53 protein-coding genes and 1 tRNA gene (1 of these 54 only partly in view) are annotated in these 55,431 nt (G+C 74.6%); 23 read left to right on the forward strand and 31 right to left on the reverse strand.

Annotated elements, in window-relative coordinates; all coding sequences use genetic code 11:
* Positions 1 to 585, forward strand: a 585-nt coding sequence (locus OSB71_RS20135) for a methyltransferase domain-containing protein (protein ID WP_502362183.1), incomplete at its 5' end; no start/stop codon positions are given.
* Positions 586 to 974: 389 nt separating this feature from the next.
* Here OSB71_RS20135 and OSB71_RS20140 read toward each other — a convergent pair.
* Entirely contained in the window at positions 975 to 2,156 is a 1,182-nt protein-coding gene (locus tag OSB71_RS20140) for an acyl-CoA dehydrogenase family protein (protein ID WP_265949992.1), read from the reverse strand.
* A gap of 194 nt (positions 2,157 to 2,350) precedes the next feature.
* On the opposite strand from OSB71_RS20140, the gene OSB71_RS20145 reads away from it, so the two are divergent.
* The 3 genes from OSB71_RS20145 (at position 2,351) to OSB71_RS20155 (ending at position 5,015) form a co-directional block, all read left to right on the forward strand.
* Positions 2,351 to 3,700 (forward strand): UDP-glucose dehydrogenase family protein, encoded by a 1,350-nt coding sequence (locus OSB71_RS20145; protein WP_265949994.1) that lies wholly within the window; start codon positions 2,351 to 2,353, stop codon positions 3,698 to 3,700.
* Positions 3,701 to 3,724: 24 nt separating this feature from the next.
* Positions 3,725 to 4,105 (forward strand): VOC family protein, encoded by a 381-nt coding sequence (locus tag OSB71_RS20150; RefSeq protein ID WP_265949996.1) that lies wholly within the window; start codon positions 3,725 to 3,727, stop codon positions 4,103 to 4,105.
* Between the two features lie 424 nt (positions 4,106 to 4,529).
* Entirely contained in the window at positions 4,530 to 5,015 is a 486-nt protein-coding gene (locus OSB71_RS20155) for a DUF3592 domain-containing protein (protein WP_265949997.1), read from the forward strand.
* A 13-nt stretch (positions 5,016 to 5,028) separates the two neighbouring features.
* Here OSB71_RS20155 and OSB71_RS20160 read toward each other — a convergent pair whose 3' ends face one another.
* Genes OSB71_RS20160 through OSB71_RS20170 form a run of 3 tightly spaced genes read right to left on the reverse strand, consistent with a single transcriptional unit; the run spans position 5,029 to position 6,031 of the window.
* Positions 5,029 to 5,523, reverse strand: a complete 495-nt coding sequence (locus OSB71_RS20160) for a hypothetical protein (RefSeq protein WP_265949998.1) — start codon at positions 5,521 to 5,523, stop codon at positions 5,029 to 5,031.
* Between the two features lie 17 nt (positions 5,524 to 5,540).
* Complete coding sequence (locus OSB71_RS20165; protein ID WP_265950000.1) at positions 5,541 to 5,810, reverse strand: DUF7848 domain-containing protein; 270 nt, start codon at positions 5,808 to 5,810, stop codon at positions 5,541 to 5,543.
* On the reverse strand, positions 5,807 to 6,031 hold the full coding sequence (locus tag OSB71_RS20170; protein WP_265950001.1) for a hypothetical protein: 225 nt from the start codon (positions 6,029 to 6,031) through the stop codon (positions 5,807 to 5,809). Before OSB71_RS20170 ends, OSB71_RS20165 begins: the two co-directional genes overlap by 4 nt.
* A gap of 165 nt (positions 6,032 to 6,196) precedes the next feature.
* On the opposite strand from OSB71_RS20170, the gene OSB71_RS20175 reads away from it, so the two are divergent.
* Complete coding sequence (locus tag OSB71_RS20175; protein ID WP_265950003.1) at positions 6,197 to 7,561, forward strand: NsdA family TPR-like regulatory protein; 1,365 nt, start codon at positions 6,197 to 6,199, stop codon at positions 7,559 to 7,561.
* A 256-nt stretch (positions 7,562 to 7,817) separates the two neighbouring features.
* On the opposite strand, the gene OSB71_RS20180 is transcribed toward OSB71_RS20175, so the two are convergent.
* On the reverse strand, positions 7,818 to 9,095 hold the full coding sequence (locus OSB71_RS20180) for an LCP family protein (RefSeq protein WP_265950004.1): 1,278 nt from the start codon (positions 9,093 to 9,095) through the stop codon (positions 7,818 to 7,820).
* 129 nt (positions 9,096 to 9,224) lie between these two features.
* On the opposite strand from OSB71_RS20180, the gene OSB71_RS20185 reads away from it, so the two are divergent.
* A complete protein-coding gene (locus OSB71_RS20185) occupies positions 9,225 to 9,779 on the forward strand; it encodes an acyl-CoA thioesterase (protein ID WP_265950006.1) in 555 nt (184 codons plus the stop codon).
* 67 nt (positions 9,780 to 9,846) lie between these two features.
* Here the strand turns inward: OSB71_RS20185 and OSB71_RS20190 are convergent, their stop codons facing one another.
* A complete protein-coding gene (locus OSB71_RS20190) occupies positions 9,847 to 11,313 on the reverse strand; it encodes an LCP family protein (RefSeq protein ID WP_265950007.1) in 1,467 nt (488 codons plus the stop codon).
* Positions 11,314 to 11,420: 107 nt separating this feature from the next.
* On the opposite strand from OSB71_RS20190, the gene OSB71_RS20195 reads away from it, so the two are divergent.
* Positions 11,421 to 12,482 (forward strand): glycosyltransferase family 2 protein, encoded by a 1,062-nt coding sequence (locus OSB71_RS20195; RefSeq protein ID WP_265950009.1) that lies wholly within the window; start codon positions 11,421 to 11,423, stop codon positions 12,480 to 12,482.
* Here OSB71_RS20195 and OSB71_RS20200 read toward each other — a convergent pair whose 3' ends face one another.
* The 4 genes from OSB71_RS20200 to OSB71_RS20215 all read right to left on the reverse strand — a co-directional run bounded on the left by OSB71_RS20200 (position 12,483) and on the right by OSB71_RS20215 (position 16,040).
* A complete protein-coding gene (locus OSB71_RS20200) occupies positions 12,483 to 13,073 on the reverse strand; it encodes a hypothetical protein (RefSeq protein WP_265950010.1) in 591 nt (196 codons plus the stop codon).
* 96 nt (positions 13,074 to 13,169) lie between these two features.
* On the reverse strand, positions 13,170 to 14,363 hold the full coding sequence (locus OSB71_RS20205) for a dipeptidase (protein WP_265950012.1): 1,194 nt from the start codon (positions 14,361 to 14,363) through the stop codon (positions 13,170 to 13,172).
* A gap of 4 nt (positions 14,364 to 14,367) precedes the next feature.
* A complete protein-coding gene (gene purE / locus OSB71_RS20210; protein ID WP_265950014.1) occupies positions 14,368 to 14,904 on the reverse strand; it encodes a 5-(carboxyamino)imidazole ribonucleotide mutase in 537 nt (178 codons plus the stop codon).
* Positions 14,901 to 16,040, reverse strand: coding sequence for a 5-(carboxyamino)imidazole ribonucleotide synthase (locus tag OSB71_RS20215; protein ID WP_265950016.1), 1,140 nt, complete (start codon positions 16,038 to 16,040; stop codon positions 14,901 to 14,903). Before OSB71_RS20215 ends, purE begins: the two co-directional genes overlap by 4 nt.
* A gap of 79 nt (positions 16,041 to 16,119) precedes the next feature.
* Here OSB71_RS20215 and OSB71_RS20220 point away from each other — a divergent pair, with 79 nt between their 5' ends.
* Positions 16,120 to 16,629 carry a GtrA family protein gene (locus OSB71_RS20220; protein ID WP_265950017.1) on the forward strand — a complete coding sequence of 170 codons (510 nt, stop codon included), beginning with the start codon at positions 16,120 to 16,122 and terminating at the stop codon, positions 16,627 to 16,629.
* Here OSB71_RS20220 and OSB71_RS20225 read toward each other — a convergent pair.
* Together OSB71_RS20225 and OSB71_RS20230 are read right to left on the reverse strand one after the other, a co-directional pair.
* Positions 16,555 to 17,823 (reverse strand): sensor histidine kinase, encoded by a 1,269-nt coding sequence (locus OSB71_RS20225; RefSeq protein WP_265950019.1) that lies wholly within the window; start codon positions 17,821 to 17,823, stop codon positions 16,555 to 16,557. The genes OSB71_RS20220 and OSB71_RS20225 overlap by 75 nt on opposite strands.
* Positions 17,824 to 17,847: 24 nt before the next feature.
* Positions 17,848 to 18,525, reverse strand: coding sequence for a response regulator transcription factor (locus OSB71_RS20230; RefSeq protein ID WP_265950020.1), 678 nt, complete (start codon positions 18,523 to 18,525; stop codon positions 17,848 to 17,850).
* A gap of 411 nt (positions 18,526 to 18,936) precedes the next feature.
* On the opposite strand from OSB71_RS20230, the gene OSB71_RS20235 reads away from it, so the two are divergent.
* Positions 18,937 to 20,439 carry a peptide MFS transporter gene (locus tag OSB71_RS20235; RefSeq protein ID WP_265950022.1) on the forward strand — a complete coding sequence of 501 codons (1,503 nt, stop codon included), beginning with the start codon at positions 18,937 to 18,939 and terminating at the stop codon, positions 20,437 to 20,439.
* A 512-nt stretch (positions 20,440 to 20,951) separates the two neighbouring features.
* On the opposite strand, the gene OSB71_RS20240 is transcribed toward OSB71_RS20235, so the two are convergent.
* A complete protein-coding gene (locus OSB71_RS20240) occupies positions 20,952 to 21,512 on the reverse strand; it encodes an ATP-binding protein (RefSeq protein ID WP_265950024.1) in 561 nt (186 codons plus the stop codon).
* Positions 21,513 to 21,665: 153 nt separating this feature from the next.
* Positions 21,666 to 22,049 (reverse strand): STAS domain-containing protein, encoded by a 384-nt coding sequence (locus OSB71_RS20245; RefSeq protein WP_265950025.1) that lies wholly within the window; start codon positions 22,047 to 22,049, stop codon positions 21,666 to 21,668.
* 285 nt (positions 22,050 to 22,334) lie between these two features.
* Here OSB71_RS20245 and OSB71_RS20250 point away from each other — a divergent pair, with 285 nt between their 5' ends.
* Together OSB71_RS20250 and OSB71_RS20255 are read left to right on the forward strand one after the other, a co-directional pair.
* Positions 22,335 to 23,258, forward strand: coding sequence for an RNA polymerase sigma factor SigF (locus OSB71_RS20250; protein ID WP_265950027.1), 924 nt, complete (start codon positions 22,335 to 22,337; stop codon positions 23,256 to 23,258).
* Between the two features lie 386 nt (positions 23,259 to 23,644).
* Positions 23,645 to 24,154, forward strand: coding sequence for a fibronectin type III domain-containing protein (locus OSB71_RS20255; RefSeq protein WP_265950028.1), 510 nt, complete (start codon positions 23,645 to 23,647; stop codon positions 24,152 to 24,154).
* Here the strand turns inward: OSB71_RS20255 and OSB71_RS20260 are convergent.
* From OSB71_RS20260 to OSB71_RS20290, 7 genes are all read right to left on the reverse strand, one after another.
* Positions 24,151 to 24,774 carry a TIGR03086 family metal-binding protein gene (locus OSB71_RS20260; protein ID WP_265950030.1) on the reverse strand — a complete coding sequence of 208 codons (624 nt, stop codon included), beginning with the start codon at positions 24,772 to 24,774 and terminating at the stop codon, positions 24,151 to 24,153. The two genes, OSB71_RS20255 and OSB71_RS20260, sit on opposite strands and share 4 nt — an antisense overlap.
* Positions 24,775 to 24,901: 127 nt before the next feature.
* Positions 24,902 to 26,080: an imidazolonepropionase gene (gene hutI / locus OSB71_RS20265; RefSeq protein WP_265950031.1), complete on the reverse strand. Its 1,179-nt coding sequence runs from the start codon at positions 26,078 to 26,080 to the stop codon at positions 24,902 to 24,904.
* A 98-nt stretch (positions 26,081 to 26,178) separates the two neighbouring features.
* Complete coding sequence (locus OSB71_RS20270) at positions 26,179 to 27,519, reverse strand: formimidoylglutamate deiminase (protein WP_265950033.1); 1,341 nt, start codon at positions 27,517 to 27,519, stop codon at positions 26,179 to 26,181.
* Between the two features lie 248 nt (positions 27,520 to 27,767).
* On the reverse strand, positions 27,768 to 28,955 hold the full coding sequence (locus OSB71_RS20275) for an allantoate amidohydrolase (protein ID WP_265950096.1): 1,188 nt from the start codon (positions 28,953 to 28,955) through the stop codon (positions 27,768 to 27,770).
* An 11-nt stretch (positions 28,956 to 28,966) separates the two neighbouring features.
* Positions 28,967 to 30,661, reverse strand: coding sequence for a urocanate hydratase (hutU, locus tag OSB71_RS20280; RefSeq protein ID WP_265950035.1), 1,695 nt, complete (start codon positions 30,659 to 30,661; stop codon positions 28,967 to 28,969).
* A gap of 503 nt (positions 30,662 to 31,164) precedes the next feature.
* Positions 31,165 to 32,307 carry a hypothetical protein gene (locus OSB71_RS20285; protein WP_265950037.1) on the reverse strand — a complete coding sequence of 381 codons (1,143 nt, stop codon included), beginning with the start codon at positions 32,305 to 32,307 and terminating at the stop codon, positions 31,165 to 31,167.
* Positions 32,308 to 32,626: 319 nt separating this feature from the next.
* The gene (locus tag OSB71_RS20290) at positions 32,627 to 33,847 is read right to left on the reverse strand and encodes an acetyl-CoA C-acetyltransferase (protein ID WP_265950039.1); all 1,221 of its coding nucleotides are present in this window, start codon (positions 33,845 to 33,847) and stop codon (positions 32,627 to 32,629) included.
* 249 nt (positions 33,848 to 34,096) lie between these two features.
* On the opposite strand from OSB71_RS20290, the gene OSB71_RS20295 reads away from it, so the two are divergent.
* The 3 genes from OSB71_RS20295 (at position 34,097) to OSB71_RS20305 (ending at position 38,768) form a co-directional block, all read left to right on the forward strand.
* A complete protein-coding gene (locus OSB71_RS20295) occupies positions 34,097 to 34,948 on the forward strand; it encodes a Bax inhibitor-1/YccA family protein (protein WP_265950040.1) in 852 nt (283 codons plus the stop codon).
* Between the two features lie 210 nt (positions 34,949 to 35,158).
* Complete coding sequence (locus OSB71_RS20300; protein ID WP_265950042.1) at positions 35,159 to 37,138, forward strand: amino acid adenylation domain-containing protein; 1,980 nt, start codon at positions 35,159 to 35,161, stop codon at positions 37,136 to 37,138.
* 103 nt (positions 37,139 to 37,241) lie between these two features.
* Positions 37,242 to 38,768, forward strand: a complete 1,527-nt coding sequence (locus tag OSB71_RS20305; protein WP_265950044.1) for an ABC transporter substrate-binding protein — start codon at positions 37,242 to 37,244, stop codon at positions 38,766 to 38,768.
* 113 nt (positions 38,769 to 38,881) lie between these two features.
* On the opposite strand, the gene OSB71_RS20310 is transcribed toward OSB71_RS20305, so the two are convergent.
* The gene (locus OSB71_RS20310; protein ID WP_265950046.1) at positions 38,882 to 39,115 is read right to left on the reverse strand and encodes a DUF4287 domain-containing protein; all 234 of its coding nucleotides are present in this window, start codon (positions 39,113 to 39,115) and stop codon (positions 38,882 to 38,884) included.
* A 115-nt stretch (positions 39,116 to 39,230) separates the two neighbouring features.
* Here OSB71_RS20310 and OSB71_RS20315 point away from each other — a divergent pair, with 115 nt between their 5' ends.
* On the forward strand, positions 39,231 to 39,548 hold the full coding sequence (locus OSB71_RS20315) for a hypothetical protein (protein ID WP_265950047.1): 318 nt from the start codon (positions 39,231 to 39,233) through the stop codon (positions 39,546 to 39,548).
* A 14-nt stretch (positions 39,549 to 39,562) separates the two neighbouring features.
* Here OSB71_RS20315 and OSB71_RS20320 read toward each other — a convergent pair whose 3' ends face one another.
* On the reverse strand, positions 39,563 to 40,408 hold the full coding sequence (locus OSB71_RS20320) for a MurR/RpiR family transcriptional regulator (protein ID WP_265950098.1): 846 nt from the start codon (positions 40,406 to 40,408) through the stop codon (positions 39,563 to 39,565).
* A gap of 124 nt (positions 40,409 to 40,532) precedes the next feature.
* On the opposite strand from OSB71_RS20320, the gene OSB71_RS20325 reads away from it, so the two are divergent.
* Positions 40,533 to 40,949 (forward strand): hypothetical protein, encoded by a 417-nt coding sequence (locus OSB71_RS20325; RefSeq protein WP_265950049.1) that lies wholly within the window; start codon positions 40,533 to 40,535, stop codon positions 40,947 to 40,949.
* Positions 40,950 to 41,253: 304 nt separating this feature from the next.
* On the opposite strand, the gene OSB71_RS20330 is transcribed toward OSB71_RS20325, so the two are convergent.
* Complete coding sequence (locus OSB71_RS20330; protein ID WP_265950051.1) at positions 41,254 to 42,639, reverse strand: cystathionine beta-synthase; 1,386 nt, start codon at positions 42,637 to 42,639, stop codon at positions 41,254 to 41,256.
* A gap of 216 nt (positions 42,640 to 42,855) precedes the next feature.
* Between OSB71_RS20330 and OSB71_RS20335 the strand changes: the two genes are divergently transcribed.
* The gene (locus OSB71_RS20335; protein WP_265950052.1) at positions 42,856 to 43,884 is read left to right on the forward strand and encodes an SGNH/GDSL hydrolase family protein; all 1,029 of its coding nucleotides are present in this window, start codon (positions 42,856 to 42,858) and stop codon (positions 43,882 to 43,884) included.
* A gap of 82 nt (positions 43,885 to 43,966) precedes the next feature.
* Positions 43,967 to 44,143 carry a hypothetical protein gene (locus OSB71_RS20340; protein WP_265950054.1) on the forward strand — a complete coding sequence of 59 codons (177 nt, stop codon included), beginning with the start codon at positions 43,967 to 43,969 and terminating at the stop codon, positions 44,141 to 44,143.
* A gap of 212 nt (positions 44,144 to 44,355) precedes the next feature.
* Here OSB71_RS20340 and OSB71_RS20345 read toward each other — a convergent pair whose 3' ends face one another.
* On the reverse strand, positions 44,356 to 44,487 hold the full coding sequence (locus tag OSB71_RS20345) for a hypothetical protein (RefSeq protein ID WP_416237300.1): 132 nt from the start codon (positions 44,485 to 44,487) through the stop codon (positions 44,356 to 44,358).
* Positions 44,488 to 44,636: 149 nt separating this feature from the next.
* A complete protein-coding gene (locus OSB71_RS20350; protein ID WP_323055322.1) occupies positions 44,637 to 45,233 on the reverse strand; it encodes an ATP-binding protein in 597 nt (198 codons plus the stop codon).
* 249 nt (positions 45,234 to 45,482) lie between these two features.
* Here OSB71_RS20350 and OSB71_RS20355 point away from each other — a divergent pair, with 249 nt between their 5' ends.
* Together OSB71_RS20355 and OSB71_RS20360 are read left to right on the forward strand one after the other, a co-directional pair.
* The gene (locus tag OSB71_RS20355; protein WP_502362184.1) at positions 45,483 to 46,799 is read left to right on the forward strand and encodes an NsdA family TPR-like regulatory protein; all 1,317 of its coding nucleotides are present in this window, start codon (positions 45,483 to 45,485) and stop codon (positions 46,797 to 46,799) included.
* Positions 46,799 to 47,356, forward strand: coding sequence for a GNAT family N-acetyltransferase (locus OSB71_RS20360; protein WP_265950059.1), 558 nt, complete (start codon positions 46,799 to 46,801; stop codon positions 47,354 to 47,356). Before OSB71_RS20355 ends, OSB71_RS20360 begins: the two co-directional genes overlap by 1 nt.
* Positions 47,357 to 47,515: 159 nt before the next feature.
* Here OSB71_RS20360 and OSB71_RS20365 read toward each other — a convergent pair whose 3' ends face one another.
* Positions 47,516 to 47,641: a hypothetical protein gene (locus tag OSB71_RS20365; RefSeq protein ID WP_265950061.1), complete on the reverse strand. Its 126-nt coding sequence runs from the start codon at positions 47,639 to 47,641 to the stop codon at positions 47,516 to 47,518.
* A gap of 73 nt (positions 47,642 to 47,714) precedes the next feature.
* Positions 47,715 to 47,797, reverse strand: a tRNA-Leu gene (locus tag OSB71_RS20370).
* Between the two features lie 365 nt (positions 47,798 to 48,162).
* Between OSB71_RS20370 and OSB71_RS20375 the strand changes: the two genes are divergently transcribed.
* Together OSB71_RS20375 and OSB71_RS20380 are read left to right on the forward strand one after the other, a co-directional pair.
* Entirely contained in the window at positions 48,163 to 48,990 is an 828-nt protein-coding gene (locus OSB71_RS20375; RefSeq protein WP_416237301.1) for an ABC transporter ATP-binding protein, read from the forward strand.
* An 82-nt stretch (positions 48,991 to 49,072) separates the two neighbouring features.
* Complete coding sequence (locus OSB71_RS20380) at positions 49,073 to 51,604, forward strand: ABC transporter permease (RefSeq protein ID WP_265950064.1); 2,532 nt, start codon at positions 49,073 to 49,075, stop codon at positions 51,602 to 51,604.
* Between the two features lie 441 nt (positions 51,605 to 52,045).
* Here the strand turns inward: OSB71_RS20380 and OSB71_RS20385 are convergent, their stop codons facing one another.
* Positions 52,046 to 52,402: a hypothetical protein gene (locus OSB71_RS20385; protein WP_265950066.1), complete on the reverse strand. Its 357-nt coding sequence runs from the start codon at positions 52,400 to 52,402 to the stop codon at positions 52,046 to 52,048.
* A 212-nt stretch (positions 52,403 to 52,614) separates the two neighbouring features.
* Entirely contained in the window at positions 52,615 to 54,006 is a 1,392-nt protein-coding gene (locus tag OSB71_RS20390; protein WP_265950068.1) for an NAD(P)/FAD-dependent oxidoreductase, read from the reverse strand.
* A 623-nt stretch (positions 54,007 to 54,629) separates the two neighbouring features.
* Here OSB71_RS20390 and OSB71_RS20395 point away from each other — a divergent pair.
* Entirely contained in the window at positions 54,630 to 54,914 is a 285-nt protein-coding gene (locus tag OSB71_RS20395) for a metal-sensitive transcriptional regulator (protein ID WP_265950069.1), read from the forward strand.
* Between the two features lie 28 nt (positions 54,915 to 54,942).
* Here the strand turns inward: OSB71_RS20395 and OSB71_RS20400 are convergent, their stop codons facing one another.
* On the reverse strand, positions 54,943 to 55,431 hold the 3' portion of the coding sequence (locus OSB71_RS20400; protein WP_265950071.1) for a sulfite exporter TauE/SafE family protein. Its footprint extends 261 nt past the window's final position; the window shows 489 of its 750 coding nt (coding positions 262-750); its start codon lies beyond the right edge, outside the window — the gene reads right to left on this strand; the stop codon is at positions 54,943 to 54,945.

Consider the following 55,431-nt stretch of genomic DNA (forward strand, 5'->3'; position numbering starts at 1 on the left):
GTGCGGCGAATCCCAGATTCCTGGTTCGACCAGTGCGCCCCGGGCGGCCTCATGGTCGTGCCGATCAAGGGAACTCTAGCCGGGGGAATGCTAACCCGGCTCAAGAAATTGCCAGATGGCACCGCAGTTGGTCACATCCTGCACACACCCGCGGCATTCATGCCGCTTCTCTCCGGCGAAAATCCACCGCTGGAAGCCCCGGAACCAGTGAGCCAAGATATCCGAGAATCGAAGCTTTCCGGCAGTGTGCTGGACGATTGGACCTTTTCTTTCTTCGCTCAGCTTCACATGGACCCGAGCACGGTCCGTGAGTACCGCCGGGAGAAGGACGGCACACACGTCACAACACTATTCGACGTTCGGGACGGCTCCTTTGCCCGCGTGGCCGACGAACCGGAAGGAGCCGGCGTACAGGTCCAGGTGTCAGGCCCCCGAGACCTGTGGGCACCCATCGAGAGAGCCCACGAGACGTGGCTGGCCCTCAACAGGCCCCGCCGTGAATGGTTCACCGTTACCGCCAGTCCGGACGGTCAGGCCGTCGCGTACACAGATCCGAGCGGCAGGGTGCGTCAGTGGGCTCTGTGACGCACTGGCGCAGTCGAGTTCCTGCGGTCAGAACAGATGGTCCTGCCTGCGCGCCACGGGGAGGCGCGCAGGGGACGGGCTGTCAGATTCCGTAGACAGGGATCGGCGGCTGTCCGATCGAGTCCGCCGTGCGGATGGTCGCGCATCCCTTGGTTCGTCTGTTCCAGAACCGTGTGACGCTTCCCCTTCTGGCCGCCGATCGAGCAGGAGGGACGGGTCGCCCGTCCCTCCTGCTCGAATGCGCAGGCCAGTGGGTGTCGCAGCCCGGCAGCCGCCCGGGCTTTTCTCGGCATGACGCCCGGGGACGGCCCTGACCGGGCCGCGGCGAGCGGAAACCGCGGGTGCCGCTCCGGGCCTTCGCGACAGCCTTCTGACCTACGGAGATCCCGCTAGGGAAGGTTCCGGGCCATGACGATGCGCTGGACCTGGTTGGTGCCCTCGTAGATCTGGGTGATCTTCGCGTCGCGCATCATGCGCTCCAGCGGGTAGTCGCGGGTGTAGCCGTACCCGCCCAGGAGCTGGACCGCGTCCGTGGTGATCTCCATCGCCGCGTCCGAGGCGTAGCACTTGGCGGCGGCGCCGAAGAAGGTGAGGTCCTCGCCCTTGCCGTCGCCGCCCAGGGCGACGCGTTCGGAGCGGGCGGCGGCGGCGTAGGTGAGCTGGCGCGCGGCCTCCAGCTTCATCGCCATGTCGGCCAGCATGAACTGCACGCCCTGGAAGTCGCCGATGGGCTTGCCGAACTGCTTGCGCTCCCGGACGTAGCCCTTGGCGTAGTCCAGCGCGCCCTGCGCGACGCCGAGGGCCTGCGCGGCGATGGTGATGCGGGTGTGGTCCAGCGTCTGCATGGCGGTGGCGAAGCCGGTGCCCTCCGCGCCGATCATGCGGTCGGCCGGGATGCGGACGTTGTCGAGGTAGACCTCGCGGGTGGGCGAGCCCTTGATGCCGAGCTTCTTCTCCGGGGCCCCGAAGGAGACGCCCTCGTCGTCCTTCTCCACCACGAAGGCGGAGACGCCGCCGCGGGTCTTCTTCTCCGGGTCGGTGACGGCCATCACGGTGTAGTAGTCGGAGACGCCGGCGTTGGTGATCCAGCGCTTGACGCCGTTGAGCACCCAGTGGTCGCCGTCGCGCACGGCGCGCGTCTTCATGCCGCCGGCGTCCGAGCCCGCGTCCGGCTCGGACAGGCAGTAGGAGAACATCGCCTCGCCCTTGGCCAGCGGCGCGAGGTACTTCTTCTTCAGCTCCTCGGAGCCGGAGAGGATGACCGGCAGCGAACCCAGCTTGTTGACGGCCGGGATGAGCGAGGAGGAGCAGCACACGCGGGCCACTTCCTCGATGACGACGCAGGTGGCCAGCGCGTCGGCGCCGGCGCCGCCGTAGGACTCGGGGACGTGCACGGCGTGCAGGTCGTTGGCGACGAGGGCGTCCAGCGCCTCCTGCGGGAAGCGGGCCTCCTCGTCGACCGCCGCGGCGAAGGGGGCGATCTTCGCCTCGGCGAGCGAGCGCACCGAGTCGCGGAGCATCTCGTGCTCCTCGGACGGCCGGTACAGGTCGAAATCAGCGGCTCCCGCCACGGTGGCTCACTCCTTCGGGGAGGGTGGGTGCTAACTACTGTTAAGTAACCCAATTCTAAAGCTCAGCGGCGGTCCAGGGATAGGTGAGCTTGCCGACAGGGGCAGGCGCGCGGCGGCCGGCGGCGTGCGGCCACCGGGGCGGCGCGGCGATATGCTCGGTCAGCGTCCCGTCCGCGCCCCCAGGAGTACCCCCCATGGCCAGCACCGCCCCCAGGATCACCGTGATCGGCACCGGCTATCTCGGTGCCACGCATGCCGCCGCCATGGCGGAACTGGGCTTCGAGGTGCTGGGCCTGGACGTGGTGCCGGAGAAGGTGGAGCTGCTGTCGCAGGGCCGGGCGGCGATGTTCGAGCCGGGGCTGGACGAGCTGCTGGCGCGGCACGTGACGGGCGTGTCCGGTGCCACGGGGCGGCTGCGCTTCACCACCTCCTACGCGGAGGCCGCCGAGTTCGGCGACGTCCACTTCGTGTGCGTGAACACCCCGCAGCGGCACGGCGAGTACGCGTGCGACATGAGCCACGTCGACGCCGTGATCGAGTCGCTGGCGCCGCTGCTGACGCGTCCGGCGCTGGTGGTGGGCAAGTCGACGGTGCCGGTGGGCAGCGCGGACCGGCTGGCCGCCCGGGTGCGCGAGCTGGCCCCGGTGGGCCGGGACGCGGAGCTGGCCTGGAACCCGGAGTTCCTGCGCGAAGGCTTCGCGGTCAAGGACACCCTGCACCCCGACCGCATCGTCGTCGGCGTCCGCTCCCAGCGCGCCGAGGACCTGCTGCGCGAGGTGTACGCGCGGCCGGTGGCCGAGGGCTCGCCGTTCCTCGTCACCGACTTCCCCACCGCCGAGCTGGTGAAGACGGCCGCGAACTCCTTCCTCGCCACGAAGATCTCCTTCATCAACGCCATGGCCGAGGTGTGCGAGGCGGCCGACGGCGACGTGGTGAAGCTGGCCGAGGCGATGGGGCACGACGAGCGGATCGGGAAGAAGTACCTGCGCGCCGGGATCGGCTTCGGCGGCGGCTGTCTGCCCAAGGACATCCGCGCCTTCATGGCCCGCGCCGGCGAGCTGGGCGCCTCGCAGGCGCTGACGTTCCTGCGCGAAGTCGACTCGATCAACATGCGCCGCCGCGGCCACATGGTCGAGCTGGCCCGGGACGCCGTCGGCGGCACGCTGCTGGGCAAGCGCGTCGCGGTGCTCGGCGCCACCTTCAAGCCCGACTCCGACGACGTGCGCGACTCCCCCGCGCTCAACGTCGCGGGGCAGCTCCACCTCCAGGGCGCGCAGGTCACCGTCTACGACCCCAAGGGCATGGACAACGCCCGCGCCCTGTTCCCCACCCTCGGCTACGCCCCCACCGCGCTGGAGGCGGTGCGCGGGGCCGACGTCGTGCTGCACCTCACCGAGTGGCGCGAGTTCCGCGAGCTGGACCCCGAGCGGCTGGCCGACGAGGTGGCCGAGCGGCACATCCTCGACGGCCGCAACGCCCTCGACCCGGCCGTGTGGCGCAAGGCTGGCTGGACCTTCCGCGCGCTCGGCCGCCCCACCGCCTGACCTGACGACTCCCAGGAGGACGCCATGGCCCTCGTGCAGATGGACGTGACCGCGATCGACTGCCCCGACCCGCGGGCCCTGGCCGCCTTCTACGGCGCCGTGCTCGGCTGGGAGACGGACCCGGCGCGCGAGGACACCGACTGGGTGGAACTCGTCGGCCCCACCGAGGGCCACCGGCTCGCCTTCCAGCGGGCGGACGACTACCAGCCGCCGCGCTGGCCCGGCGCCGGGCACGGCCAGCAGATGCACCTGGACCTCAAGGTGCCCCGGGACCGCATGGACGAGGCGGAGCAGCAGGTCCTGGCGCTGGGCGCGCGGCTGCTCCAGGGCGACGACGACGGCCGCCGAAGCTGGCGCGTCTACGCCGACCCGGTCGGCCACCCCTTCTGCCTCTGCGCCTGCTGACCCGCCCACCCGGCACGCGCCCCCGGGCAACCGCCGCTCGACGGCGTGGGCGTGGTCAGAAGGTGGTCACGAGGCGCACGGCGCGCCAGCCCCGACCCGCCGCCGCTGGCCGGAGCCGGGACGTCCACGGACCCACATCGGCGCCGGGCGGTAGAGGGCCGGGCAGGTCATGGTGGCGGAGCCTGCCGGCCCGGGGGACGAGCGTCGAGTGTCCGCGCTGGGGGCCGGTCCGTGGACTTCCTCCTTGGCGAAGGCCGAGCGGGGTGGCGGGCAGGCCTCAGGGCACATCCGGGTCCCGTGCGCGACCCGCGTGCGTCCACGGGTTCCGGGGGCGGGCGACCCCGGAGGTGACTGTGCGGCGTGTGCCGCCTCCGCCGTGATTCGCCGCCCGGCGAGTGGGGGAGAGATCCAGTGGGGAGGGGATGTGTTCTTCACGGTGCTGAAGCGTTCGGCGTACGGCGTGGCCGGGACGGTCTTCCTGGTGGTGGGGCTGTCGGTCGCCGCGGTGGCGGTGACGCTCGTGCCGAGGATCGGGGACGAGCCCCGGGAGTTCGACCGCCGGACGGAGGCCGTGGTGGCCGGGATCGTCCGGACGAACACCGGTGGGCCGAACGGAGGCCACACGCACGTGAGGGTGTCGTACGAAGCCGACGGCAGGCAGACCACCGCCAGACTCCGGGGCGGGAACGGCCAGGGGCTGCGCACCGGGGACAGGGTGGAGGTCTTCTACCGTTCCGGCGAACCCACGCGTGTCGCCACGAAGGCGTACGCCGGGAAGGGGCCGCCCGGGACCGGGCCCATGATCGCGGTCATGGCCGGTGTCCTGGTCATGAGCACGGCCGCCCTCATCGTGTGCTGGCACTTCTTCACCGCCGCGACGGGCAGGCGGCGCTCCCTCCTCTCGGCGTGAGACCGAGGCGCCGTCAAGTGTGAACGGGGCTCGTGGTCTCTCGTCGGCTTTCTCCACGACAGCGCGGAGTGAGGACGTAGACAGGGTGGGCGAAGCCTCCGAGGCGCGGGGGCGGCCCCTGGGGTCCGGGACGGCTCGGCAGCCGTTCCGGCCACACCGAGAACGTGTACACGCAGTCCGCGTCCGGCGCGACGACGGACAGCGGGAACCCGGCCTTGAGGTGCGCCCGTGCCGCGCGGTCCTCGACCGGATCGGACTCCGCGCCCCAGGCCCGCAGCTCGGTGGGCGCGTCGGACAGCGGTACGGCCTCCTCGCGCACGGTGCACCGCGCCCACCGGGAACGGGCGGGGTCGGGGTCGATCCGCTCCGCGATCCACGACGCCTGAGCGCGTATCCACCGCAACGCCAGGACGGGCGAGATCGTCCGGTAGGTACCGAGCACGTACCCGGTGGCCGTGTCCATGCCGTACACCGGCCCTTCCGCACGCACCTCCGCCCAGTAGGCCATCGGGTCCCCTCGCCCGCTCACACCGGACCGCCGCGCCACCTGGCCCACGGACGTTCGACCACCTCGGCGTAGCCGGTGTGCTCGGGGTGCGCGCGCAGGTGGCCGGACACCCACGCCCGGGCCGCGCCCGGGTCCTCGCTCAGTGGCGACCGCGCGGCGCACTCGGTGTCGTCGTCCTCCGGCACGCGGCACCGGAACGCGTACCGGAGCGGCGGCGCGTCGTCGTCCTGGTCGAGCCGCAGCGTCCACTCCACGAACCGGAACACACGACGCCGCGCGGAACTCACAGCACCTCACCCCGGCTCCGTGCGTTCGCCCGGGCCACCTCGGCGCTCAGGCGCTCTATCGGGTCAGCCCGGCATACCCGCGCGGGGTCCGCCAACCATCCCGCGCCACCAGTGGCGGAACGGAGCAACCAATACGGACCGGCAACTCCGCGAAACTCACCCACGGAGTCCGTTTCGGCGTCGTACACCAGCTCCCGAAATCGCGGTGTGAAGTCGCCCATCGATCAGCCCTTTCCTGGCACCTGTCCTTCGTGCTGAGACAACTGCTGGGGCGGGTGGACGAGTAGCGTTACTCGGCTGGCACACCCTGGCACTTGGCGCGACCGCTGGGAAACGCCGTGGGGATGAGCGACCGTAGGACGCAGACGCGAGGAAAGGGCGCGAGGATGAGCGGTCGTGAGGTTCGGAGGAATCAGCGGCTAGCCGATGTGTTCGAGCGATCGGGGCTGACGCAGGGGGATTTAGCACGCCGGGTCGCGGCGAGGGCGCGTCTTCGCGGGCTCCGTCATGTGAATCCCGATGCGACCAACGTGCGCCGATGGTTGCAGGGAGGCAAGCCACGAGACCCTCTGCCCAAGATCATCGCTGACGTCTTCTCGGATGCTTTCGGTCGCCGCGTGACCACGTACGACCTTGGCTTCGGTACGTCACCCGACCTTGACCGGCCGCTGACCTACAGCCCATCGTTCCAGGAGACGGTCGAGTCGGTGACCGAGCTAGGGAGAGCGGACATGGACCGCAGGAAGTTTCTCGCCGCGTCGCCGTTCGTGGCGGCGGCAGGGGTCGGCCCGTCGCGTGACTGGTTGCTGAACACTCTCGACCAGGCGCCCGAACCCGGCCCCCGGGTCAGGTTGGAAGACGTGACGAGCGTCCGCAACATGTTCGGTACGTTCCAGGAGATGGACGTGATGCAGGGCGGCGGGTCGGGGCGCCTGGTGCTGACCGAGTACATGAACCAGCACGTCTACCCCCTGCTCCGCCGCACGCACTCGGACACGGTTCGCCGACCCCTGTGCGGTGCGGTCGCGGAACAGACCTACCTGCTGGGCTGGATGGCGTTCGACAACGGCGAGCACGGGACGGCTCAGCGCTACCTGATCCAAGCGCTGCGGCTCGCGGAGGAGTCGGAGGACGTGGCGCTCGGAGCGCACGTCCTCGCGGGAATGGCGGACCAGGCGACGCTGCTGGGCAACCCGAGTGAGGGTCGGCGACTCGCGCAGGCGGGGCGGCAGGGACTCGGAAAGGGCGACTCGCCCGCCTGTCTGGCCGACCTGTGGGCGTTGGAGGCCCGGGCGCTCGCGGTGCTCGGCGACAAGAGCGCCACCGCCTCGGCCGTCGACAAGTCGGAAGCCGCGTACGCGCGGGTGGTGCGCGAAGACGAACCCGAATGGGCGAAGTTCATCGACGGCGCGTACCTCCATGGCGAGCACGCGAACGCCTTTCGCGACGTGGGGCAAGCCGAGCGCAGCGCGGAGCACGCGCGGCGGTCCATCGAGTGCGCCCGAGCCCAAGGGCGCGCCCGGCGCGGAGCCATGTCGCACGCCGCGCTCGCCGTCTCCCACCTCCAGCGGCGGGACCTCGAAGCGGCACACGCGGCGGGTGTCCGGACGCTGGAACTCGCCCGCCAGGTCAAGTCGTCCCGGTGTATCGACGCCGTGCAGGACGTGCGGCGCCGTATGGTCCCCTTCGGCCGGCACCCTCTGGTGGCGGACTACAACGAGCGCGTCCGCCGGCTCGTGACCGCCGCGTAGGCAGGCACACCGCTCACGACGAAGCCCCGCCACGGCCCCGGCCCGGAAACCCCGGCTGGGTGAGTGAACCGCGGCGGAGGCCCGGACGCCACCGGGCGCCAGCCCGATGACGCGGGCGCTGCCGACGACGCCCGACGGCAAAGGCGTCGGAGCGGGGAGTTCCGGGGGCCGGCCCCGTACGGTCCGGTGCGCGGAGGGACGCAAGGGCGCCCCACCGGGCGGGGAGTGGGAGGCCGCGCCGCCGGGTGGGGTGGGGTCAGCCGTCGCCCTGGACGGTGACCTTCTCGTCCTGGCGGAGCTGCTCCATCAGGGGTTCGACGCGGGACATGTCCCACTTGATCGCGCTCTGCCCGTTCGGCGCCGTGAAGTTGCCCTCGACCGGCATGTTCATCTGGGTGCCGTCGCCTCCGGAGAGGCCCTTCATGGCCCAGAACATCGACAGCAGGTCGAACAGGCCCATCTCCGTGTCGACGATCAGCGCGTCCAGCCCGGCGCCCATCGCGGGGTAGAGCCGGAAGGGGTTGAGCAGCGTGCCGGGCGTCGCGGTCTCGTTCGCGAGCGCGGCGAGGAACTTCTGCTGGTTCTTCGTGCGCCCCAGGTCCCCGCCCTCGACGTTGTAGCGGTTGCGGACGAACGCCAGGGAGTCGGCGCCGTCCAGCTCGTGGCAGCCCTTGGCGAAGTCGGCGCCGGAGTTCTTGTCCTTGACCGGCTCGTCGAAGCACATCTCGACGCCGCCGAGCGCGTCGACCAGCTCGGCGAAGCCGCCGAAGCCGATCTCGGCGTAGTGGTCGATGCGCAGTCCGGTGTTGTACTCGATCGTGCGGGCCAGCAGTTCCGGGCCCTCGGCGGAGAAGGCGAAGTTCAGCTTCTGCTGCTGGGCGGGTATGCGGTTGCCGGATTCGGAGCCGGTGAACTCCGGGATGGTGACCCAGGAGTCGCGGGGCAGGCTGATCAGCGAGTTCCCGTTGTCCCCGACGTGCAGGATCATCATCGAGTCGGTGCGCTTGCCCTCGGCGGAGCCGGTGTGCAGCCGGTCCCTGTCCTCGGCGCTGAGCCCCTCGCGGCTGTCGGAGCCGACGATGAGGTAGTTCGTGCCCTCCCCCGGCTCGGGGCGGTCTTCCATGGAGGCGAGGTCGACCTCGCGGCGCAGCTTGGAGTCGGCCCAGAAGTAGGTGCCCGCGGAGACGACGAGCAGGACGGCGACGAGGGTGATCAGGGCCGCCTTCACGCGCCGCCCCCGGCTCGGCCGGGGCCCGGGTGCGCCCGCGCCGCCCCGGCGGCCGCCGCCGGAGCCGCCGTAGACCTGCCCCTGGCTGTAGGGGTTGGTGTGCGCGCCGTAGCCGGGCGGCGCGGCGGGCGGCGGGGCCGCGTCGTGGCGGCCGCCCTGCTGCGGGGGCACCCGTGTGCCGTCGCGGGGGTCCGCGCGGCGGACCGTCGGCATGACGCGGGCGCCTTCCGGACGCTCGCCGGTGGCGCCGCGCCCGTAGCGGTCGCGGCCGCGGTCCTCGGTCCACCCCTGGGGCCAGTCGTTCATGCTGGCAGTGTGCCCCCTTCCGCGCCCGCGCGGCACCGCCCCGTACAGAACAGGGGTCGCTTTGTAGCGAACTCGCAGCACGCCCCGGTGCCCGGCCGCCCCACCGGGCGCACGGCTTACGCTGGGCGCATGACCGACCCCGTCACCGCCGCCGCCCAGAGCGAGCTCCCGGGCAAGCCCACCTCCGCCTCCCGGACCACGCTGTCGCACATCATGACGCACAGTGACACCAACCTGCTCGGCACCGTGCACGGCGGGGTGATCATGAAGTTGGTGGACGACGCCGCGGGGGCCGTCGCGGGCCGCCACTCCGAGGGGCCCGCGGTGACGGCGTCGATGGACGAGATGGTCTTCCTCGAACCCGTCAGGATCGGCGACCTGGTCCACGTGAAAGCGCAGGTCAACTGGACGGGGCGGACGTCGATGGAGGTCGGCGTGCGGGTCCTTGCCGAGCGCTGGAACGAGTCGACGCCCGCCACCCAGGTCGGCACCGCCTACCTGGTGTTCGCCGCCGTCGACTCCGAGGGCAGGCCGCGCGCGGTGCCGCCGGTGCTGCCGCACACCGAGCGGGACCGGCGGCGCTACCAGGAGGCGCAGATCCGCCGCACGCACCGGCTGGCCCGGCGCCGCGCCATCCGCGAGCTGCGCGAGAAGCGCACCGCCGAGGGCCTGCTCGACGACTGACGGCCGGCGGCGGACGCGGCGGCGCGGCCGACGGCGGCGCCGGAGCGCGGCGGCGGGGCCTGCGGCCTCAGGGGCACACGATCTCGTCGCCGGTGCGCGGCCCGTCCTCGCCCGCGTCGCCCTGTGCCCCCGGCCGCACCGGGGTGACCTCGGTGAAGTCGGCGCCCAGCGTGACGCGCATGACCGGGCCCCGCCCCTCGGCGGGCACCAGCTCCGCCCCGGGCAGCGCCGCGGCCAGCGACCGCGCGGAGCGGTCCCAGCGGGGGTCGTAGGCGATCGTCGTCCGCTCGACGTCGCGGGTGGCCGCGTTGCCGGGGACGCCGGTGGTGGCGAACCCGGTGGCGCGCAGGGCGCGCTCGGCCCGGTGGCCCAGCCCGGCGCTCCGCGTGCCGTTGTCGACCTGCACGCGGACGTCGCGCGGCGGCACCTCCACCGGCACCGCGCGCCGCTTCGGTGGCGTGTCCGGCTCGCGCTCGGCCAGCGGGCGGTCCGCGCGCAGGTCGGCGAAGAGCGCGTCGGCCTCCGCCTCGTCCCACAGCACCGTCTCGCCGACGCCGGGCACCCGGTGGCCGGAGGCGGCGACGGGGACCGTGGTGAACTCGGTCGCGGCCGGGCCGAGGCCGCGCAGCGCCGTGCCGAGGGCGAGCAGCTCCTCGGGGCCGAGGCCGTGGTCGGCGCGCACCGAGCCGAGCGCGGCGGAGGTGACCTCGCGGAGCGTCGCCGGGTTCAGCAGCACGCCGCTGCTGGTGGCCCGGTCGACGACGGACGCGACGAACCGCTGCTGGCGCCGCATGCGTCCGAGGTCGGCCGAGCCGTCCACGGAGCGGGCCCGCACGTAGGCGAGGGCCTGGGCGCCGTCGAGCACGCTCGTCCCGGCCGGGAGGTCCAGCCCCGCGCGGCGGTCCTTGAGCGGCTCGACCGTGCACACCGGGACGCCGCCGAGCGCGTCGACGGTGCGCATGAAGCTGGCGAAGTCGACCTCCAGGTAGTGGTGGACGTGGACGCCGGTCAGCCGCTCGACGGTCTCCACGGTCAGCCGCGGGCCCCCGTGGGCGTACGCGGCGTTGAGCTTGATCCGCTCGGTGCCGTGCCGCGTGCCGCTCTCGGCGTCCACGTGCGGCGGGATCGTCGTCCGGGTGTCGCGCGGCAGGCTCACCACGGAGGCGCGGTCGCGGCGCTCGGAGAGGTGGACGAGCATCATCGTGTCGGTGCAGCGGCACGGGTCGCCGCCCAGGCGGTGGTCCGACCGCTGGGCGTCGGTGAGCCCCTCCCGGTGGTCGACGCCCACCACCAGGAAGTTCAGCCCGCGCCCCGCGGCGGGGCGGTGGTCGAGGTCGGCGAAGGGCTCCACCCGGCCGATGTCCCGGGCGAAGCCGCTCACCACGACGTGGCCGAACCCGCTGACCGCCAGGACCGCGCCGGCCGTCAGCGCGCTGATCCGCAGGCCCCACCGGCCGCCGCGGCGGCCGGATCGGCCGGGTCGGCCGGGACTGCGCGGTCGGGCGTGACGTGGCGTGGGTGGCGTTGCGGGCACTGCGGCACCTCTGCGCGGGGTCGGGGGTACCCGGCACCCTAGGTCCGCCCGGGCGCCGCTCCCGGCTGCCGTGCGGAGGCGTCCCCCGTACGCGGTAACGTGACCGGGTGACCTCCGCAGCACCCGGCCCGGCCGTCCCCGCGCCCCCCGTGTCCGTGATCATGCCCGTGCTGAACGAGGAGCGCCACCTGCGCGAGTCGGTGCGGCACATCCTCGCGCAGCGGTACCCGGGCGAGCTGGAGGTCGTCATCGCCCTCGGCCCGTCGGCGGACCGCACGGACGAGATCGCCGCCGAGCTGGTGTCCGAGGACGCGCGGGTGCGCACCGTGCCCAACCCGACCGGGCGCACCCCCGCCGGGCTGAACGCCGCGATCCGCGCCTCGCGCCACCCCGTCGTCGTCCGGGTGGACGGGCACGGCATGCTCTCCCCGGACTACATCGCCACGGCCGTCCGGCTGCTGGACGAGCAGGAGGCGGCCAACGTCGGCGGCATCATGCACGCGGAGGGCGAGAACGACTGGGAGCGCGCGGTCGCCGCCGCGATGACCTCCAGGATCGGCGTCGGCAACGCGGCCTTCCACACCGGCGGCGCCGCCGGGGAGGCCGAGACGGTGTACCTGGGCGTGTTCCGGCGCTCGGTGCTGGAGGAGCTGGGCGGCTACAACGAGGAGTTCGTGCGCGCCCAGGACTGGGAGCTGAACTACCGCATCCGCGCGGCCGGGGGCCGGATCTGGTTCTCCCCGGAGCTGCTGGTCTCCTACCGGCCCCGGCCCTCCGTGCGGGCGCTGGCCAGGCAGTACCGCAACTACGGCCGCTGGCGCCACGTCGTCGCCCGCTACCACCCCGGCTCGATCAACCTCCGCTACCTCGCCCCGCCGACGGCGGTGCTGGCCATCGCCGCCGGCACGCTCCTCGGCGTCCTCCTCACCCCCTGGGCGCTGCTCGTGCCGGGCGGCTACCTGGCCGCGGTCACCGCGGGCTCGGTGCCCGCCGGGCGGGGGCTGCCGCCGGGGGCCCGCGTGCGCATCCCGCTGGCCCTGGCCACGATGCACATGTCCTGGGGCTGGGGCTACCTCACCAGCCCGCGTTCCCTGGCCCGCTGGGTCATCGCCTCCCGCCACGCACCCGCCGACGCGGCGCGCGCGGCCGACGGGAGCGGGCGGGCCTGATCAGCCGCCGACCATCGGCGGGTCCTGCGGGGCGCCGTCGCCCGGCGGCAGGTCGCCGCGCTCGACGGGGGCGGGGGTGTCGGTCAGCGGCGGGAGGAGCGCGTCGAGCTCGGTGGGCGTCGCCTGGTGGGCGGACTCGGCGGCGGAGCGCAGGGTCTCGCGGTCGGTGGCGGACGCCGCGCTGACCCGGACCACGCGGCCCTCCTCGGCGCGCGCGTACTCGTGGGCGCCCTGCGCGGTGCGGTAGAGCAGGTCGCCGTCCTCCTCGCAGGTCACCGTGCCGGTGCCGCCCTCGATGCCGGGCCGCTCGCAGGTCAGCTCGCCGCGCACCACGGTGAGCTGGAACATCGCCCCGGCACCGGCGGAGGCGTAGTGGGCGCTGAAGCCGTCGTCCCCGTAGACGCCCACGGACTGCTCGGCCAGCTCGTAGCCGTCCGCCTCGGTGAGATAGACGTGCGCGAGGTCGGTCTGCATGATCTCGGCCCGGCGTTCCAGCTCGGCGGAGTCGGGCGCCGCAGCGGGGCTCTCCGTGCCGCAGGCGACGAGCGCGAGCGGCAGCAACAGCACGGGCAGTCGTCTCAGCTTGGTCATGTCACCATCATCCACGGCGCGCCCCGGGCCGCGGGCCGGGGGGACGCCGGGGCGGGGGCGCGGTGCCCCCGCCCCGGCGCGGCCGGGCGCGCGGGGTCAGCCGTCGAGCTCGGCGAGGGTGGCGTTGGACGGCGCGGTGGTGGCGCGCAGGTCACGGGCGACGGACTCCGCGTCCCGCAGGACGCGCAGCGGGTTGTGCCAGGTCAGCTTGGCGAGGTCGGCCTCGGACCAGCGGCGGGAGAGCAGCTCGGCGACGAGGTTGGGGTAGCCGGCGACGCTGTCCAGGCCGTCGGGGAGGAACGCGGTGCCGTCGAAGTCGCCGCCGATGCCGAGGTGGTCGATGCCGGCGACCTCGCGCATGTGGTCCAGGTGGTCGGCCACCGTGGCGGGGGTGGCGCGGGGGCGCGGGTGGGCCTCCTCGAAGGCGCGCTGGACGGCCATCCCGGCCGGGGTGGTGTCCAGCGGGTCGTGGCCGTGGGCGCGCATGTTCGCGTCGGCCCGCCGCGTCCACTCCACGGCGGCGGGCAGGATGAACTTGGGCACGAAGGTGGCCATGGCGACGCCGCCGTTGCCCGGCAGGGCGGCCAGCACGTCGTCGGGGACGTTGCGCGGGTGGTCGCACACCGCGCGGGCCGAGGAGTGCGAGAAGAGCACGGGGGCGCGGGTGACGCGCAGGGCGTCGCGCATGGTGTCGGCGGCGACGTGGGAGAGGTCCACGAGCATGCCGCAGCGGTTCATCTCGCGCACGACCTGCTCGCCGAAGGCGGTGAGGCCGCCGTGCCGGGGCGCGTCGGTGGCCGAGTCGGCCCAGTCGATCGTGTCGTTGTGGGTGAGCGTCAGGTAGCGCACGCCCAGCTCGTACAGGCCGCGCAGGGTGCCCAGCGAGTTGCCGATGGAGTGGCCGCCCTCGGCGCCCATCAGCGAGGCGATGCGGCCGCTCGCGCGGGCGGCCTCGACCTCGTCGGCGGTGCGGGCGAGCGCGAGGTCGCCGGGGTAGCGGGCGGCGAGCTGCCGCACGGCGTCGACCTGCTCCAGACAGGCGGTGACGGCGGCGTCCCCGGCCAGCGAGGACTTCACGTACACCGACCAGAACTGCGCGCCGACGCCGCCGGCGCGCAGCCGGGGCAGGTCGGTGTGCAGCAGGCCGCTCAGGTCGGTGGCGATGTCGCGCGCGGTGAGGTCGTAGCGGACCTGCTCGCGCAGCGCCCAGGGCAGGTCGTTGTGGCCGTCGACGACCGGGTGCGCGGCCAGCAGCTCCCGCGCCCGCTCCAGGGGGACGTCCCCGTCCACGCCCTCAGCCCCCGAACCCGAAGCCGGCGCCGCCGGCGACCTTGTTGCGCAGGCGGCGGCCCTTCTCGGTGGCCTGCTGGTTCAGCTCCTGCTGGAAGCCGCGCATGCGCTCGCGCAGCCCCTCGTCGTGCGCGGCGAGCATCCGCACCGCGAGCAGCCCGGCGTTGCGCGCCCCGGCGACGGAGACGGCGGCGACGGGGACGCCCGCGGGCATCTGCACGATCGACAGCAGGGAGTCCATGCCGTCCAGGTACTTCAGCGGCACCGGCACGCCGATGACCGGCAGCGGGGTGACGGAGGCGAGCATGCCGGGCAGGTGGGCGGCGCCGCCCGCGCCGGCGATGACGGCCTTCAGCCCGCGGTCGGCGGCCTCCTCGCCGTAGGCGACCATCTCGCGCGGCATGCGGTGCGCGGAGACGACGTCCACCTCGTAGGGGACCTCGAACTCCTCCAGCGCCCGCGCCGCCGCCTCCATGACGGGCCAGTCGGAGTCGGAGCCCATGACGATCCCGACGAGGGGGCTGGGGCGGGCGTCGCTCATTCGGTGATCGTCCCTCGCAGGTAGTCGGCGGCGTGGCGGGCGCGCTCGCGCACGTCGGCCAGGTCCGTCCCGAAGGTGTTGACGTGGCCGACCTTGCGGCCGGGCTTCACGTCCTTGCCGTACATGTGGATCTTGAGCTGCGGGTCGCGGGCCATGCAGTGCAGGTAGGCGCCGTACATGTCCGGGTAGTCGCCGCCGAGCACGTTGGCCATGACCGTCCAGGGGGCGCGCGGGCGCGGGTCGCCCAGCGGGAGGTCGAGCACGGCCCGCAGGTGGTTGGCGAACTGGGAGGTGACGGCGCCGTCCATCGTCCAGTGGCCGGAGTTGTGCGGGCGCATGGCCAGCTCGTTGACCAGCGTGCGCCCGTCGCGCGTCTCGAACAGCTCCACCGCGAGGTGGCCGACGACGTCCAGCTCCTCGGCGATGCGCAGCGCCAGCTCCTGCGCGGCGGCGGACGCCTGCTCGGACAGCCCGGGCGCGGGCGCGATCACGGTGTCGCAGACGCCGCCGACCTGCACCGACTCCACCACCGGGTAGGCGACGGCCTGCCCGTGCGGGGAGCGCACGACGTTGGCCGCGAGCTCGCGGACGAAGTCGACCTTCTCCTCGGCCAGCACCGGCACCCCGGCCTTGAACGGCTCGGCGGCCTCGGCCTCGCCGTGCACGACCCACACGCCCTTGCCGTCGTAGCCGCCGCGCACCGTCTTCAGCACCACCGGGTAGCCTCCGCCGGCCCGGGCGAACGCGGTGACGTCGGCGGGGTCGGCGACGACGCGGTGCCGGGGGCAGGGGACGCCCAGCGCGTCGAGCCGGGCGCGCATGACGCCCTTGTCCTGGGCGTGCACGAGCGCCTCGGGCCCGGGGCGGACGGGGACGCCGTCGGCCTGGAGGGCGCGCAGGTGCTCGGTGGGCACGTGCTCGTGGTCGAAGGTGACCACGTCACAGCCGCGGGCGAAGGCGCGCAGCGTCTCCAGGTCGCGGTAGTCGCCGAGGACGACGTCACCGGCGACCAGGGCCGCGGAGTCCTGCGGGGTGTCACTGAGAAGCCTGAAGCGGACCCCCAGGGGGATGCCCGCCTCGTGGGTCATACGTGCTAGCTGGCCGCCACCGACCATGCCGACTACGGGGAACGTCACGTGCCCAGGGTACGGGGCGGCGGGGCGTGGTTAGCATGAGGTGGGGGCTGACCGAACCGAGACGGGGCGTTGACGACCGATGGCTGACCACCTGCCGCTGACCGCCCGGATGCGACGGCTCCTGCGCGAGCTGGCCAAGTTCGGGACGGTCGGGGCTTTCGGGTTCCTGGTGAACGTCGCGGTCTTCAACCTGTGCATCCACAGCTTCGGCCTGGCGCCGGTGCGCTCGGGGGTCGTCTCCACGGCGGTGGCGGTCGCCACGAACTACGTGGGCAACCGCTACTGGACGTACCTGCACGCGGAGAAGAGCCGGGTCAAGCGGGAGGCGACGCTGTTCCTGCTGTTCAACGGCGTCGGCATGGTGATCGAGAACGGCGTGCTGGCGCTGTCCCACTACGGGCTGGACTTCACCTCCCCGCTGGCGGACAACGTGGCCAAGTACGGCGTCGGGATGGGCCTGGCGACCGTGTTCCGCTTCTGGTCCTACCGCACGTGGGTCTTCCGCGGCCGGGCCTCAGCCGGTGAGCTCGGCGAGGCTGACGACCTCCCGGCTGAGAAACAGCGCAAACACCGGCGGGTGCTGCTGTAGCAGCTCCAGGCGGCCGCCGTCGGCCTCCGCGAGATCGCGGGCGACGGCGAGGCCGAGCCCGGTGGAGTTGTGCCCGCTGACGGTGCGCTCGAAGACGCGCGAGCCCAGCTCCGGGTCGACGCCCGGGCCCTCGTCGGTGACCTCCACGACGACCTGGTTGCCGGTGACGCGGGTGCGCAGCGCCACCGTGCCGCCGCCGTGCACCAGGGCGTTCTCCACCAGCGTCGCCAGCACCGTGGCCACCGCGCCGGGGGTGCCCACCGCGCGCAGCCCGGCCTTGCCGGAGTGCACGATGGCCCGCCCGGCGCCGCGGTAGGCCGGGCGCCACTCCTCGACCTGCTGGAGCACCACTTCGTCCAGGTCGAAGCCGACCGCCGAGGTGGAGCGGGCGTCGCGGCTGTTGGTGAGCAGCCGCTCGACGACGTCGGTGAGCCGCTCCACCTGCGCGAGCGCGATGGCCGCCTCCTCCCCGACGCTCTCCGGGGCCTCCGGGTGGGAGGCGGTGTGGACGATCTCCTCCAGCCGCATCGACAGCGCGGTGAGGGGCGTGCGTAGCTGGTGGGAGGCGTCGGCGGCCAGCCGGCGCTCGGCGGTGAGCATCCGGGCGATGCGCTCGGCGCTGGCGTCCAGCACGTCGGCGACGCGGTCCAGCTCGGGCACCCCGTAGCGGCGGTGGCGCGGGCGCGGGTCCCCCGAGCCCAGGCGCTCGGCCGTCTCGGCGAGGTCGGTGAGCGGGGCGGCGACGCGCCGGGCCTGCTGGACGGCCAGCAGCGCGGCGGCCACGATCGTCAGCGCGGCGACGGCCAGGATGATCAGCAGGATGCGCCCGACCTCGTCGGTGACCACACTGCGCGGCTGCTGGACGGTGACGGCCTCGCCGTTGCCGCCGGTGGCCCGGGCCTCGATCACCTCGCCCCGCGGCCGCTCGCCGTGCGCGATCGGCGACTGGCCGGGCAGCTCGATGCGCACGTACCGGTCGGCGGGCACCGCGCTGCGCATCGTCTCCCCGGTGACCCGCTCCCCGGCCGCGAGGCGGGCCTCGACGACGGCGACCAGCCGCGCGGCCTCGGACTGGGTCGTCTCGTACGCGCTGCGCTCGATCGCCCGCGTCTCGATGACGACGATCGAGGCGCCGAAGACGGCGATGACCACGAGCACGACGGCGAGCGTGGAGTTGATCAGGCGGCGGCGCATGGCTGGTGGTCGTCCCGCTCCCCGCTAGTTCTTCTCGAAGCGGAAGCCGACGCCGCGCACGGTGGAGATGAAGCGGGGGTTGCCCGCGTCGTCGCCGAGCTTCTTGCGCAGCCAGGAGATGTGCATGTCGAGCGTCTTGGTGGACGACCACCAGGTGGTGTCCCACACCTCGCGCATGAGCTGGTCGCGGGTGACGACGCGGCCAGCGTCGCGCACCAGCACCCGCAGCAGGTCGAACTCCTTCGCGGTGAGCTGGAGCTCGTCCTCGCCGATCCAGGCGCGGTGGGACTCGACGTCGATGCGCACGCCGTGCGTGGCCACCGGCTGCGCCGGCTCGGCGGTGCCGCGGCGCAGCAGGGCGCGCACGCGGGCGAGCAGCTCCGCGAGGCGGAACGGCTTGGTGACGTAGTCGTCGGCGCCCGCGTCGAGGCCCACGACGGTGTCCACCTCGTCGGCGCGCGCGGTGAGCACCAGCACGGGGAAGGTGCAGCCGTCGGTGCGCAGCCTGCGGCAGACCTCCAGGCCGTCCATGCCGGGCAGGCCGAGGTCCAGCACGACGAGGTCGATCTCGCCGTGCCGGCCCGCCTCCAGCGCGGCGGGCCCGTCCTCGCGCACCTCGACCTCGTACCCCTCGCGGCGCAGCGCGCGGGCGAGCGGCTCGGAGATGGACGCGTCATCCTCGGCGAGCAGTACTCGGGTCATGGCCCGATGGTAGTCCCGCTGACCAGGGGATCGGGCCCGGATGCCGGGGTGCGGCGGGACCGGGGGCACCCAAGTGGTCTAGTCCAGAAACCTCGGAGTCGAACCGGGCTTTCACCATGGAAAGACAGAAGTAAATAGCTTCTTTACCTGTGATCCATGCCTCATTGGTCTTCGGTCAGCGTGTCAGTCTGGCGTAAAGTGGCTGCGCTTCCCCTGGGGGAGCCCGGAGCCGCGGCGAGAGCGGGCCGGCGGCAGGTCCGCCGGTGCCGCCCCCGTACCGGCCCCGGAGCGGCCGGGACGGACCACCCGGCCCTTTTCCTGTGCGGACCGGCGCCACCGGCCCGCGCCACCCCCCGTCCGGGCGCCCGCCCCCACCCCGTGGCGCGCGTCCCGAACCCACAAGGAATCTCCATGGCGTCCAGCATGACGAAGGACGGCGCCACCCCCGGCGGCGACGCGACCTTCTTCGGCCACCCGCGCGGTATGGCCACCCTCTTCATGACGGAGATGTGGGAGCGCTTCTCCTGGTACGGGATGCGCGCCATCCTCGTCCTCTACCTGGTCGCGAGCGTGCTCGACGGGCCGCTCGAAGACCGCGAGGCGCTCGCGGCCTCCATCTACGGCGTCTACAACGCCACGGTCTACATGACCTCGATGCCCGGCGGCTGGGTGGCCGACCGGCTGTGGGGCGCGCGCAAGGCCGTCCTGGTCGGCGGCATCGTCATCGCCGCCGGCCACTACACGCTCGCCCTCCCCAGCGACGTGGCCTTCTTCATCGGCCTCGGGCTGATCGCGGTCGGCACCGGCCTGCTCAAGCCGAACATCTCGGCGATGGTCGGCGGGCTCTACGTGGGCCAGAGCGGCGCACGCCGGGACGCGGGCTTCACGCTCTTCTACATGGCGATCAACATCGGCGCCCTGGCCGCGCCGCTGGTCGTCGGCACCCTGGGCCAGAAGGTGAACTGGCACCTGGGCTTCGGCGTCGCCGGCGTGGGCATGACCCTCGCCGTCGTCCAGTACGTGCTCGGCGGCAAGCACCTCGGCGACGTCGGCAAGCACCCCAGCAACCCGGCCACGCCCGCGGAGAAGCGCCGCGCGCTCCACCGCACGCTGCTGTGGGGCGGCATCGCCGTCGCCGCGCTCCTGGCCGACCTGGCGCTGGGCACCTTCACCGTCGAGCACGTGGTCAACCTGCTGGCCGTCCTCGGCATCGTGCTGCCGATCGGCTACTTCTGGGTGATGTTCCGCAGCCCGAAGCTGACGGCCGAGGACCGGCCGAAGATCATCGCCTTCGTGTGGTTCTTCGTCACCGCCGTGCTGTTCTGGATGATCTACGACCAGTCCGGCTCGCTGCTGACGATCTTCGCCGACACCAAGACCGACCGCTCCATCGGCGGCTGGGAGTTCCCGGCCTCCTGGTTCCAGTCGGTCAACCCGGTCTACGTCATCATCCTGGCGCCGATCTTCGCCGCCCTGTGGGTGCGGCTGGCCCGGCGCAACCGCGAACCGAGCACGCCGGTGAAGTTCGGTCTGGCCATGCTGCTCATCGGCGGCTCCTTCGGCCTGATGGGCCTGGCGGGCGCGGCCGCCGCGGCCAGCGACACCAACAAGGTGACGGTGTTCTGGCTGCTGGGCGTCTACCTCGTCCAGACGCTGGGTGAGATGTGCCTGTCCCCGGTGGGCCTGTCGCTGTCGACCAAGCTCGCGCCGAAGGAGTTCGTCAGCCAGATCATGGGCCTGTGGTTCCTGGCCACGGCCACCGGCAACGCGCTCAACGGCTGGGTGACGCGGCTCAACGGCCCGCTCGGCGACGCGCTGTACTACACCATGTGGGCCGTCGTCGCGGTGGCCGCGGGCCTGGCCTTCATGGCCGGCGCCCGGCGGATGCGCACGCTGATGGGCGACGTCAAGTAGGAACCCCGGGGCGCGACGGCGCCCGACGGGGGCAGCGGACGGCGGTGGGCCGGAACCGGCGACGGTTCCGGCCCACCGCCGTCCGCCCTCCGCCCCGGCGTCGGGGAGGCGCCCACAGGCGCGACATGCCGAGGCGCGGCACGGACGCACGGCCGCACGGCCGCCGGGCGCGAGCCGTACGGCTCTCCCGGACGCCGGGGAGACCCACGCGGTGCTACGTGCCGGGGCACGGCCGGGTGGGCGGTGGTGTCCGGCGCCGTAGTTCGGTCCGGACGGCGCCGGGCCGCCGTCCGTGCGAGGGGCGGCCAGGGCGCGGCGCGGGCGTGCGCCTGCCGGGGCGCGGCCCGTCCGCGCGGCGGCCGGGGCGGAGGCGAGCGTGCGCCGCCCGGGCGTGCGGCGGGTGTCGGGCGCCGACGCGGCGCGTTGGGCCGCGCCGGGGCATCGCCCGCCGGACGCGCGAGAGCGCCACCCGGACGCGTGGGCCGGGCGACGCCGAAGGGGTGGGGCCGGGGTTACGGGGCGGGGGTCAGCTCGGCCCAGACGGTTTTGCCCACGCCGTCGGAGGCGTAGCTGACGCCCCAGTCCCGGCACAGGCGCTCGACGATGAACATGCCGTGCCCGCCGGGGCGCCCGGCCTGGTGCGGCGTGCGCGGGGCGGGCTGACCCCCGCCGCCGTCGATGACCTCCAGCCGCAGACCCGCGGCGGCGCGCGCGATCCGCACCTCCTTCGGCCCGCCGGCGTGCAGGCAGGCGTTGGTGACCAGCTCGGAGACGACGAGCAGCACGTCCTCGGCGGCCGCCTGCCGCTCCGGGTCGGGCGCGGGCAGCCAGCCCCAGTCGCGCAGGGCCTCGCGGGTGAAGTCGCGCGAGCGCTGCACCGCCCCGCTGGCGCCGACCAACCGCAGCCGCCGCACCTGGCGCGCGGCGGCGCGGACCTGCCCGGCCGGTACCGGGGCGGGGGCGGCCGTGGCGTCGGCCGGACCGGGCGCCATGGCCGCCCCGGCCTCACGCGCCGAAGCCTCGTCAGGCTCCGGGCCGAGCTCGCCCGCCGCAGAGGGCCGGGTGGTGCTCATCAGTGCTTCACCTCACCGGTACACCGAGTTTGATTTCTCACCGTCCGCCCCGCGCGCGGGAAACGGCTGCCGACAGATACAGAGGATCTCCTGCCCGGACGCGTCGTGGGAACACCCACGGATTGTCCGGTGGTGTGTGACGCGCCTAACGCCTCACACACCGGGTAGCTCGGAGAGGGCGTCGTCCACGGTGCCGTGGACGGTGAAGACCGCCCCGGCGCCGGTGATCTCGAAGACGCGGGCGACCGCCGGCCGCATCCCCGCCAGGTGCACGCCGCCCCCGGCGGCCTCCGCCTCCAGGCGGGCGCTCAGGAGCACGTTGAGCCCGGTGGAGTCGCAGAACTCCAGGCCCGAGCAGTCCACCACCAGGCGCTCGCAGCCGTCCCTGACGGCCTCTTCGAGTGGCGAACGCAACACGTCCGCGGTGTGGTGGTCAAGCTCACCCACCGGGGCGACCACGACCGTCCCGTCCTGCCGACGCACCCGCACCGACAACCGGCTCCGGTGACCCGTACTGCCGGGCATCGCCCCGTCCATGCACACCTCTTCCGCCTCGTCACGGCGGGCTCGCCGCCGATGCCGACCGCTGCTTCTACCCCCGTGTTCGCACGTTCGAACCTTACGCCGTGACGTCCGACACCGGTACCGGGGCAACCACCCCAACTCGCGGGAAACGGACATACCGCACTTGCCACGTGGTCACCACACCGGGTAGGCCTAATAGGCAGCAGAAAACCAGCACGTCAGCCATGGAGGCGCCGCACCTCGCAGTGCACGTCACGGCTCCGGCAGCCTTATGCCGGTCAACAATGGAGGACACCCATGTCACCCCAGCCCGCCGAGGTGCGCCCCGAGCGCGTCACCCCTGAGGAGACCGACCCTGTCACCCAGGTACCCGCACTCGGCCCGGACTACACCGCACTGGACGACCTCGACGGTGAGCTAGCCGGGCTCCCCGCCATCCCGCCGTACGACGCGGTGGGGGCGGTCGACGCCCGAGCCCTGTCCAAGACGCTGTTCGACCGTCTGGCCCTGCTGGAAGAGGGCACGCGCGAGTTCTCCTACGTGCGTACCACCCTGGTCGAGCTGAACCTGGCCCTGGTGAAGTTCGCCGCCACCCGCTTCCGCTCCCGCAGCGAGCCGATGGAGGACATCGTCCAGGTCGGCACGATCGGGCTCATCAAGGCGATCGACCGCTTCGAGCCGGTGCGGGGCGTGGAGTTCCCCACCTTCGCGATGCCGACGATCATCGGCGAGATCAAGCGCTTCTTCCGCGACACCTCCTGGTCCGTGCGCGTGCCGCGCCGCCTGCAGGAGCTGCGCCTGGATCTCGCCAAGGCCGGTGACGAGCTGGCCCAGCGGCTCGACCGCGCGCCGACCATCGCCGAACTGGCCGACCGGCTGGACATCTCCCGCGAGGAGGTCGTCGAGGGCATGGCCGCCAGCAACGCCTACACCGCCAGCTCCCTGGACGCCCAGCCGGAGGAGGACGACTCCGAGGGCACGCTCGCCAGCCGCATCGGCTACGAGGACCACGACCTGGAGGGCATCGAGTACATCGAGTCCCTCAAGCCGATGATCGCGGAGCTGTCCGACCGGGACCGCCGCATCCTGTCGCTGCGCTTCGTCGCGGGCATGACGCAGTCGGAGATCGGCGAGGAGCTGGGCATCTCGCAGATGCACGTCTCGCGGCTGCTCTCGCGCACCCTGACCCGGCTGCGCAAGGGCCTGACCATCGAGGAGTGAGGGCCGCGCCCTCGGGGTGAGGGGCCCGTCCGGACGCACCCGTCCGGACGGGCCCCTCTCTCCGTGCCGCCTTCCCCGTGCCGCGAGACCCCCTCCCCGCGGCACGGGCGCCCGGCGCCGGTCCCGTGACGCCGAGCGCGGGACACGCGACCCCGGCGCCGGGCCGCCGGACGCACGCGGCGCACGCGGGGCGCCGGACGCCGGGGGCGGACGCGTCGGCCGCCGCGCGGGGCCCGCGCGGGAGTCGACCGGGTGCGGGACGGGCGGGCCGGCGGTGTGCGTGCCGAGTTGCGCGGGACCGTGATCGGAATCACACAATGTGGTGGGTGCGACGCGACGCGTCCCCGTTTCGACGCCTGGCTCGCTTGGTCTCCGGGAGGTCCCCAGTGGCGCGACGGCACACGGTCGGCAGGTCCACGGTGGCGGTGCTGGCCCTGGCGCTCGCCGCCGGGGCCTGCGGCACCGCCCAGACCGGTTCGGCGGAGCCCGCCGGAGCCGCCCCGCAGCCCGCCCGGCCGGCCGGGCCCGCCCCGTCCCCCGTCGCCGACTCCCGGGGCGGCGGCCCGGCGGCCCCGGCCGCGCCGCGGGGCCTGACCGTGCGGCCGACCGGGCCGGAGTCGGTCCGGCTGAGCTGGGAGCCGCCACCGGACGCGGGCACGGCGGCCGGGGCCGTCGAGCGCTACCTCGTCTTCCAGCAGGGCACGGCCACACCCGTGGTCGAGGTGGCGGCGGACACGCTGGAGACGGAGATCACCGGCCTGGAGGCGGGCATCAGCTACACGTTCACCGTCCGCGCGGTGAACGCCGCCGGCCACGCCTCGCCCGACTCCGCGCAGGCCGACGTCACCCTCCCCGCCGAGGGCCCGCTCCCGCCCGCCGTGCCGGGCCCCTCCTAACCCGCGCGGGCCCCCGGGTCCCGGCCCAGGTAGGCCACCAGGCGCTCCCCCGGCCCCCCGCCCGGGGGCACGTCGCGGGGGGCGTCGAACAGCGGGGCGCGGTCCGCGGGGGGCACCAGCAGCGGGGCGACGCGCAGCAGGTCGGCGGCGAGTGCGGGCGGGACGGGCCGGTCGCGGCCCCTGGCCCGGTGCACGTCCCAGCCGTGCACCGCGATCTCCAGCGCCCCGGCGCCGGTCACCGCGCTGGTGGTCGTGCGGCTGCCGCCCAGCGCCACGGCGCGCCGCGCGCGGTCCGCGGCAGTCCAGGCGGCCAGCAGCCGCCCGGCCCGGCGCCGGAACGCGGTGGCCGGGTCGGCGGCCGTGTGCGCGTCCTCCGCGGCCGGCGCGAGGGCGATCTCCCCGGTGTCCACCCCTTCCTGAAGCGCCGTCAGCGACTCGTTCAGGTGCCGCAGCAGGGTGCGCAGGTCCCACGCGCGGCACGGCGTCGCGCGGGCCAGCTCGGCCGCCCTCAGCCCCGCCACGGCGCCCAGCGCGTACCCGATCGCGCGCTCCAGCAGTTCGGGCCCGTCCGGGAGAGGCGGCACGGCGCGCCCGCCGCGCGTGCCCGGCGAGGTGCCCACGGCTACGGGGTCGGGCCCCGGACGGCCAGGACGCGGGGGGCGGGGGGCGCGGGTGCGGGCATGGCCACTCCTCGGAGCCGTGCGTGCGATTCCTGTCAGCGGTACCGACGGGAGCCGCGCGCGGAACTCATCGGTGCCACACGCGCTCCCCGCGCCGCCAGACGTCGGTGACGAGCGGCACGCCGGGCCGGTAGGCGAGGTGGACGTGGCTGGGCGCGTCCAGCAGCACCACGTCGGCGCGCGCCCCGGGGCGCAGGCGGCCCACGTCCTCGCGGCGCAGCGCCGCCGCGCCGCCGGCGGTGGCCGACCACACCGCCTCGTCCGGCGTCATGCCCATCTCGCGCACGGCGACGGCGACGCAGAACGGCATGGAGCTGGTGAAGGACGAACCGGGGTTGCAGTCGGTGGACAGGGCGACGGTGACCCCCGCGTCGAGCAGGCGGCGCGCGTCGGGGTAGTCCGCCCGGGTGGAGAACTCGCAGCCGGGCAGCAGGGTGGCCACGGTGCTGCCCGCGGCGAGCGCGGCCACGTCGGCGTCGGTGAGGTGGGTGCAGTGGTCGGCCGAGGCGGCGCCCAGTTCGACCGCGAGCTGCACGCCGGGGCCGTAGGTGAGCTGGTTGGCGTGCACGCGCGGGAGCAGGCCGCGCGCCACGCCCGCGGTGAGCACCGCGCGGGCCTGGTCGCCGTCGAAGGCACCGCGCTCGCAGAAGACGTCGACCCAGCGGGCGTGCGGGGCGCAGGCGTCGAGCATGGGCCCGGTGACGAGGTCGACGTACCCGGCGACGTCGTCCGCGTACTCGGGGGCGGCGACGTGGGCGCCCAGGTAGGTGACCTCCTCCAGCCGCGTCGCGGCGATCCGCAGCGCCCGTGCCTCCTCCTCGGGGGTGAGGCCGTACCCGGACTTCGTCTCCAGCGTGGTGGTGCCCTGGCGCAGCGCCTCGCGCACGTGGCGGTCGAGGGTGGCGGCCAGCTCCGCGTCGGAGGCGGCGCGGGTGGCGGCGACCGTGGTGCGGATGCCGCCCGCGCTGTAGGGGCGGCCGGACATGCGCGCGTTGAACTCCTCGGTGCGGTCGCCGGCGAAGACCAGGTGGGAGTGGGAGTCGACGAACCCGGGCAGCGCCGCGCGGCCCTCCGCGTCGAGCGCGGTGTCGGCGGCGGGCGCCAGCCCGGTGGGGCCGACCCAGGCGACCCGTTCGCCGTCGATGACGAGGGCGGCGTCGCGCAGGACGCCCAGCGGCCCCGGCCCGAGCTGCGGATCGCCGGTGGCCAGGCTGCCGATGTTGCGGATGACGGTGGTCGCGGCCACGGGGCTCCTTCGCTTCGGGGCGCTTCGGGGACGGTGCGGGGGCACCGCGGGGGTGCGGTGCGGTCGGCCGCCCGGGTGCGGGGACCCGGGCGGCCGGGTCAGTCGGCCGGGCCCGGCAGGACGGCGGCGACGGCGGAGGCCAGCGCGGCGGCCGGGTCGGGCACGTCGCGGTGCGCCCCGTCGCGCACCACCATGCGGCCGGCGACGACGGTGTGCCGCACGTCGGCGGCCCCGGCCGCGAAGACGGCGGTCTCGGCCGCCCGGTGCGGCGCGGGCCCGGCCGTGCGCACGGTGTCGAGGGCGACGGTGGTGAAGTCGGCGGGTGCGCCCGGCGTGAGGCGGCCGGCCTCCGGCCAGCCGAGCGCGGTGTGGCCGGAGGCCGTGGCCGCCCGGAGCAGCCCGGCCGCCGTCCAGTGCCCGCGCGTGCGGGTGCGCAGCCGCTCGTCCAGCTCCATGGCGCGCGCCTCTTCCAGCAGGTCGATGACGGCGTGGCTGTCGCTGCCCAGGCTCAGCGGGCTGCCCGCCCGCTCCAGCTCGGCGGCGGGGCCGATGCCGTCGGCCAGGTCGCGTTCGGTGGTGGGGCACATGCACACGCCGGTGCCGGAGTCGCCGAGCGCGGCGATGTCGGACTCCGTGAGGTGGGTGGCGTGCACGGCGACGGTCCGCGGGCCGAGCACGCCGTGGTCGGCGAGCAGCTCGGTGGGCGTGCGGCCGTGCGCGGCCAGGCACGCCTGGTTCTCGGCGGGCTGCTCGGAGAGGTGGACGTGCAGCGGGGCGTGCCGGGCCGCCGCCCACCGGTGGACGGCGGCCAGCTCCTCGGCGGGCACGGCGCGCACCGAGTGGATGGCGGCGCCGACGCGGGTGGTGGCGTCGGCGGTGAGCGCGCTCGCCCGTTCCGCCCAGGCGTCGGCGCTGCCGTCGGAGAAGCGCTGCTGCGCGCGCGTGGGCGGCTGCCCGAACCCGGCCGACAGGTAGCAGGTGTCCAGCAGCGTCAGCCGCACCCCGGCGTCGGCGGCGGCGGCGATCAGGGCCCGCCCCATCGCGTTGGGGTCGGCGTAGCGCCGTCCGCCGGGCGCGTGGTGGAGGTAGTGGAACTCCCCCACGCAGGTGATGCCGGCCAGCGCCATCTCGGCGTAGGTGGCGCGGGCCAGGGCGTAGTAGGTGTCCGGGGTGAGCCGGTCGGCGACGCGGTACATCGCGTCGCGCCAGGTCCAGAAGGTGCCGCGGCCGGCCTGCACGGTGCCGCGCAGGGCCCGGTGGAAGGCGTGCGAGTGGGCGTTCGCGAGCCCGGGCAGCGTCAGGCCGCGCAGCACGCGGGCGCCGGGCGGCGCGGCGGGCACACCCCGGCGGACGGCGCGCAGGCGGCCGTCCGCGACGTCGAGGACGACGCCGTGCTCCACCCGGTGCTCCACCCAGGCGTGCTCCGCCCAGTAGACCACCGGCTCCGCGCCCCCGCCGGGACGCCCACCCCCCGGCTCCGCGGCCGGCTCCGCGCCGCCGTCCGGGGGTGCTGCCGGACCCTCCGTCGCGGCCCTCGCCGCTCCGGCGCCCGGGTGCGGGGCCGTGCCGGGGTCCGGGGCCGTCTCCGGGGCCGCTCCGCGGCTCGCCGTCGCGGCCCGGGGCGGTTCCGGGCGCGGCCGCGGGGGGCGGACGGGTTGCGCGGTCGTGGGGTCCGGGCCGGTCTCCGTCAGCGGCACGCGAGGTCCTCCAGTACGTCGGCGAGTGCGCCGACCCCGGCCAGGCAGTCGTCCTCGGTGGCCTGCTCGGCGGGCGAGTGCGAGACGCCCGTGGGGTTGCGCACGAACAGCATGGCCGTGGGCACGGCGGCGGCGAGGATTCCGGCGTCATGTCCCGCACCGGTCGGCAGCACGGGGGCGCCGCCGAGCCGTGCGGCGACGCGGTCGCGCAGCGGGTGCGCGAACTCCACCACCGGGGTGAACGACTCGCGCACGACGCCGACGTCCACGCCCTCGGCGCGCGCGTGCCCGGTGGCCGCCCGCTCGACGGCGGTGACGACGCGCGCGAGCGTCTCCTCGTCCGGCGCCCGCGAGTCCAGCCAGCCGCGCACCCGCGAGGCGATGGCGTTGACGCCGCCGGGGTCGACGGCGACCTTGCCGAACGTGGCCAGCGCGCCGGCCGCCGCGGCCTGTTCGCGGGCGGCGAGCACGGTGTGGGCGTAGGCGAGCATGGGGTCGCGGCGGTCGGCGATGCGGGTGGTGCCCGCGTGGTTGGCCTCGCCGCCGAAGTCGAACCGCCAGCGGCCGTGCGGCCAGATCGCGGAGGCGACGCCGACCGGGTGCGGGGTGTCGGCCAGCGCCCGGCCCTGCTCGACGTGGAGCTCCACGAAGGCGCCGACGCGCGCCAGCCGCTCCGGGTCGGGGCCGATGGCCTCCGGGTCGTACCCGGCGCGCTCCATCGCCCGCGCGAGGGTGACGCCGTCGGCGTCCCGCAGCTCCCGGGCCGCCTCCGGGGCGAGCTGGCCGGCGGTGAGCCGGGACCCGGTGCAGGCGAGGCCGAACCGCGCGCCCTCCTCGTCCCCGAAGTTCACCACGGCGACGGGGCGGGCGCACCGTGCGCCGCGGGCCTTGAGCTCGTCGAGCGCGGCGAAGGCCGAGACGACGCCCAGGGGGCCGTCGAAGGCGCCGCCGTCGGGCACGGAGTCCAGGTGGGAGCCGGTCACGACGGCGTCCCCCGCGGCCGGGTCGCCCAGCCAGGCCCACTGGTTGCCGTTGCGGTCGGTCTCGTAGGACAGGCCGCGCGCCATGGCCTCCGCCTGGAACCAGGCGCGGCAGTCGGCGTCGGCCGGGGTCCAGGCGTAGCGCCGGTACCCGCCGGTCTCGGCGCTGCGGCCGACGGGCGCCAGCTCCCGCCACATGCGGTGGAAGCTCACGCCCGCTCCCCGTGCTCGCGCATCGGCACGCGCACGCCGCGCTCGGCGGCGACCTCGTCGGCCCGCTCGTAGCCCGCGTCGACGTGGCGGATGACGCCCATGCCCGGGTCGTTGGTCAGCACCCGGTGGATTTTCTCGGCGGCCAGCGGCGTGCCGTCGGCCACGGTCACCTGGCCGGCGTGGAGGGAGCGGCCCATGCCGACGCCGCCGCCGTGGTGGAGGGAGACCCACGACGCGCCCGAGGCGACGTTGACCATCGCGTTCAGCAGCGGCCAGTCCGCGATGGCGTCGGAGCCGTCGAGCATCGCCTCCGTCTCCCGGTAGGGGGAGGCGACGGAGCCGCAGTCCAGGTGGTCGCGGCCGATGGCCACCGGGGCGGACAGCTCGCCGCTCGCCACCATGGCGTTGAACCGCTCGCCCGCGCGCTCGCGCTCGCCGTAGCCGAGCCAGCAGATACGGGCGGGCAGCCCCTGGAAGTGGACGCGCTCCCCCGCCAGCTCGATCCAGCGGGCCAGGGACTCGTTCTCCGGGAAGAGGTCCAGCACCGCCCGGTCGGTGGCGTGGATGTCGCGCGGGTCGCCGCTGAGCGCCGCCCACCGGAAGGGGCCCTTGCCCTCGCAGAACAGCGGCCGGATGTAGGCGGGGACGAAGCCGGGGAAGTCGAACGCGCGGCCGTACCCGGCGAGCTGGGCCTCGCCGCGGATGGAGTTGCCGTAGTCGAAGACCTCGGCGCCCGCGTCCTGGAAGCCGACCATCGCCTCCACGTGCCGGGCCATCGACTCGCGGGCGCGGGCGGTGAAGTCGGCGGGCCGCTCGGCGGCGTGGGCGGCCATGTCGGCGAAGTCGACGCCGGAGGGCAGGTAGGCCAGCGGGTCGTGCGCGCTGGTCTGGTCGGTGACGATGTCGACGGGCGCGCCCATCTCCAGCAGGCGCGGCACGACGTCGGCGGCGTTGCCGAGCACGCCGATCGACAGGGGTTCGCGCCGGTCCCGGGCGGCGGTGGCCAGCTCCAGGGCGTGTTCCAGGGAGTCGGCGCGCTCGTCGAGGTAGCGGTGCTCGATGCGCCGGTCGATGGCGCGCGGGTCGCAGTCGACGCACAGGGCCACCCCGCCGTTCATGGTGACCGCCAGCGGCTGGGCGCCGCCCATGCCACCGAGCCCCGCGGTGAGCGTGATCGTCCCGGCCAGCGAGCCGCCGAAGCGCTTGGCGGCGACGGCGGCGAACGTCTCGTAGGTGCCCTGGAGGATGCCCTGCGTGCCGATGTAGATCCACGAACCGGCCGTCATCTGGCCGTACATGGTCAGGCCCAGGTGCTCCAGGCGGCGGAACTCCTCCCAGTTCGCCCAGTCGCCGACGAGGTTGGAGTTGGCCAGCAGCACGCGCGGGGCCCACTCGTGGGTCGTCATCACGCCGACGGGGCGGCCGGACTGCACGAGCATCGTCTCGTCGGCCTTGAGCGTGCGCAGGGTGCGGACCATGGCCTCGAACGACGGCCAGTCCCGGGCGGCCTTCCCCGTTCCGCCGTAGACGACGAGCTTCTCCGGGTGCTCGGCGACCTCCGGATCGAGGTTGTTCTGGAGCATCCGCAGTGCGGCCTCCTGCTGCCAGCCGAGCGCGCTCAGCGTGCCGCCGCGCGGTGCGCGTACGGTGCGCGGCCTCTGGTGCCCCGCCCGTCCGTCCTGTCCCGCCATGACCCCTACCTCCCGGTGTCGCCCGCGGATCGAGATATTCACACACTGTACGGGGTGAATAGTTCTAGTCAACAGGGCGCGGGGGCGCACGGAGCCCACGGCAGGCCGGACTCGGCGGGACGCGGAGGCGGGGCGCCCGTGGACCGGAGTGGACGCACACCAAGGCGGACGCGTACCGAGGCACGCGCGGAGGCGGGGCGCGCGCGGGGCGCGCACCGAAGGCGTCCGCGATGCGCCGACGGGGCGGCCGGGCAGGTGCCAGGGCGCAGGCGGCGGGGGCGCGCGGGGCGCACGGCGTGATGCACCGCGCGGGGTGCGGGACGGGCCGCGACCGATACGCACGGAGCACGGGCGCCGTACGGCCCTCCGGCCGCGCGGACCGCCGGCCGAGCGGGGAGGGCGCCGAGGACGCGGCGGGCGGGAGGCGGTACGCACCCGGCCCGGGCGCGCGCCGGACGGGGAGGGCGCCGGGGCGCGGTGCGGTCTCGCGCGGGCGTCGGCTCCTACAGCGAGGCGATGACGCGGTCGGCGAGCACGTAGACGGTCTCGTCGCCGCAGGCGAACGTCAGGGCGTACCCGCCGAGGACGCCGGAGCCGCCCAGCAGGAGGGGGGCGACGCCCGCGCGCAGGGACGCGGCCAGCCGCTCGGCCGTGTCGCGGTGACCGGGGGCGAGGCAGACGGTGGTGCCGTCGGCGAAGACGTACACGTCCAGCGTGCCCAGCGGGCCCGGGCGCACGTCGCTCAGCTCCGTCCCCGCCTCGGCGACGGCGGCCAGGAGGGCCACGGTGCGCTCGGCCTCGGGGGCCCCGGCACCGGGTCCGGGCTCCGCTCCGGCGGCGGGCACGAACGCCGCGCCCTCGGCGGACCCGGGCGCCACGGGTTCACCGGAGAGGGTGTGGTGCGGGTTGGAGGGGTGCCGCCGACGGGCCGCGGCGCGCGCGGCGGCCTCCGCCTCGGCGGACGCCTCCGGCCCGGCGTCCGCGGACCCGGCACGCGCCTCCCGCTCCGCGTCCGCCTGCTCGGTGTGTGCCCGCGGCTCGACGGGCGTCTCCGGCTCCCGGAGCGCCTCCGGCTCGGCGGGGGGCGGCGCGTCGGGGCGCGCGGCGGTCTCCGCGGGCGTGGGCCGCTCCCCCGGGCCGTGCTCCCCCGGGCCGCGGGCCGCCGGGGCCTCCGTCCGCGGGTCGGCGGGCGGGGCCGGGGAGGCGCGGCGGTCGGGCTGCCGCGGGAGGACCGGGCCGGTCTCCGGCGCGGCCGTCACCTCGTCCAGCAGCGCGTCGAGCAGCGCGGCGTCCAGGGCGCTGACCTCGTGGTCCGGGCAGCCGGGGAGCGCACCGGGGGCGGGGCCGTAGGGGGTGCCGAACACGTCGTCGTCCCGGGCGTCCTGCGCGGCCCAGAACGCCCGCGCCTCGGCCATCTCCCGCTCCCGCTCGGCGGTGAGCGCGTCCGCCACCGCCGTCCGGACGTCCTCCAGGGCGGGCGCGGGGCGGGAGGCGGGGACGGCGGCGCCGCCCGCGGCGTGCGCCGCGAGGTCGCCGCGCAGCCCGGCGACCTCGCGGCGCAGACCCCGCACCGTGTGCAGGGCGAACCCGCTCAGCACCGCGACGACCACGACGGCCAGCAGCAGGATGAGGGATATGGCGATCACTGACGTTCTCCAGACTCGGCTACGGCCCTGAATTCCTACCTCAGCTTTACCGCGCCGACGGTTCAAGCACAGCGGAAAACATCACAAACCGCACACTCTGTACAGGGGCAAGCTTTGGCCAACGCTGCTGTGATCTGCGAAAAGGCTACGCCCCCAGGACATACATCACATCCTGAGGGCGCTCGGATCTCGTCCCGGTCTCGACCACCGCACGCTTCGCGCACGATCCCACCGGCACCGCGCGGGCCCCGGGGGCCGCGCGACCCGGCCGGGACCGCACGGCCCCGGCCCGCGCGGCGCGCCGGGGCCGCCGCGCCGGTCAGCTCAGCCGCTCGATGACCATCGCCATGCCCTGGCCGCCGCCCACGCACATCGTCTCCAGACCGAACTGCTTGTCGTGCGTCTGGAGCGAGTTGATCAGCGTGGTGGTGATGCGCGCACCGGTCATGCCGAAGGGGTGGCCGACGGCGATGGCGCCGCCGTTGACGTTCAGGCGGTCCAGGTCGACGCCCAGGTCCCGGTAGGAGGGGATCACCTGGGCGGCGAACGCCTCGTTGATCTCCACCAGGTCCATGTCCCCGACCGTCATCCCCGCGCGGGCGAGCGCCTGCCGGCTCGCCTCGACGGGGCCGTAGCCCATGATCTCCGGGGAGAGCGCGGACACCCCGGTGGAGACCACCCGCGCCAGCGGCGTGACGCCCAGCTCCCGGGCCTTGGTGTCGGACATGATCACCAGCGCCGCCGCGCCGTCGTTGAGCGGGCAGCAGTTGCCCGCCGTCACCAGGCCGTCGGGACGGAACACCGGCTTCAGCCCCTCGACGCCCTCCAGGGTCACGCCGGAGCGCGGGCCGTCGTCCTTGCCGACGACCGTGCCGTCCGGGGTCGTCACCGGCGTGATCTCGCGCTCCCAGAAGCCGTTCTCGATGGCCTGCTCGGCGAGGTTCTGCGAGCGCACGCCGAACTCGTCCATCTCGCGCCGGGTGACGCCCTTCTGGCGGGCGAGGTTCTCGGCCGTCTGGCCCATCGCGATGTAGACGTCGGGCAGCTCGCCGTTCTCGCGCGGGTCGCTCCAGCCCTCGCCGCCCTGCTCGGCGCGGGCGGCCGTGCGGGCCTCCGCGTCGGCGAAGAGCGGGTTGTGGGTGTCGGGCAGGCCGTCGGAGGTGCCCTTGACGCTGCGCGAGACCATCTCGACGCCGGCCGAGACGAACACGTCGCCCTCCCCGGCCCTGATCGCGTGCAGGGCCATCCGCGTCGTCTGCAGGGAGGAGGAGCAGTAGCGGGTGATGGTGCAGCCGGGCAGGTGGTCCATGCCGAGCTGCACGGCCACCACCCGGCCCAGGTTGTGGCCCTGCTCGCCACCGGGCAGGCCGCAGCCGAGCATGAGGTCGTCGATGTCGCGCGGGTCGAGCTGCGGCACCTTGGCCAGCGCCGCCCGGATGATCTCGGTGGTCAGGTCGTCGGGGCGGACGTCCTTCAGCGAGCCCTTGAAAGCACGTCCGATCGGCGAACGGGCGGCAGAAACGATCACGGCTTCAGGCATGACGGCTCCAAGATGACGGGCGGGGCAGGACTGCCTGGGAAGCTACCCGTGCGTAAACCCAAGGTCACGCCCCCCGGAGTGTGACACCGCTCGCAGGCCCCCGCACGGCGGTACGGCCGCGCACCCGGCATCACGGAGTCGGAACAATCCCGACTCTTTCCCGCGTTGGTCTGGTGGACTAGCGTGCGGCTTTTGCTCAACCATTACCCTGATCACAGAAGCCGTGCCGTGCGGCCATGGAGGAGTGAGATGAGGAGCAGCAACCCGGTCTTCTCGCGTCGGGGGTTCAGTCGGGAGGGCCACGCCGGCTTCCAGGCCGGTCAGGCACAGGCAGGGAACCCCTACGCGCAGCCCCAGGCCGGAAACCCGTACGCCCAGCCGCAGGCTGGCAACCCCTACACGCAGACGCAGCAGGGCGCCCCGCCCGCCGCCCCGCCGCAGGCCGGCCGCATGACGATGGACGACGTCGTCTCGCGCACCGCGCTGACGCTCGGCACGGTCGTGGCGACGGCCACGGTGGCGTGGATCACCGACGTCGGCCTGGGCCTGGCGATCTTCGCCGCGCTCGTCGCCTTCGGCCTCGGCCTGTGGCAGTCCTTCAAGGCGAAGGCCTCGCCGCCGCTGATCCTGGCGTACGCCGCGTTCGAGGGCGTCTTCCTCGGCGCGATGAGCAACTACGTCAACCAGTTCGCGCCCGGCGCGGCCATGCAGGCGGTGCTCGGCACCATGGCGGTCTTCGCCGCGGTGCTGTTCCTCTACAAGACGCGGATCATCCGGGTCAACGCCCGCTTCACCCGGTTCGCCATCGCGGCCGGCATGGGCTACGCCCTGCTGTGCCTGGTGAACCTGGGCTTCGCGCTGTTCGGCGCGGGGGACGGCTGGGGCTTCCGCACCGGCGGCATCGGCATCCTGATGGGCATCGCCGGCATCCTGATCGCCTCGCTCTTCCTCGCCCTGGACTTCAAGCAGGTCGAGGACGGCATCGCCTACGGCGCGCCGCGCGAGGAGTCCTGGCTGGCCGCCTTCGGCCTGACCATGACGCTGGCCTGGATCTACCTGGAGTTCCTGCGCCTGGCCTGGATCCTCAACAGCAGCGACTGACCGGGCGTCGCGGCCAGGGCCCGCCGCCCGGCCGCCGACGCGCACCGCGGGGCCCGCGAGGTGTACACCTCGCGGGCCCCGCGCCGTAGGCGCGCGGTCACATGACTGTTCCGTCACGAAACGTCACGCAGCGCCCCCGGAAGGTGGCGCGGAGTCAGCCCGTGTGGCAGGGTGCCGTGTCGCGCGCTCGGTCGTGGGGGAGGGAACACCGTGGCGGACAGCAGACCGGTTTTCGAACGCAACGTGGCGGTACGCGCCGTCCACGCGGTGATGCAGCCGGACTACCCGTCACCGGGCGGGCGGCCGCGCCCGCTGATCGTCTTCGAGGGCCCGCACGGCAGTGGGAAGACCGTCCTGCTCGACGTGCTCGCCGAGAAGCTCGCCCCGCACATCCCGCACGGCCGCGCGGACCTGGGCGACCAGCTCCACGAGGACCTGCCCGTCACCCTCTCCGGCCTGGCCGCCGGCCTGGCCAGCCACCGCCCCCGGTACGGCAGGCTCCGTTTCCCCCGGCTGCTCATCGGCCTGCTGGTCATCCAGCAGGACTTCGCCCACCTCGACTTCGAGCAGGCCCGGCAGGACGTGGTGCAGTTGCTCGGGCAGCGCCGGCACGGAAGCTGGCCCCAGCGCTTCCTCCAGGACATCGCGGGCAGCCCGCTGGAGCTGGGCCTGTCCGCCGGCGTCGTCTCCGCCACCGTGCAGGTGCCCCTCCAGGGGCTCGGCTCCCTGCTCGGCTTCACCTTCCCCGACCGGGCGCGGCACTGGTACGGGCACCGCGACCGCGGCCTGACCGACCAGGCCGTCGACACCCTGGTCACCCTCGGCCGCAGCGCGCACGAGCTCCGCGGCGAGGAACCGGGCACCGAGCGTCACTTTGCCGCCCGCGCCCAGGTGGACGGCTTGCTGTGCGAGGCGTTCCTGGCCGACCTGCGCGACGCCCCCCGGCGCGTGCACGCCCTCCAGACGCCCGTGCTCCTGCTGGACAACGCCGACACCGCCGCCGGACGCGCCTTCCTGCGCCGCCTGCTCCACGCCCGGCCCCCGGCGGACGGCTCGCACGCCCCCGAGCCGCTGACGGTCGTCGTCACCGCGCGCGACGCGCTGCCGGAGCTGGCCGACGCGCCCACCGCGCCCCTGGAACACGTGCTGGAGCAGCCCGCCTCCCCCGCCGCACCGGCCGAGGGGGGGCCGCTCGCCCTGCGCTACCGCCTGCCCGACCTCACGCGCGGTGACATCCACACCCTGCTGACCGGCCCGGCCGGCCGCGGCGACGCCCGGCTGGCGCGGCTGGTGCACACCTACACCGGCGGCCACCCGGAGGCCGCGGGGCTGCTGGCCCGGCAGGCCGCCCGGCACCCCGAGGCCCGCGGCGGGGTGGCCGGGCTCCTGGAGTGCCCCGCCCCCGGCACCGACGGGGTGGCGGACGACCCGGCGGAGCCGGCCGAGGAGTGGCTGCTGCGCCGGCTGCTCGCGGCCGACGCCCCGGTGGCCGAGGGGCTGCGGTGGGAGAACCAGGTGGCCGCGTTCGCCGCCGGGGCCGCCGCCCGCCGCGAGGTGGACGGGCTGTGGCTGAGCCACCAGGAGGACCTGGTGGACCCGGCCTGGGCCGGCGAGGTGCGCCGCGCCCGGCTGTGGGACGCCGCGGCCGGCGGGTCCGGCACCGCCGTGCTGCGCCGCCTGCTGCTGCGCCGGCTCGCCGCGCGTCCGGCGGGCTCGGCCGTCTCCTGGCACGCGGTGCACACCAGGCTCTCCGCGTACTGCCGCGACCACGAGGACCACACGGGCGCGCTGTTCTACCGGCTCGCCCTGGACGAGCTGACGCCGGTGGCCCAGGAGCTGGCCCGGCTCCTGCCCCAGATGCCCGGCCGGGACTGGCTGGAGGTGCTGCGCGCGGTCGCGGAGGCGCCCTGCGGCAGCCCGCGACGGCAGGCGATGGACCCCTACGCGCACTTCAGCCACCTCGTGCGGGACCTGCCCGAGCCCACGGCGGACGACGCCGGAGGCCACGTCGCCCGGCTGCTGGCGGCACTGCGCGTCGTCGGCGACCCGGCGGGCGGCGTCGAGCGGGGGTTCCTGCACACCCAGATCTCCCACACCCTGACCGCGCTCGCCCTGCACTCCCCCGACGGCCTCGTGGCCCTCCACGAAGCGGCCGACGAACACGAGCGGCAGGCCCGGTGGTGGATGTGACGCGGCCGCGCCCGGCGCCGAGCGGGCCGGCGGCGACGGGGGAGGCGGCGTCCGCCGCGGTGCGGGCGCCCGCACACGGCACCGACCAAGCCCGGGAGGGCAGATGACCGGTTCCCCGGTGGACCACACGGACTTCTCACCCCCGAAGCGCACGGTGACCCGGCTGCTGGTGGTGGCCGGGGTGCTGGCCCTGCTCGCCGGGGGCATCGCGGCGCTGGTGTGGCTGCCGCCCCGGCTGGCGTGCGACGGGCCGGGGTCGGGGGTCGTCGAGCGGGGCGGCGAGTGCATCGGCGTCACCGACGGCAGCCCGGCGTTCGTGCCCGGCGGGCCGGACCTGCACGCCCAGTTCCGCGCCATCCAGCAGCGCATCAAGGTGGAGAACGACCGGGTGGCCGAGGAGGAGAGCTCCGCCGTGAAGGTGGCGCTGCTCAGCACGCTGACCCCGCACGCCGACAGCCCGCAGAGCCCGGCCCAGATACTCCACTCCCTGCAAGGGGCCCACGTCGCCCAGATGCGCGCCAACCACACCCGGGAACTGGGCGACCCGGCCCCGCAGATCCAGCTCCACCTGGCCAACGCCGGCAGCGGACACGAGCGCTGGGAGCCGGTCGTGCAGGAGCTGATCGACATGACGCACGGGGAGACACCGCTCGTGGCCGTCGCGGGCCTGGGCCCCAGCGTGGCGGGCACCCGCGCCGCCGCCGAGCGGCTGTCCGAGGCCGACATCCCGATGATCGCCTCCGTGGCCAGCGCCTCGGGGCTGCGCCACGCGCACATCCCGGGACTGGTGCGCGTCACCCCGAGCAACCGGGACTTCGTCGCCGCGCTGCACGCCTACGTCGGGGCCCGCGACGACCTGCGCACCGCCCTGCTCGTGCACGACGAGAGCCCGCCCGACCTGCACGTGAAGTCCCTGACCGACAGCTTCGAGCGGACCTTCGCACAGGAGCTGTCCGGCCGCGCCCCGCAGCCGTTCCAGGGCACCACCGTCTCCTCCGACGTGCCCTACAGCTTCTTCGACCCGGTGGTGCGCAACCTCTGCGGCGCCGAGGCCGACATGGTGCTCTTCTCCGGGCGCACCACCGACCTGCACCACTTCCTGGACGCCCTGCACGTGCGCACCTGCCTGTCCGACCCGGTGTCGGTGCTGTTCGTGGAGACCGGGCCGGTGATCCCCGAGGAGGAGGTCGCCAGGCTGCGCGAGCACCACATCACGGTGGTGCACGCGTCCGCCAGCGACCCGGCGTGGACCGGCGAGGACGGCCCGGCCGCGGGCGCGCCCGCGGGGTACGCGGCGTTCGAGGCGGCCTTCCGCACGCGGCTGCCCGCGGTCGAGGACGTGCCGACCGCCCTCGCGGACGGGTACGCCGTGGCCCACCACGACGCGGTGCTGACCGCGGTGCGCGCCGTCCGGCTGACCTACTCGGGCGAGGAGGGGCAGCGGCCGAGCGCCGCGCAGACCGCCCGCGCGCTGTTCCTGCTGAACGAGGACAACACGGTGGACGCGGCCAGCGGCACCCTGTCCTTCAGCACCTCCCGGGGCGGGGACCCGGGCGGCAAGCCCGTGCCGGTCCTGGAGATCCCCGACCGGGACACGGGCCACCGGCGCTACGACACCCCGAAGCTGTGACACCGCGCCGTTCCGCGCCGCGGCCCCCGTGGCGGGGCGCGGAACGGCCCGCGGCCCGCTCCGTGCCTGCGGCCCGCTCGATGCCTGCGGCCCGCTCGATGCCTGCGGCCCGTTCAGTGCTTGCGGCCCGACCTCCCGCGGCGGATGTCGTGCTCGTGGATGAGGGCCTTCGCGTGGCCGTAGGCGAGGTGGTGCTCCCCGCGCAACCAGTTGACCTTGTCCTCGAAGCGGAAGAACGACGGGCCTTCGTCGACGGTGCGCATCCAGTCGCAGACCTCGCGGCCGGTGCACTCGGGGATGCGGGAGAGGAGGTTCTGGTGGGTCTCATCAGAGATGGCGTGGGACATCGGCGCCTCCGGACGCGTTCGCTGAGCCCTTCGTGACACCGTGCCCGAGCCCGCCGCCCTTGGCAACAGGCCCTCCGGCCACCCCCGGGGGGCACCCGGAGCATAGGCTTGCGCCGTGCGCGATGTGATGCCCCTGGTGACCGCCGTCGACGCGCTGGCCGACCGCCTGCGCGCCCTTCCGCAGAGCACCCTGCGCCGGGGCGCGGCGGCCGGGGCGCTGGCGCTGGCCCGGGAGCTGGCCGACCGGGCGCAGCGGCTGGAGGAGCCCGACCGCGGGCCCCGCGAGCTGCCGGACGCGGGGATGTTCGCCGTCGGTGACCAGCTCGCCGTCGCCGGACACGACCTCGCCGAAGCCCTGCGCACCGCCGGCACCGACGCGGACCTGGCCGGCGCCGTCCGCCGGGTGACGGCCACCGCCCGCGCCCTGCCCTGACCGCGCGGGCCGCCTCAGGGCAGGAACAGGCCGCGCTCGGTGGCGCGGGTGTCGAACTCCTCCAGCCGGGCCTGCGCGTCCGGCAGCTCGTCGCACATCGCCTCCAGCAGCACCCGCCCCAGCAGCATCGGCGCGCACGCCGTGTCGAAGACCAGGCCGGTGCCGACGGCGGCGGGCAGCAGGATGTCCTCGGGGCGGGCGACGGGGGCGAAGGCGCTGTCCGCGACCGTGACGACGCGCAGCCCGGCCCCGCGCGCCAGGTCCAGCGCGTCCAGCACCTCGCGGGGGTGCCGGGGCAGCGCGAAGCACAGCAGCGCCCCCGCCCCGGCGCGGACGGCGCCGTCCAGGCGGTCGGCGAGCAGGGAGCCGCCCTCGTCCAGCAGGCGCACGTCCGGGTGCACCTTGGCGGCGAAGTAGGCGAATCCGCGCGCCTGCGCGGCGGCGGCCCGCAGGCCCAGCACCGGGAGCGGACGGGAGGCGGCCAGCACCCGGGCGGCCTCGGCGACGGGTGCCGGGTCGGCGAGCTGCGCGGCCAGCAGGCGCAGGTTGTCGACCTCGGCCGCCACCGCCTGCTGGTAGGCGTTGGCGGCGCGCTCGCCCGCGTCCCCGGCGTCGGCGCCCGCCTCGGCGGGGGCTTCGCGCAGGTGCCGGCGCAGGGCCGGGTACCCGTCGAACCCCAGGGCGACGGCGAACCGGGTGACCGAGGGCTGGCTGACCCCGGCCAGCTCGGCCAGCTCCACGCTGGACAGGAACGGCGCGTCGTCCGCCCGCCGCACCAGGCAGTGGGCGATGCGCCGCTGCGTCGGCGTGAGCCGGTGCCCCTCGAACAGCTTCTGCAGCCGCGCCGCCGCACCGCTCATGGCGTCCACCCGCCCTCTCCTCAGCACTTTCAGCAGCCACCGACTCTGCATGACCCTATGCACACGGGCAAGTGGGGGGTTGTCCCCCGTGCCCGGGGCCGCCGCGCGGCCCTACCGTCCTGCCATGAGCCCCGATCCCGAAATCCGGCGTGAACTCGACGCGACCCTGCGGACCCGTGAGGACCTCGGCCCCGAGTACGACGACGCCCTGGTCGACGCGTTCCTGGAGAAGCTCGACCGCCGGCTCGACGAGGTGGTGGACACCCGCGTCCGCCGCAGCCTGGCCGAGCAGCAGGTGGCCGCCGCCCGCGAGGCCCGCTCCGACACGTCGGGGCGCCGCTTCGGCCGACCCTGGGACGGCCCGCCCAACGCCGGGTCCGTGCTGGCCCTCGCGCTCATCTCGCTGGGCCTGGCCATTCCGCTCATCGGCGTCGCCACCCAGGTGGGCACCGCCGCCGTGCTGATCACGTGGCTGGGCATCGTGGGCGTCAACGCGGTGTACGCCCACGCCCACCTCCTGGGCCGTCGCACCGGCGGCTGACCGCGGACGGGCCCCGGCCGGGCGGGCGGCACCGCGCGGGGACCGCCGCGCCCCGGCGCCGGTCCCCGCGTCCCACGCGGCCCGGGTCGGGACCGGCCGCGCACCGTCGGCCACGAACCCCGGGAGCCGCTCCGCGGTCCGCTCCGCCGACGCACACCACCCTGCCCGTCCCGTGTCACCTCACCGTTTCCCGCCCGTGACCACCGATCGACAGCCGGGCCGGCGACGCACGCGCGGGCGGGACGACGCGACGCGGGCGGCGCGGGCGGCGTGGGTGAGGCGGGCCGGGGCCCCCGCCGGCCGCCTACTGGCCGCGGGCGAGGAAGGCCAGCAGGTCCTGGCGGCTGACGACGCCGGTGGGCTTGCCGTCGACGAGGACGATGGCCGCGTCGGCCCCCTCCAGGACGGCCATCAGGTCACCGACCGGCTCCCCGGAGCCCACGTGCGGCAGCGGGTCGCTCATGTGCTTCTCCAGCGGGTCCCCGAGCGCCGCGCGCTGGGTGAACAGCGCGTCCAGCAGCTCGCGTTCGACGACGGAGCCGACGACCTCGGCGGCCATCACGTCCGGGTGCCCCGCACCGGGCTTGACGATCGGCATCTGCGAGACGCCGTACTCGCGCAGCACCTCGATCGCCTCGCCGACGCTCTCCTCGGGGTGCATGTGCACCAGCGAGGGCATCGCGCCCTCCTTGTACCGCAGCACGTCACCGACCCGTACGGCGGTGGGCTCGGACTCGTCCAGGAAGCCGTAGTCGGCCATCCAGTCGTCGTTGAAGATCTTCGACAGGTAGCCGCGCCCGCCGTCGGGCAGGAGGACCACCACGACGTCCTCCGGCGTCAGCCGCTCGGCCACCTCCAGCGCCGCGACGACCGCCATCCCGCAGGAGCCGCCCACCAGCAGGCCCTCCTCTTTGGCCAGGCGGCGCGTCATCTGGAAGGAGTCCTTGTCCGAGACGGCGATGATCTCGTCGGCGATCTCCCGGTCGTAGGCGCTGGGCCAGAAGTCCTCACCCACGCCCTCGACCAGGTAGGGCCGCCCGGAGCCCCCGGAGTACACCGAGCCCTCGGGGTCGGCGCCGACCACGCGGACCCGGCCCTCGGAGATCTCCTTCAGGTAGCGCCCGGTGCCCGAGATCGTGCCGCCGGTGCCGATGCCCGTCACGAAGTGGGTGATGCGGCCCTCGGTCTGCCGCCACAGCTCCGGGCCGGTCGTCTCGTAGTGCGAGCGCGGGTTGTTCGCGTTGCTGTACTGGTCCGGCTTCCACGCCCCGGGCGTCTCGCGCACCAGGCGGTCGGAGACGTTGTAGTAGGAGTCCGGGTGGCCGGGGTCGACGGCCGTGGGGCAGACGACGACCTCCGCCCCGTAGGCCCGCAGCACGTTGATCTTGTCCGTGGACACCTTGTCCGGGCACACGAAGATGCAGCGGTACCCCTTCTGCTGCGCGACGATCGCCAGGCCCACGCCGGTGTTGCCCGAGGTGGGCTCGACGATCACCCCGCCGGGGCGCAGCTCGCCGGACCGCTCGGCCGCCTCGATCATGCGCACGGCGATGCGGTCCTTCACCGAGCCGCCGGGGTTGAAGTACTCCACCTTCGCCAGGACGGTGGCGCCGGTCGGGGAGGTGACGTTGTTCAGCTTGAGCAGCGGGGTGTTGCCGACAAGCTCGATCATCGACTCGTGATACTGCACTGTGGTCTCCGCGTCTGAAGGGGTGGCCGCGGTCGCGGTCCCACCCAGCAGCCTATTGCGCGACCCGGCCGACCGGGGGCGTTGCGCGGTGTTGCGCGAGCGACCACGGTGGGCAACACCCCTGTAAGACGCGGGTGCGGCCCCGAGCGGGGCCGGGCGGGGCCGGGCACCGCCCGGGGCGTCGTCGAGCGGGCCGAGACGGAAGGCGGGCGGCGCATGTCGAGGGTGAGGGTGGCGCGACGCGTCGCGGCGGCCGCGGCGTACGGCGGCAGCGGGATCGGGCTGCTCAGCGGGGCGGCGATCGGGCTGGTGGTGGCCGAGGCACGGTTCACCCGGCGCCGGGTCGGCCGCTCCGAGGAGCTGCCGCCGCGCGCGGACGGGCTGTACGGGGCCGCCTTCGCGCTCCGGGACGGGCCGCCGCTGCGGCTGGCGTTCCTCGGCGACTCCACCGCGGCCGGACAAGGGGTGCACCGCGCCCGGCTCACGCCCGGGGCGCTCGTCGCCTCCGGGCTCGCCGCCGTGGCCGAGCGTCCGGTGCGGCTGCGCAACGCCGGCCTGCCCGGCGCCTGCTCCGACGACCTGGACCGCCAGGTGACGCTGCTGCTCCGGCACCCGGACGGGGTGCCGGACGTCTCCGTGGTCATCATCGGGGCCAACGACGTCACCGAGCGCGTCCCGCTCACCCACTCGGTGCGGCACCTGGCGGACGCGGTGACGCGGCTGTGCTCGGCGGGCAGCGAGGTCGTCGTCGGGACCTGCCCCGACCTGGGCACCGTCGAACCGATGGGGCAGCCGCTGCGCTGGCTGGCCCGGCGCCTGAGCCGCCAGCTCGCCGCGGCGCAGACGATCGCCGTGGTGGAGCGGGGCGGTCGCACGGTGTCCCTGGGCGACCTGCTGGGCCCGGAGTTCGCGGCCAACCCCCAGGAGCTGTTCGGCCCCGACCGCTACCACCCCTCGGCCGAGGGCTACGCGACCGCCGCGATGGCCGTGCTGCCCACCGTGTGCGGGGCGCTCGACCTGTGGCCGCGCGAGCGCCCGGACGCCGCCCGCCGCGAGGGCCTGCTCCCGGTCGCCCACGCGGCCGCCCGCGCGGCGTCCGAAGGCGGCACCGAGGTCACCGCGACGCGCGGTCCGTGGGCCCTCATCCGCCGCCGCCGACGCCGCCGCCTGCCCGCCGAAGACCCCGCCCCGGCCGCCCCGCCCCCGGCAACCGTCACGGACCCCACGCCCACCGACCACCCCTGACCCCCACCCGGCGCCCCACCCCGGAACTCCGCACTCCCCCCGCGAAGTTCGCCTGTCAGTGCGAGTGCCTACGGTGGAACCCATGTCCCTGCCGACCCATCTCCTCGGCCCGGTGCGCCCCGCCCCGGCCGACGTCAACGCCCGCATCCGCGACCTCATGGAACAGCCCGCCGACGCCCGGCGCGCCGAGGAGTACGTCCGCCTCCTCGCCCTGTGGTCCGAGGCCACCGCCGCCCCCGAGTGGGCCGCCGCCGCCTGACCCGCGCCGGCGCCGCGCGCCCCGCCGACGGCACACGCCCGGCGCGGGCGGCGGCCGGCCGCCCGGCGGACCCGCCGCGCCGGCCGACAGCGCGCGGCCGACGACCCGGCGCTGTGGGAGCACCGGGGCGGGTGAGGCGCCCGCGCGTCGCACGGCTCCGGTGGACGGGGCCCCCGGCCGGACACGCGGCGACACGGCCCGGCCGGGAGTCGTCAGGCGGACGCGGCGTCGCGCCGGGCGTGATGGGCGTGCACCAGCGCCTCCAGGCGCCGGACGCAGGGCTCACAGCAGAGGAACGGCGCGTCGCCCTGGTCCTGGCTCTGCACGGGACCGAGCCACAGCACGGGCACCTTTTCCGCGTCACAGCGCCAGCACACTCCGATGGTCCACTCGCGGGGCCGCATCCACGCCTACCGACGGCCGGTACCGGCGCACCGGGCGCCGAGCAGCCCCGGCACCAGCAGTACGTGGAGAAACTGGGCAGTCCGGTCGCTCACGCCGCCCCGCCTCCCGGCGATGAGGCGATCAGTTCGGCCCACACCCGCTTTCCCCAGGGGAGGGGGTCGGTGCCCCAGTTCGCCGCCACCGCGTCGACGAGGACGAGGCCACGGCCCCGGGGATCATCGGTCCCCGATTGTCGCGTCGTCGGCCGTGCCGGGGACTTGTCGACGACACCGATGCGCACGCGCGACGCCCCCAGGCGCGTCACCTTCACGCGGATGACGTGCCCCCGCGCGTGCGTGACGGCGTTCGCCACCAGTTCCGAGACGACAAGCTCCGAGTCTGGTACCAGCGGTTCGAGGCGCCATACGGACAAGGCGTCACGGACGAGCCTTCGTGCCGACCGCGCGGACTGGCCCGCCCTGGGGAGCGTCTCGCTGTAAGCCGGACAACCGGTGGTGGAAGGCCGGGTGGAGGGCCTGACGTGCGGCGGTACATATGGGCGCGCCACGGCAGGGGTCGGCTGCTCGGACAAGGTCAACCTGCTTCTTGCCGACTCGGGCCCGTCCCACCGGCGGCAGGCGGGCCAGCGGGAAGCGGCTCGCTGGGGGCCGAACGCCGCCGGTCCTCGCCCGCCCTCCTCTCGCACCGCCTCCCGGGGCCACCCGTGGGGGCCGGACGCCCGTCCGCCGGAGTGGATCGCCGACCCCCGGCCGGAGGCGGGAAGCCGCTCGCCGTGCTGACCACGATGGTGATCACCTTCGGAACTCCTCTCTGTCGCTCACGTACGAGCCAACTCCTGCGGGCCCTGCGCCGCCGGACGTTCGCGCGGACTTCACGCCGGACTTTCCGTGGAACCAGTACTTCGGGAAGCGACGCATTCGCTACCGTCAGCGATATGCCGGAGTCGTGTAGGGGATCGGCCGAACCAACGTGCTTCGAGCAGGCATGTGCCGCACACGGCTGGGCGCGCCCCGGGGACTTCCTGCGCGCATTCGACGCGACAGCGGTTCTGCTGGGCGAGGACGTGACGCTCACGGACCGCCAGTTCCGCCGCTGGCGGCAGCCGCGTCCGCCCGCGCCCCGCGCGCGGGCGTGGCGGGTTCTCCACGCCATGTTCGGCCTGGACCCGGGCGCACTCGGATTTCCCGGGCCTCCGCCGGGTGTCATCGTGGACCGGAGCCGTCCTGCGGGAGAGAGGAGCAGCGCAGTGGACCGCCGTGCGTTCCTGGCCGAGTCGTTCGGAGTCGCGGCAGGCGTGGGCCTGCCCCACGTGTCGTCCCCGCCCGCCCCGTCGGGCGCTGTCGGCACGCCGCACCTGGTGGGGCTGCGGGACCAGCTCCTCTCCCTCTACCAGCTCGATGACGCTTACGGTGGAGGCGACGTGCGGTCGCTGGCCGTGCGCCACCTCCGCCGCGTCCGCCGCGTCGTCAACACAGGCACCTACCAGGAAGCGATCGGCCGGCAGCTCCAGCTCCTCGCCGGGGAAGCGGCCGAACACTGCGCATGGCTGCACTACGACGCGGACGACCAGGACACCGCGCGGCGCTACTGGGGTGAGGCTCTGACCACCGCGACGATGCTGCGCGACTCCGGTCTGACCATCCTCGCCCTCGCCTCGCTCTCGATGCAGGCCAACCACGAAGGCCGTCCACGCGACGGTCTCGACCTCGCCCGCGCCGCCCAGGAGCGCGCCGCCCGGCACGGGTCCCCCGTCCTGCGGTCCCTCATCGCCGCCCGGGAAGCCCGCGCCCTGTCCCTCATGGCGGACAAGCGCGCTGCGTCCCGGCGGCTGGCCGACGCCCTGCGGCTCCTCGAACGACCCGACCGGGGGCAGCCACCACCGCAGTGGGCCGCCTTCCACGGCGCCGCGGAGTTGGACTACGCGCAGGGGCTCTTCTACACGGAGCTCGGCCGCCACGGCGCCGCGGCGCGGTTCCTCCGCGCCGCCCTCGCGCACCAGGACCGGACGTACGGCAGGAACAGGGCTCTGTACCGGCTCACGCTCTCCCGCAGTCTCGTCGCGGCGGGCGAGGTGGACGAGGGCGCCGCAAGTGCCGTGGCAAGCCTGGAGCACATCGAAGAGGTGGAGTCCGGCCGGGTGCTGCGCCGGCTCGCCGAAGTGGCCGACCTCCTCGGGGCCGTCGACGCGGCGGCCGCCCGGGAGGCCGCCGCGGAGTTGGGCGAGTACGCGCGGGTCAAGGGGGTCGCGTGATGCCCGGTGGCGAGGTGACGTACGAGCTGTACGCGGAGCGGGACGCCGCGCTCCCGCAGCTCGCGGTGTTCCTTCCGGCCTACGCGGAGGTGTACGCGGAGGCCCCCTACTGCGAAGGGCCCGGGGACGTGGCCGAGTTCGCCGACCACTACCGCCGGCACACCCTGCGGGCCGGGATGCGGCTCGTGCTGGCCCGCCAGGGCGCGGAGGTCGTCGGGTTCGCGTACGGCTACCCGCTGCCGTCGGAGACGCGCTGGTGGGCGAACGTGCGGGAGCCGCTCGCGGAGGACTTCGTCCGGGAGGACGGTTCCCGCACGTGGGCGATGCTGGAACTGGCCGTGCGCAGACCCTGGCGCCGCCGTGGTGTCGCCGCCCGTATGCACGGCCGTCTGCTCCAGGGCTCCGGCGCCGAGCGGGCGACGCTCACCGTGCGGCCGGAGCCGGAGGCGGTGGCCGCACGGGTCGCGTACGGGAGGTGGGGGTACCGCCGGGTGGGCATGGCCCGTCCGGGCCCGGGCGCTCCGCTGTACGAGGCGATGGTCCTCGACCTCGACTGACACCGCTCGCGGCCGGAGCGGCCAGGGGGGGGAGGGCGGCGCCCTCGGCGCGCGGCGACCGTCGCTCGCTCCTCGTCGACAGCGAACGCGACCGCGCGCACGAACTCCGTTCTACGCGGGTAGACCCCCGCCCCGGCGCCGCTTGCCGGGGCGGGGGTCTCAGCGGGCGGGAGCCTGGTCTCGTACCTCGACGTGGCGGCGCGCCCCGCCGCGCAGCCGGTTCAGGCGGTCCTCGCACGCGGCGGCCGCCACGGCGGCCGGTCCGTCGGCGTCCGTGCGCGGCACGGTGTTCCCAAGGGCTCGGAGGAGGGCCGCGAGGTCCTGTCGTATCCGCAGGTCAGCACAGGGGCAGGGGTAGTGCCCGGAGCCGGACTCGAACCGGCACGGCCCACGAGGCCAACGAGGTTTAAGCTCGTCGTGTCTGCATTCCACCATCCGGGCACCGGCTCCCCGGCCGGAGTGTGCTGCCGCTGGCGGCGTCCGGCCCGTTCCCAAGGTGCGGAACGAGGGTAACCGGATCTGTGCATCCAACGTCGCGTTCCGTGAGCGATGTTGTCTTAATTTATTGCCGGTTGATCGACCGTCAGGCCGAGGCGCGCACGGTGCGGCGATCCGGGGGCATATGCCAGCGACCAGGAATGTCGCAAACTCGCCCCCGGCTCCGGCGGCCGCTCCGGGTCGGCGGTGCGGGGGCCGTCGGGGGCGCGGTCATCCCCAGGTAGGACGCCCGGGAGCGGCGCCTACCCCGGAAGGGCACCCCAAGACGGGCAGTACGGCGGACCCGGACGGACGCGCCGGGGCCCACGATGGAAAGGACCGTTTCACCCGTCCGACAGGAGCCCTTCCCCGTGACCACCAGCACCCACTTCGGCGCCCCCGCGACCGCCCCGGCGGGCGACGCCGCCGCCAGCGCCACAGGTCTGTCCAAGGTCTACGGTGCCGGGGAGACCCAGGTGGTCGCGCTCGACCAGGTCTCCGTGGAGTTCCGGCGCGGCGAGTTCACGGCCATCATGGGGCCCTCCGGCTCCGGCAAGTCCACCCTGATGCACTGCATGGCCGGCCTGGACACCGTCAGCGGCGGGTCCGCGCGCATCGGCGACACCGAGCTGACCACGCTCAAGGAGAAGAAGCTCACCCAACTGCGCCGCGACAAGATCGGCTTCATCTTCCAGGCCTTCAACCTGCTGCCCACCCTGAACGCGCTGGAGAACATCACCCTTCCGCTGGACATAGCGGGCCGCAAGGCGGACCGGGCCTGGCTGGACCGGGTGGTGGAGACCGTCGGCCTGTCCGGACGGCTCAAGCACCGCCCGAGCGAGCTCTCCGGCGGCCAGCAGCAGCGCGTGGCCGTCGCCCGCGCGCTGGCCTCCCAGCCCGAGATCATCTTCGGTGACGAGCCCACCGGCAACCTCGACTCGCGCTCCGGCGCCGAGGTGCTGGGCTTCCTGCGCAACTCCGTGCGGGAGCTGAACCAGACCGTCGTCATCGTGACGCACGACCCGGTCGCCGCCTCCTACGCGGACCGCGTGGTCTTCCTCGCCGACGGGCGCATCGTCGACGACATGACCGCCCCCACCGCCGAGAAGGTGCTGGAGCGGATGAAGGGGTTCGACGCCAAGGGGCGCACGAGCTGACGCCCACGCGCCTCCCGGGCGCACCGCGCGCCGCACCCGTCCCGAGCCACTCCGTCCCCACCGCACCGTAGGAAGCCCACCCATGTTCCGTACCGCCGTGCGCAACGTCCTCGCGCACAAGGCCCGGCTGCTGATGACCACGCTCGCCGTCCTCCTCGGCGTCGCCTTCGTCTCCGGCACCCTGGTGTTCACCGACACCATCTCCTCCGCCTACCACAAGGGCTCCGAAAAGGGGTTCGAACACGTCGACGTCGCCGTCCAGCCGACCAGCGGGGCGTCCGGGACGCCGGGTGAGGCACCCGCGCTGCGCCAGGAGCTGCTGGACGAGACCGCCGCGCTGCCCGGCGTCGACTCCGCCATCGGGGCGGTCTCCGGCTTCACCGCGCTGGCCGACCGGGACGGCGAGCTCGTCGGCGACGGCTGGTCCACACGGGGCGCCAACCACTACGCCGGCGCCGACGGCGCGGACCCGCGCTACCCGATGGCCGAGGGCCGGGCGCCGCAGCGCGCCGGGGAGATCGCGATCGACGCCAGGACCGCCGAGCGCACCGGCTACGAGGTCGGCGACACCGCGCGCCTCTCGGTCGACGGGCCGGTGCGCGAGGAGACGGTCACCGGCGTCTTCACCACCGACGACGGCAACGTCGCCGCGGGCGGCACACTGGTGCTGTTCGACACCGCCACCGCGCAGGACCTCTTCGCCGCGCCCGGCGAGTTCACCGAGATCGCCCTGAGCGCCGCGTCCGGCACCTCCCAGGGCGAACTCGAGCGCGCGGTGTCCGCGATGCTGCCGGACACCGCCGAGGCCGTCACCGGTCAGCACCTGGCCGACGAGCAGGCCCGGGCGATCGAGGCCGAGATGAGCGGCATGCAGACCGGCCTGCTGGTCTTCGCCGGTATCGCCCTGTTCGTCGGCGTGTTCATCATCGCCAACACCTTCACCATGCTCGTGGCCCAGCGCACCAAGGAGCTGGCGCTGCTGCGCGCGGTGGGCGCCAGCCGCCGCCAGGTGACGCGCTCGGTGCTCGTCGAGGCCACCGTCGTCGGCCTCGTCGCCGGGGTCGGCGGCATGCTCGCCGGGATCGGCATCGCCGCGGGGCTGCGCGGGCTGCTGAACGCCAGCGGGGCACTGCTCCCGGACGGGCCGCTGGAGGTGACCACCGGTGCGATCGTCGCCTCGCTGGTCGTCGGCGTCGGCGTCACCGTGCTGGCCGCCTGGCTGCCCGCGCGCCGGGCCGCGAAGATCCCGCCGGTGGCCGCCATGAGCAGCGTCCACGCCACCGCCTCGACGCGCGGCCTGGTCGTGCGCAACGTCATCGGCTCCGTGCTCGTGGCCGCCGGCGCGGCGCTGGTGTTCCTGGGCACCGGCATGGAGGCCGAGACCGCGAAGTTCCCCATGGGCCTGGGCGGCATGCTGATGATCGTCGGCGTCTTCGTCCTGACGCCGCTGCTGTCCCGGCCGCTGATCGCCGCCGCGGCGCCGCTGCTGCGCGTGTTCGGCGTCTCCGGCAAGCTCGCCCGGCAGAACGCCGTGCGCAACCCGCGCCGCACCGCCGCCACCGCGTCGGCGCTGATGATCGGCCTCACCCTCATCACCGGCATGACGGTCGTCGCGGGCAGCGCTCAGAAGGGCATCGAGAAGCTGGCCGCCGACGCCCTGAAGGCCGACTACACCATCTCGATGGCCACCTACACGCCGCTGTCCCCGGAGGTGCAGCGCACGCTCGCCGAGGACGAGCGGGTCACCGCCATCAGCCCGCTGCGCAACTCGCCCGCAGAGATCGAGGGCGACACCGAGTACCTGACCGGCGTCAACGGCGCGGACATCGGCGAGCTGACCGACCTGGACTTCGCCGCCGGTTCCTTCTCCGGCCTCAGCGGTGACGCGGCCGTCGTCGACCGGAAGACCGCCGAGCAGCACGACTGGCGGCTCGGCTCCACGATCCCGGTCACCTACGAGGACGGCGCGCGCGGCGAGCTGACCGTGTCCGGCATCTACGAGGGCAACGAGATGATCCGCGGGATCATGCTCGACACCGCGACGCTCGACCCGCACCTCCAGCGCGTCGACGCCATGCAGATCCTGGTCAAGACCGAGGACGGGCCGAGCGAGGCCGTCCAGTCCGCGCTGGAGCGTGAGCTCGGCGACAACCCGGCGCTGCTGGTGCAGAGCAAGCAGGACGTCACCGAGGACATCGCCAGCATGTTCACGCTGATGCTCAACATCCTGTACGGGCTGCTGGCCATGGCGGTCATCGTCGCGGTGCTCGGCGTCGTCAACACGCTGGCGATGTCGGTCTTCGAGCGCTCACAGGAGATCGGGATGCTGCGCGCCATCGGGCTGGACCGCCGCGCGGTCAAGCGCATGGTGCGGCTGGAGTCGGTCGTCATCGCGCTGTTCGGCGGCGTGATGGGACTCGGGCTCGGGGTGTTCTTCGGGTGGGCCGCCGGTGAGATGATCAGCGGCTCCCTGGCCACGTACGAGCTGGTGCTGCCGTGGGGCCGCATGGGCCTCTTCCTCGCCCTGGCCGCCGTCGTCGGCGTCCTGGCCGCCCTGTGGCCCGCCCGCCGCGCCGCGCGGCTGAACATGCTCGCGGCCATCAAGGCTGAGTAGACGGCGTAGACGGCGTAGGCAGGTAGGCAGCGTGCCCCCGCGCGGGCCCGCGAGCGGCGTCCTCCGACCGACGGAGGCCACGCCGACGCGGGCCCGCGCGCCGCGGTGACGCGGGCCGGGGCCACGGGGCCGCCGGGCCGGAACGGCGCAGCGCCGTGCACCCGCACGGACGCCACCGGCCGGACGGGGCCCCGGGGGCCCCGCGGCCCCGGCGGTCGCCGCGGAATGGACGAGGGCGCCCTCGCCGTCAGGCCGGCGGTGCCGCGCGCTCGTGCCGCATCAGCCAGGGTCTGCCCCGTCGCGGCGTCCGGCACGGCGCCTCGCGGCGTCGCCGAACCGACCGAGCAGGCCCCTACGCCCACTACGCCGCCGATCCGGCGCCTTGCGACGCACCGCACCGAAACGCCGCTCCTCGACGGGCGAACCCCGGCTGACGCGGCGCTAGCTGCCGTTGCTGTTGGCAACATCCTGGGGGTTGACGAGTCCGATCTGGATGTCTTCTTCCGCAACCATTTCAGCGGTGTCTTGCACGACTGCCGGAGCGTCGGCGCCGCCGCACTGGTTGAGGGCGGAGCCGAGGGGGAGGCCGGCGAGATTGCCGTTGGCGGCTCCGGTACCGGAGGTGGTGGCGCCGGTGGCGTGGGCGCCGGTGTGGTGGTTGGCGCAGAAGGTGCCGAAGGCAGGTGAGAGGACGTCACCGATGCCGCCGGCTGAGGCGGGGCCTGCGGTGGTCAGTGCGGTGCCCAGGACGGCGGCGGTCAGGGCCGTAGCCGTGGCGGCGGTACGTCGGTTGATCACGCCCGGTGCAACGACCGGCCGCCGTCGGCGTTACGTCGCGGCGACGTGCCAGGCCAGCGTCAACAGCACTCGTGATCACTACACCCGCTCGTGCCGCAGCAGCCAGGGTCTGCCCCGTCGCGGCGTCCGGCACGGCGGTCGCCCCGCACGGACGAGGGCGCCCTCCCCACGGATGGAGGGCGCCCTCGTCGTCAGGCCGGCGGTGCCGCGCGCTAGGAGGCGCGGGCCTTCTGGCGTGCGGTGTCGTCGGCCTCGACGGCGGGCGGCACCGGGCGCGCGGCCTCGTAGAACTCCTCGCGCGGGTTCTCCATCGCCCCGAGCGAGACGACCTCGCGCTTGAGGAACATGCCCAGCGTCCAGTCGGCGAAGACGCGGATCTTGCGGTTCCAGGTCGGCACGGCCAGGCCGTGGTACGCGCGGTGCATGTACCAGGCGAGGCGGCCACGGAGCCTGATCCTGGTCTTCTTGCCCAGGACGATCATCGCGACGCCCTTGTGCAAGCCGAGCCCGGCCACCGCGCCCTTGTTGGCGTGCTTGTAGTCGGCCTGCGGGAAGCCGCGCATGCCGGAGATGACGTTGTCACCGAGCACCTTGGCCTGGCGCAGCGCGTGCTGGGCGTTCGGCGGGCACCAGGCGTTCTCGACTCCGGCGGCCCGGGCGGCCAGGTCCGGGATCTGGGCGTTGTCGCCCGCGGCCCAGGCGTAGTCGGTGCCGGAGACCTGGAGCGTCGCCTGGGTGTCCACGTGGCCGCGCGGGCCGAGCGGGAGGCCGAAGCGGGACAGGGCCGGGTTCGGCTTGACGCCCGCCGTCCACACGATGGTGCTGGAGTCGACCTCCAGGCCGTTGTTCAGCACCACGTGGCCGTCCACGCAGGAGTCCATGCCGGTCTTGAGGTAGACCTCGACGCCGCGCTTCTGGAGGTGCTCCAGGCCCCACTTGCCCAGCTCGGGCCCGACTTCGGGGAGGATCTTGTCGGCGACGTCGACCAGGACGAAGCGCATGTCCTCGCGGCTGATGCTCGGGTAGTACTTCGCGGCGTCCCGGGCCAGGTCCTCCACCTCGCCGACGGTCTCCGCGCCCGCGAAGCCGCCGCCGACGAAGACGAAGGTGAGCGCCTTGCGGCGGACGTCCTCGTCGGTGGTGGAGTCGGCCTTGTCGAGCTGCTCCAGCACGTGGTTGCGCAGGCCGATGGCCTCCTCGACGCCCTTCATGCCGATGCCCTGCTCGGCCAGGCCCGGGATCGGGAAGGTCCGGGACACGGCGCCGAGCGCGATCACCAGGTAGTCGAAGGGCAGCTCGTAGGCGTCGCCCACCAGCGGGGTGACGGTGGCGACCTTGCGGTCCTGGTCGATGCCGGAGACGCGGCCGGTGAGGACCTCCGCCTTCGGGAGCACGCGGCGCAACGGCACCACGACGTGGCGGGGTGAGATGGAGCCAGCGGCGGCTTCGGGGAGGAAGGGCTGGTACGTCATGTAGGAGCGCGGGTCGACGACGGTCACGGTCGCCTCGCCGTACCGCATCTTCTTCAGAATGCGGCGCGCTGCGTACAGACCGACGTACCCACCACCTACGACGAGGATGCGAGGACGCTCCGTGGTGCTCATGCCTTCGAGTATCCAGCACCCGAACGGCCGAGGCTCGTGAGCCCCTTCACAAGCTCGCCCCGCACCTCTGCTACACTCCCCCGCCCCGTGACCGGCACCACACCGCGGGCCGGGAACCGCGCTCCCGCCCCGGGCGTTGTCCACCCCGTGTGAGCTGCGGCCTTGCCGTCACCGTGCGGCCACCGGGGGCCGACGCCGCCGCCCCCGCCGGTGGCCGGGACCCGCGTCGGCACCTTGATTTCCAAGCCGGTTCCGGGCTCGGCAAGTTCAAAGAATCGGAAAATCGGGTCCGTCGGCGCGCTTTTCCTTGTGAAGAACTTCACGAACCTCGTCGCAGTACCGCGCGCGCCACGCCGGCGCGACCCGGGGGACGCGTGCACACGGTGCGGCGCCAGCCCGTCCGCGCGGGCGCCCCCTGCCCCCCGCGGTCCGCCGGGGGCAGGGGGCGGTCGGGGCCGGGACGTGCCCCCGGAGGCGCACGGCGGGGTCGGATGCGCGGTCTGCCGGAGTCCGGGTCGGCCGGGGGCACCGGCGAGTCACCCCTGAGGCCCCGGGACCCGAAGCTTCCGGCTCGGCGGGCCCCCGGGTAGGGTACCCACGGGGGTATTCGACGGGAGTGGTTCGTGGAGCTGGTGATGGCGGCCGAGGAACTGAGAACTGTGGTCAACCGGTTGCGGCGGGCCGAGGGGCAGATCGCCGGGGTGATCCGGATGATCGAGGAGGGGCGGGACTGCGAGGACGTGGTCACGCAGTTGGCCGCCGCCTCCAGGGCGCTGGACAGAGCGGGGTTCGCGGTCATCGCCACCGGCCTGCAGCACTGCCTGACCGACCCCGACGCAGCCGCCGACGACGGCGGTCGCGAGGAGATGCGGGCCCGCCTGGAGAAACTCTTCCTCTCCCTCGCGTGATGCCGGGCGCCGGGCCGGGCGCGCGGGGTCAGCTGAGGGCGTCGACGAGCATGAGTGCGGCCACGGCCAGCAGGACGGCCGCGAAGGCGCGCTGCAGCACGGCCTCGGACACCCTGGCGGCCAGCCGCTGCCCGTCCCACGCACCGAGGATCGCGGTGCCGGTGAAGGGACCGATCACCGTCCAGTCGAGGCCGACCGTGGTCGCTCCCCGCGTGGCCAGGGCCGCGAGCGAGTTGGCCGAGATGATGAGCAGGCTGGTACCGACGGCGGCCTGCATCTCGAAGGCCAGCACCGTGACCAATGTCGGGACGACGAGAAACCCCCCGCCGACGCCCAGCAGCCCGGTCAGCGCGCCCAGGCCCGCGCCGGCTCCGGCCACCCGCCCCGGCCGCGTCCCACCGCCTCCGGGCTGCGCGGTCGACCCGGCCCGCAGCATCCTGACGGCGGCGAAGGCCGCGAAGAGGGCGAAGGCCGCGGTCAGAGCCGACTGGGGCAGGCGGGCGGCGGCGGCTCCGGC

It is taken from the genome of Streptomyces marinisediminis, assembly GCF_026262575.1.
In the GTDB taxonomy this organism is placed as follows: domain Bacteria; phylum Actinomycetota; class Actinomycetes; order Streptomycetales; family Streptomycetaceae; genus Streptomyces; species Streptomyces marinisediminis.

What these genes read in the sequence shown, in the direction of transcription:
- OSB71_RS20185 (WP_265950006.1), top strand. Translation starts at nt 9,225, where the DNA reads ATGACCGACCCCGTCACCGCCGCCGCCCAGAGCGAGCTCCCGGGCAAG.
- OSB71_RS20340 (WP_265950054.1), top strand. Translation starts at nt 43,967, where the DNA reads ATGTCCCTGCCGACCCATCTCCTCGGCCCGGTGCGCCCCGCCCCGGCC.
- OSB71_RS20295 (WP_265950040.1), top strand. Translation starts at nt 34,097, where the DNA reads ATGAGGAGCAGCAACCCGGTCTTCTCGCGTCGGGGGTTCAGTCGGGAG.
- OSB71_RS20180 (WP_265950004.1), bottom strand. Translation starts at nt 9,095, where the DNA reads ATGAACGACTGGCCCCAGGGGTGGACCGAGGACCGCGGCCGCGACCGC.
- OSB71_RS20230 (WP_265950020.1), bottom strand. Translation starts at nt 18,525, where the DNA reads ATGACCCGAGTACTGCTCGCCGAGGATGACGCGTCCATCTCCGAGCCG.
- OSB71_RS20390 (WP_265950068.1), bottom strand. Translation starts at nt 54,006, where the DNA reads ATGAGCACCACGGAGCGTCCTCGCATCCTCGTCGTAGGTGGTGGGTAC.
- OSB71_RS20355 (WP_502362184.1), top strand. Translation starts at nt 45,483, where the DNA reads ATGCCGGAGTCGTGTAGGGGATCGGCCGAACCAACGTGCTTCGAGCAG.
- OSB71_RS20170 (WP_265950001.1), bottom strand. Translation starts at nt 6,031, where the DNA reads ATGGGCGACTTCACACCGCGATTTCGGGAGCTGGTGTACGACGCCGAA.
- OSB71_RS20175 (WP_265950003.1), top strand. Translation starts at nt 6,197, where the DNA reads ATGAGCGGTCGTGAGGTTCGGAGGAATCAGCGGCTAGCCGATGTGTTC.
- OSB71_RS20250 (WP_265950027.1), top strand. Translation starts at nt 22,335, where the DNA reads ATGTCACCCCAGCCCGCCGAGGTGCGCCCCGAGCGCGTCACCCCTGAG.
- OSB71_RS20325 (WP_265950049.1), top strand. Translation starts at nt 40,533, where the DNA reads ATGAGCCCCGATCCCGAAATCCGGCGTGAACTCGACGCGACCCTGCGG.
- OSB71_RS20225 (WP_265950019.1), bottom strand. Translation starts at nt 17,823, where the DNA reads ATGCGCCGCCGCCTGATCAACTCCACGCTCGCCGTCGTGCTCGTGGTC.
- OSB71_RS20200 (WP_265950010.1), bottom strand. Translation starts at nt 13,073, where the DNA reads ATGACCAAGCTGAGACGACTGCCCGTGCTGTTGCTGCCGCTCGCGCTC.
- OSB71_RS20220 (WP_265950017.1), top strand. Translation starts at nt 16,120, where the DNA reads ATGGCTGACCACCTGCCGCTGACCGCCCGGATGCGACGGCTCCTGCGC.
- OSB71_RS20145 (WP_265949994.1), top strand. Translation starts at nt 2,351, where the DNA reads ATGGCCAGCACCGCCCCCAGGATCACCGTGATCGGCACCGGCTATCTC.
- OSB71_RS20245 (WP_265950025.1), bottom strand. Translation starts at nt 22,049, where the DNA reads ATGGACGGGGCGATGCCCGGCAGTACGGGTCACCGGAGCCGGTTGTCG.
- OSB71_RS20310 (WP_265950046.1), bottom strand. Translation starts at nt 39,115, where the DNA reads ATGTCCCACGCCATCTCTGATGAGACCCACCAGAACCTCCTCTCCCGC.
- OSB71_RS20290 (WP_265950039.1), bottom strand. Translation starts at nt 33,847, where the DNA reads ATGCCTGAAGCCGTGATCGTTTCTGCCGCCCGTTCGCCGATCGGACGT.
- OSB71_RS20240 (WP_265950024.1), bottom strand. Translation starts at nt 21,512, where the DNA reads ATGAGCACCACCCGGCCCTCTGCGGCGGGCGAGCTCGGCCCGGAGCCT.
- OSB71_RS20235 (WP_265950022.1), top strand. Translation starts at nt 18,937, where the DNA reads ATGGCGTCCAGCATGACGAAGGACGGCGCCACCCCCGGCGGCGACGCG.
- OSB71_RS20275 (WP_265950096.1), bottom strand. Translation starts at nt 28,955, where the DNA reads ATGTGGCGGGAGCTGGCGCCCGTCGGCCGCAGCGCCGAGACCGGCGGG.
- OSB71_RS20320 (WP_265950098.1), bottom strand. Translation starts at nt 40,408, where the DNA reads ATGAGCGGTGCGGCGGCGCGGCTGCAGAAGCTGTTCGAGGGGCACCGG.
- purE (WP_265950014.1), bottom strand. Translation starts at nt 14,904, where the DNA reads ATGAGCGACGCCCGCCCCAGCCCCCTCGTCGGGATCGTCATGGGCTCC.
- OSB71_RS20360 (WP_265950059.1), top strand. Translation starts at nt 46,799, where the DNA reads ATGCCCGGTGGCGAGGTGACGTACGAGCTGTACGCGGAGCGGGACGCC.
- hutU (WP_265950035.1), bottom strand. Translation starts at nt 30,661, where the DNA reads ATGGCGGGACAGGACGGACGGGCGGGGCACCAGAGGCCGCGCACCGTA.
- OSB71_RS20380 (WP_265950064.1), top strand. Translation starts at nt 49,073, where the DNA reads ATGTTCCGTACCGCCGTGCGCAACGTCCTCGCGCACAAGGCCCGGCTG.
- OSB71_RS20150 (WP_265949996.1), top strand. Translation starts at nt 3,725, where the DNA reads ATGGCCCTCGTGCAGATGGACGTGACCGCGATCGACTGCCCCGACCCG.
- OSB71_RS20335 (WP_265950052.1), top strand. Translation starts at nt 42,856, where the DNA reads ATGTCGAGGGTGAGGGTGGCGCGACGCGTCGCGGCGGCCGCGGCGTAC.
- OSB71_RS20160 (WP_265949998.1), bottom strand. Translation starts at nt 5,523, where the DNA reads ATGGCCTACTGGGCGGAGGTGCGTGCGGAAGGGCCGGTGTACGGCATG.
- OSB71_RS20305 (WP_265950044.1), top strand. Translation starts at nt 37,242, where the DNA reads ATGACCGGTTCCCCGGTGGACCACACGGACTTCTCACCCCCGAAGCGC.
- OSB71_RS20375 (WP_416237301.1), top strand. Translation starts at nt 48,163, where the DNA reads ATGGAAAGGACCGTTTCACCCGTCCGACAGGAGCCCTTCCCCGTGACC.